52 protein-coding genes (1 of these 52 cut by a window edge) are annotated in these 55,840 nt (G+C 38.2%); 16 read left to right on the forward strand and 36 right to left on the reverse strand.

Features of this window, described 5'->3' with window-relative positions; all coding sequences use genetic code 11:
* The 7 genes from B9T27_RS07455 to B9T27_RS07485 all read right to left on the reverse strand — a co-directional run.
* On the reverse strand, positions 1 to 379 hold the 5' portion of the coding sequence (locus B9T27_RS07455; protein ID WP_086206264.1) for a CvpA family protein. It extends 206 nt beyond the left edge of the window; the window shows 379 of its 585 coding nt (coding positions 1–379); the start codon lies at positions 377 to 379; its stop codon lies beyond the left edge, outside the window.
* Between the two features lie 2 nt (positions 380 to 381).
* Positions 382 to 1,386 (reverse strand): quinone-dependent dihydroorotate dehydrogenase, encoded by a 1,005-nt coding sequence (locus B9T27_RS07460; protein ID WP_086206207.1) that lies wholly within the window; start codon positions 1,384 to 1,386, stop codon positions 382 to 384.
* A 90-nt stretch (positions 1,387 to 1,476) separates the two neighbouring features.
* A complete protein-coding gene (gene gspM, locus B9T27_RS07465; RefSeq protein ID WP_171263354.1) occupies positions 1,477 to 1,956 on the reverse strand; it encodes a type II secretion system protein GspM in 480 nt (159 codons plus the stop codon).
* Positions 1,956 to 3,098: a type II secretion system protein GspL gene (gene gspL, locus B9T27_RS07470; protein WP_086206209.1), complete on the reverse strand. Its 1,143-nt coding sequence runs from the start codon at positions 3,096 to 3,098 to the stop codon at positions 1,956 to 1,958. Before gspL ends, gspM begins: the two co-directional genes overlap by 1 nt.
* 39 nt (positions 3,099 to 3,137) lie before the next feature.
* Complete coding sequence (locus B9T27_RS07475; RefSeq protein ID WP_086206210.1) at positions 3,138 to 3,593, reverse strand: SixA phosphatase family protein; 456 nt, start codon at positions 3,591 to 3,593, stop codon at positions 3,138 to 3,140.
* A 133-nt stretch (positions 3,594 to 3,726) separates the two neighbouring features.
* Positions 3,727 to 4,800, reverse strand: a complete 1,074-nt coding sequence (locus B9T27_RS07480; protein WP_086206211.1) for an NAD(P)H-dependent glycerol-3-phosphate dehydrogenase — start codon at positions 4,798 to 4,800, stop codon at positions 3,727 to 3,729.
* 47 nt (positions 4,801 to 4,847) lie between these two features.
* On the reverse strand, positions 4,848 to 5,432 hold the full coding sequence (locus B9T27_RS07485; protein WP_086206212.1) for a nitroreductase family protein: 585 nt from the start codon (positions 5,430 to 5,432) through the stop codon (positions 4,848 to 4,850).
* A gap of 210 nt (positions 5,433 to 5,642) precedes the next feature.
* On the opposite strand from B9T27_RS07485, the gene B9T27_RS07490 reads away from it, so the two are divergent.
* Positions 5,643 to 6,026, forward strand: a complete 384-nt coding sequence (locus tag B9T27_RS07490) for a hypothetical protein (RefSeq protein ID WP_086206213.1) — start codon at positions 5,643 to 5,645, stop codon at positions 6,024 to 6,026.
* A gap of 73 nt (positions 6,027 to 6,099) precedes the next feature.
* Here B9T27_RS07490 and rhlB read toward each other — a convergent pair whose 3' ends face one another.
* Both rhlB and B9T27_RS07500 read right to left on the reverse strand, forming a co-directional pair.
* Positions 6,100 to 7,251: an ATP-dependent RNA helicase RhlB gene (rhlB, locus tag B9T27_RS07495; protein ID WP_086206214.1), complete on the reverse strand. Its 1,152-nt coding sequence runs from the start codon at positions 7,249 to 7,251 to the stop codon at positions 6,100 to 6,102.
* Positions 7,252 to 7,354: 103 nt separating this feature from the next.
* Positions 7,355 to 7,567 carry a cold-shock protein gene (locus tag B9T27_RS07500; RefSeq protein WP_086203340.1) on the reverse strand — a complete coding sequence of 71 codons (213 nt, stop codon included), beginning with the start codon at positions 7,565 to 7,567 and terminating at the stop codon, positions 7,355 to 7,357.
* A 391-nt stretch (positions 7,568 to 7,958) separates the two neighbouring features.
* Between B9T27_RS07500 and B9T27_RS07505 the strand changes: the two genes are divergently transcribed.
* The 5 genes from B9T27_RS07505 (at position 7,959) to B9T27_RS07525 (ending at position 10,773) form a co-directional block, all read left to right on the forward strand.
* A complete protein-coding gene (locus B9T27_RS07505; protein WP_086206215.1) occupies positions 7,959 to 8,183 on the forward strand; it encodes a sulfurtransferase TusA family protein in 225 nt (74 codons plus the stop codon).
* A 137-nt stretch (positions 8,184 to 8,320) separates the two neighbouring features.
* Positions 8,321 to 9,190, forward strand: coding sequence for an RNA polymerase sigma factor RpoH (rpoH, locus tag B9T27_RS07510; protein ID WP_086206216.1), 870 nt, complete (start codon positions 8,321 to 8,323; stop codon positions 9,188 to 9,190).
* A 198-nt stretch (positions 9,191 to 9,388) separates the two neighbouring features.
* Positions 9,389 to 9,754 carry a DUF423 domain-containing protein gene (locus B9T27_RS07515; protein ID WP_086206217.1) on the forward strand — a complete coding sequence of 122 codons (366 nt, stop codon included), beginning with the start codon at positions 9,389 to 9,391 and terminating at the stop codon, positions 9,752 to 9,754.
* A 21-nt stretch (positions 9,755 to 9,775) separates the two neighbouring features.
* A complete protein-coding gene (gene thiS / locus B9T27_RS07520) occupies positions 9,776 to 9,973 on the forward strand; it encodes a sulfur carrier protein ThiS (protein WP_086206218.1) in 198 nt (65 codons plus the stop codon).
* 14 nt (positions 9,974 to 9,987) lie between these two features.
* Entirely contained in the window at positions 9,988 to 10,773 is a 786-nt protein-coding gene (locus B9T27_RS07525) for a thiazole synthase (protein WP_086206219.1), read from the forward strand.
* A 99-nt stretch (positions 10,774 to 10,872) separates the two neighbouring features.
* Here B9T27_RS07525 and B9T27_RS07530 read toward each other — a convergent pair whose 3' ends face one another.
* The 3 genes from B9T27_RS07530 to B9T27_RS07540 all read right to left on the reverse strand — a co-directional run bounded on the left by B9T27_RS07530 (position 10,873) and on the right by B9T27_RS07540 (position 12,584).
* Positions 10,873 to 11,190, reverse strand: a complete 318-nt coding sequence (locus tag B9T27_RS07530) for a putative quinol monooxygenase (protein ID WP_086206220.1) — start codon at positions 11,188 to 11,190, stop codon at positions 10,873 to 10,875.
* Positions 11,191 to 11,192: 2 nt separating this feature from the next.
* Positions 11,193 to 11,786 (reverse strand): NAD(P)H-dependent oxidoreductase, encoded by a 594-nt coding sequence (locus B9T27_RS07535; protein ID WP_086206221.1) that lies wholly within the window; start codon positions 11,784 to 11,786, stop codon positions 11,193 to 11,195.
* A gap of 186 nt (positions 11,787 to 11,972) precedes the next feature.
* Positions 11,973 to 12,584, reverse strand: coding sequence for a glutathione S-transferase family protein (locus B9T27_RS07540; protein WP_086206222.1), 612 nt, complete (start codon positions 12,582 to 12,584; stop codon positions 11,973 to 11,975).
* A 469-nt stretch (positions 12,585 to 13,053) separates the two neighbouring features.
* Between B9T27_RS07540 and B9T27_RS07545 the strand changes: the two genes are divergently transcribed.
* Both B9T27_RS07545 and trmB read left to right on the forward strand, forming a co-directional pair.
* Positions 13,054 to 13,758: a response regulator gene (locus tag B9T27_RS07545; RefSeq protein WP_086206223.1), complete on the forward strand. Its 705-nt coding sequence runs from the start codon at positions 13,054 to 13,056 to the stop codon at positions 13,756 to 13,758.
* Between the two features lie 204 nt (positions 13,759 to 13,962).
* Positions 13,963 to 14,679 carry a tRNA (guanosine(46)-N7)-methyltransferase TrmB gene (gene trmB / locus B9T27_RS07550; RefSeq protein ID WP_086206224.1) on the forward strand — a complete coding sequence of 239 codons (717 nt, stop codon included), beginning with the start codon at positions 13,963 to 13,965 and terminating at the stop codon, positions 14,677 to 14,679.
* A 66-nt stretch (positions 14,680 to 14,745) separates the two neighbouring features.
* Here the strand turns inward: trmB and B9T27_RS15125 are convergent, their stop codons facing one another.
* The 8 genes from B9T27_RS15125 to B9T27_RS07585 form a co-directional block, all read right to left on the reverse strand.
* The gene (locus tag B9T27_RS15125) at positions 14,746 to 14,877 is read right to left on the reverse strand and encodes a fatty acid desaturase (RefSeq protein ID WP_265733416.1); all 132 of its coding nucleotides are present in this window, start codon (positions 14,875 to 14,877) and stop codon (positions 14,746 to 14,748) included.
* Positions 14,874 to 15,533, reverse strand: a complete 660-nt coding sequence (locus tag B9T27_RS07555; protein WP_265733417.1) for a fatty acid desaturase — start codon at positions 15,531 to 15,533, stop codon at positions 14,874 to 14,876. Before B9T27_RS07555 ends, B9T27_RS15125 begins: the two co-directional genes overlap by 4 nt.
* 200 nt (positions 15,534 to 15,733) lie before the next feature.
* Positions 15,734 to 16,513, reverse strand: coding sequence for a Rossmann-like and DUF2520 domain-containing protein (locus B9T27_RS07560; protein ID WP_086206225.1), 780 nt, complete (start codon positions 16,511 to 16,513; stop codon positions 15,734 to 15,736).
* Between the two features lie 85 nt (positions 16,514 to 16,598).
* Positions 16,599 to 17,627 carry a hypothetical protein gene (locus B9T27_RS07565; RefSeq protein ID WP_086206226.1) on the reverse strand — a complete coding sequence of 343 codons (1,029 nt, stop codon included), beginning with the start codon at positions 17,625 to 17,627 and terminating at the stop codon, positions 16,599 to 16,601.
* Positions 17,628 to 17,770: 143 nt separating this feature from the next.
* On the reverse strand, positions 17,771 to 19,204 hold the full coding sequence (locus tag B9T27_RS07570) for an OmpA family protein (RefSeq protein WP_086206227.1): 1,434 nt from the start codon (positions 19,202 to 19,204) through the stop codon (positions 17,771 to 17,773).
* Positions 19,205 to 19,367: 163 nt separating this feature from the next.
* The gene (locus tag B9T27_RS07575; RefSeq protein ID WP_086206228.1) at positions 19,368 to 20,603 is read right to left on the reverse strand and encodes a dihydroorotase; all 1,236 of its coding nucleotides are present in this window, start codon (positions 20,601 to 20,603) and stop codon (positions 19,368 to 19,370) included.
* A gap of 11 nt (positions 20,604 to 20,614) precedes the next feature.
* Positions 20,615 to 21,631, reverse strand: coding sequence for an aspartate carbamoyltransferase catalytic subunit (locus B9T27_RS07580; RefSeq protein WP_086206229.1), 1,017 nt, complete (start codon positions 21,629 to 21,631; stop codon positions 20,615 to 20,617).
* Between the two features lie 237 nt (positions 21,632 to 21,868).
* Positions 21,869 to 22,231, reverse strand: a complete 363-nt coding sequence (locus B9T27_RS07585; RefSeq protein ID WP_086206230.1) for a hypothetical protein — start codon at positions 22,229 to 22,231, stop codon at positions 21,869 to 21,871.
* 412 nt (positions 22,232 to 22,643) lie between these two features.
* Between B9T27_RS07585 and rlmKL the strand changes: the two genes are divergently transcribed.
* Positions 22,644 to 24,848 carry a bifunctional 23S rRNA (guanine(2069)-N(7))-methyltransferase RlmK/23S rRNA (guanine(2445)-N(2))-methyltransferase RlmL gene (gene rlmKL, locus B9T27_RS07590; RefSeq protein WP_086206231.1) on the forward strand — a complete coding sequence of 735 codons (2,205 nt, stop codon included), beginning with the start codon at positions 22,644 to 22,646 and terminating at the stop codon, positions 24,846 to 24,848.
* A gap of 10 nt (positions 24,849 to 24,858) precedes the next feature.
* Here rlmKL and B9T27_RS07595 read toward each other — a convergent pair whose 3' ends face one another.
* Entirely contained in the window at positions 24,859 to 25,311 is a 453-nt protein-coding gene (locus B9T27_RS07595; protein ID WP_143222568.1) for a hypothetical protein, read from the reverse strand.
* 430 nt (positions 25,312 to 25,741) lie between these two features.
* Positions 25,742 to 28,321, reverse strand: a complete 2,580-nt coding sequence (gene clpB / locus B9T27_RS07600; RefSeq protein ID WP_086206233.1) for an ATP-dependent chaperone ClpB — start codon at positions 28,319 to 28,321, stop codon at positions 25,742 to 25,744.
* Positions 28,322 to 28,683: 362 nt separating this feature from the next.
* Between clpB and B9T27_RS07605 the strand changes: the two genes are divergently transcribed.
* Positions 28,684 to 29,484 carry a M23 family metallopeptidase gene (locus B9T27_RS07605; protein ID WP_086206265.1) on the forward strand — a complete coding sequence of 267 codons (801 nt, stop codon included), beginning with the start codon at positions 28,684 to 28,686 and terminating at the stop codon, positions 29,482 to 29,484.
* Positions 29,485 to 29,679: 195 nt separating this feature from the next.
* Here the strand turns inward: B9T27_RS07605 and B9T27_RS07610 are convergent, their stop codons facing one another.
* Positions 29,680 to 30,102 carry an OsmC family protein gene (locus tag B9T27_RS07610; protein WP_086206234.1) on the reverse strand — a complete coding sequence of 141 codons (423 nt, stop codon included), beginning with the start codon at positions 30,100 to 30,102 and terminating at the stop codon, positions 29,680 to 29,682.
* Positions 30,103 to 30,253: 151 nt separating this feature from the next.
* Between B9T27_RS07610 and crp the strand changes: the two genes are divergently transcribed.
* Both crp and B9T27_RS07620 read left to right on the forward strand, forming a co-directional pair.
* Positions 30,254 to 30,967 carry a cAMP-activated global transcriptional regulator CRP gene (crp, locus tag B9T27_RS07615; RefSeq protein WP_086206235.1) on the forward strand — a complete coding sequence of 238 codons (714 nt, stop codon included), beginning with the start codon at positions 30,254 to 30,256 and terminating at the stop codon, positions 30,965 to 30,967.
* Positions 30,968 to 31,131: 164 nt separating this feature from the next.
* Positions 31,132 to 32,181 (forward strand): NADP(H)-dependent aldo-keto reductase, encoded by a 1,050-nt coding sequence (locus B9T27_RS07620; RefSeq protein WP_086206236.1) that lies wholly within the window; start codon positions 31,132 to 31,134, stop codon positions 32,179 to 32,181.
* Positions 32,182 to 32,297: 116 nt separating this feature from the next.
* Here B9T27_RS07620 and B9T27_RS07625 read toward each other — a convergent pair whose 3' ends face one another.
* From B9T27_RS07625 to B9T27_RS07650, 6 genes are all read right to left on the reverse strand, one after another.
* Positions 32,298 to 33,077, reverse strand: a complete 780-nt coding sequence (locus B9T27_RS07625; RefSeq protein ID WP_086206237.1) for a M48 family metallopeptidase — start codon at positions 33,075 to 33,077, stop codon at positions 32,298 to 32,300.
* A 115-nt stretch (positions 33,078 to 33,192) separates the two neighbouring features.
* Entirely contained in the window at positions 33,193 to 33,498 is a 306-nt protein-coding gene (locus B9T27_RS07630; RefSeq protein ID WP_086206238.1) for a hypothetical protein, read from the reverse strand.
* 271 nt (positions 33,499 to 33,769) lie between these two features.
* Entirely contained in the window at positions 33,770 to 35,089 is a 1,320-nt protein-coding gene (locus B9T27_RS07635; RefSeq protein WP_086206239.1) for an adenylosuccinate synthase, read from the reverse strand.
* A gap of 64 nt (positions 35,090 to 35,153) precedes the next feature.
* Positions 35,154 to 36,317 (reverse strand): ATP phosphoribosyltransferase regulatory subunit, encoded by a 1,164-nt coding sequence (locus tag B9T27_RS07640; protein ID WP_086206240.1) that lies wholly within the window; start codon positions 36,315 to 36,317, stop codon positions 35,154 to 35,156.
* 268 nt (positions 36,318 to 36,585) lie between these two features.
* Positions 36,586 to 36,888, reverse strand: coding sequence for a hypothetical protein (locus tag B9T27_RS07645; RefSeq protein WP_086206241.1), 303 nt, complete (start codon positions 36,886 to 36,888; stop codon positions 36,586 to 36,588).
* A 65-nt stretch (positions 36,889 to 36,953) separates the two neighbouring features.
* Complete coding sequence (locus B9T27_RS07650; RefSeq protein WP_086206242.1) at positions 36,954 to 37,979, reverse strand: type I glyceraldehyde-3-phosphate dehydrogenase; 1,026 nt, start codon at positions 37,977 to 37,979, stop codon at positions 36,954 to 36,956.
* Positions 37,980 to 38,611: 632 nt separating this feature from the next.
* Here B9T27_RS07650 and alaS point away from each other — a divergent pair.
* From alaS to csrA, 3 genes are all read left to right on the forward strand, one after another.
* Complete coding sequence (gene alaS / locus B9T27_RS07655; RefSeq protein WP_171263355.1) at positions 38,612 to 41,305, forward strand: alanine--tRNA ligase; 2,694 nt, start codon at positions 38,612 to 38,614, stop codon at positions 41,303 to 41,305.
* 64 nt (positions 41,306 to 41,369) lie between these two features.
* Positions 41,370 to 42,650, forward strand: coding sequence for an aspartate kinase (locus tag B9T27_RS07660; protein WP_086206266.1), 1,281 nt, complete (start codon positions 41,370 to 41,372; stop codon positions 42,648 to 42,650).
* Between the two features lie 248 nt (positions 42,651 to 42,898).
* On the forward strand, positions 42,899 to 43,153 hold the full coding sequence (csrA, locus tag B9T27_RS07665) for a carbon storage regulator CsrA (RefSeq protein WP_086206244.1): 255 nt from the start codon (positions 42,899 to 42,901) through the stop codon (positions 43,151 to 43,153).
* A gap of 73 nt (positions 43,154 to 43,226) precedes the next feature.
* On the opposite strand, the gene rnhB is transcribed toward csrA, so the two are convergent.
* On the reverse strand, positions 43,227 to 43,796 hold the full coding sequence (gene rnhB / locus B9T27_RS07670) for a ribonuclease HII (protein ID WP_086206245.1): 570 nt from the start codon (positions 43,794 to 43,796) through the stop codon (positions 43,227 to 43,229).
* A gap of 62 nt (positions 43,797 to 43,858) precedes the next feature.
* Positions 43,859 to 44,239, reverse strand: coding sequence for a hypothetical protein (locus B9T27_RS07675; RefSeq protein WP_086206267.1), 381 nt, complete (start codon positions 44,237 to 44,239; stop codon positions 43,859 to 43,861).
* Positions 44,240 to 44,470: 231 nt separating this feature from the next.
* Here B9T27_RS07675 and B9T27_RS07680 point away from each other — a divergent pair, with 231 nt between their 5' ends.
* The gene (locus tag B9T27_RS07680; RefSeq protein WP_086206246.1) at positions 44,471 to 45,025 is read left to right on the forward strand and encodes a cytochrome b; all 555 of its coding nucleotides are present in this window, start codon (positions 44,471 to 44,473) and stop codon (positions 45,023 to 45,025) included.
* Between the two features lie 63 nt (positions 45,026 to 45,088).
* Here B9T27_RS07680 and B9T27_RS07685 read toward each other — a convergent pair whose 3' ends face one another.
* The 5 genes from B9T27_RS07685 to B9T27_RS07705 all read right to left on the reverse strand — a co-directional run.
* Positions 45,089 to 45,451, reverse strand: a complete 363-nt coding sequence (locus B9T27_RS07685; RefSeq protein WP_086206247.1) for a hypothetical protein — start codon at positions 45,449 to 45,451, stop codon at positions 45,089 to 45,091.
* 89 nt (positions 45,452 to 45,540) lie between these two features.
* Positions 45,541 to 46,542 (reverse strand): adenosine deaminase, encoded by a 1,002-nt coding sequence (locus B9T27_RS07690; RefSeq protein ID WP_086206248.1) that lies wholly within the window; start codon positions 46,540 to 46,542, stop codon positions 45,541 to 45,543.
* An 85-nt stretch (positions 46,543 to 46,627) separates the two neighbouring features.
* Positions 46,628 to 47,947 (reverse strand): NCS2 family permease, encoded by a 1,320-nt coding sequence (locus B9T27_RS07695; RefSeq protein WP_086206249.1) that lies wholly within the window; start codon positions 47,945 to 47,947, stop codon positions 46,628 to 46,630.
* Positions 47,948 to 48,556: 609 nt separating this feature from the next.
* A complete protein-coding gene (locus B9T27_RS07700; protein WP_213033011.1) occupies positions 48,557 to 52,270 on the reverse strand; it encodes a hypothetical protein in 3,714 nt (1,237 codons plus the stop codon).
* A 12-nt stretch (positions 52,271 to 52,282) separates the two neighbouring features.
* A partial coding sequence (locus tag B9T27_RS07705) for an OmpA family protein (protein ID WP_143222569.1) occupies positions 52,283 to 55,840 on the reverse strand: 3,558 nt, incomplete at its 5' end.

Below are 55,840 nucleotides of genomic sequence, written 5' to 3' on the forward strand. Positions count from 1 at the left end.
TTCCCACCCAAGGACTTAACCCTTGCATAGTAATCAGCACGATCATTAGACCTTTCAGGCTTCCGAATGCGCCACCCGCTAAACGATTTAAAGGGCCTAATTTTAGCGTCTTTAAAATGCTATTTAAAAATGCTGTAACAATCCAAGTTAAAACAATAATAATTAGGACAATAAATGCAAAAGCAGCAATTTTTTGCACCACAGGATCATGACTGAGTGATGACATCGAGGGTGCAACAATATTGGCATATTTTGCACCAACAATCAGTGCAAAAATCCAGCCTACAAAGTTCGCAAAGGCCTTAACGAATCCTTGTCGCAAACCGTTCAGCCCTCCGATAAGCAATATAATCAGTAAGATGATATCAATGGTATTCATCATTAAGTCATAGCATGCACACAATCTTTAATCAGGCTTGGGCCTGTATAAATCATGCCGCTATAAATTTGCACTAAACTTGCACCTGCTTGCTGTTTAGCAGCAGCTTGCTCGCCAGTTAAAACCCCACCAACACCGACTAAAGGAACTTGATCTTTAAGTAATTGAGCAAATGCAGCCAAACATGCTGTACTTTTTTCAAATACTGGCGCACCAGACAAACCACCAGCTTCATCGCAAAAGGGGAATCCTTCAACCCCTTCACGAGACAAAGTTGTATTGGTTACAATCAAACCATCAATTTTAAATTCAAGTAATTGAGATGCAATAAATTCAATATCTAGTTGCGTTAAATCTGGCGCAACTTTAAGTACCAAAGGCACATAATGCTGATGTTCTTCAGCCAATTCTAATTGACGTTTTTTCAATGTTGCTAGCAATTCTGTTAATGCATCACCACTTTGTAAACTGCGTAAATTTTTAGTGTTTGGAGATGAGATGTTAACCGTAATATACGATGCGTAATTATAAACTTTTTCAAGGCAAATTAAATAATCAGCCACTGCATCTTCAACTGCAGTATCTGCATTTTTACCAATATTAATCCCTAAAATACCTTTGAACTTCGCAGCTTTTACATTTTCAATCAGCTGATCCACGCCATCATTATTAAAACCCATACGATTAATAATCGCTTTGGCTTGAGGAATACGGAATAAACGCGGTTTAGGATTCCCAGCTTGAGGACGAGGTGTAATTGTACCAATTTCAATAAAGCCAAAACCTAAACTAGCTAAAGCATCGATATAAGCACCATTTTTATCCAATCCCGCAGCTAAACCCACAGGATTTGGAAATTCAATGCCCATACACGTGACAGGCTTCGCTTCCACAACTTGACGCATTACACCCAGCTTATGGGAAGATTTAAGTAATGATAATGTCAATTCATGTGCACGCTCTGGTGCCAAAGAAAACAACAAAGGGCGAGCAAGTGCATACAACATATCTATAAAAGTCTACAGCTTTTTAAGTTGCCTTATTATAGGCACAGCCCCATTAAAACACCATGCCTGACCGATGTTTATTTTCATCAACTACTGTACTGTCGCTGTTAATTTAATCTGACTATCTACTTTGATCAGCTCTAATTTTTCAACACTCATGCCCATTTGTGCCAATTGCGTTAAAAAGTTCGCCAGAATAGCGTAGTTTTCATGCTGCGCTACAATCTGCATTTGCTCACCCACTTGCTGTGATGCAACCGACAAACCTTGTTGCTGGGCAACACGCTGAATTTTTTCCGGCATTGTTAGCGCTAAATTATCAACTGGTTTCATCGTAACAACATTACTCTGCATCCAGACCACAAGGTCTTTAAGCTCATTGACTCGTTGTTGCTGTTTTTCTGCTGCTGCATGCATATACCACAACGCTGAACCCAACAAAGCAACCACAACAAATACGCACGTAAAAATTACCAAAATACGCTCACGTACTGACATTTTTTCTAAATTTTCAAAAATACGCTCTGACCAGAGATCAAGACTATTCCGCATCGTTGCTATTGTTTTCATTATTGTATTTTCACCAAACCTACTACAGATGCACCTTGCGTTTGTACACTCCCCAATTCAGCTTTAAACCCTTGCTGATTCAGTTGTTGCACCAAGGTATTTAGACCTTCCGTCGAATTTGCGACCAAATCCATATTTAAAATAGCCGTATCATAATTAATCCGGTTCGCAACAATTTGATGTTGCATTAAAATTGGCCCAACTCGGCTCAAGAGCTGCAAGGCTTGTGTATTGCCATTTTGACTCGCTCTTAAATTACCTTCAAAAGAATTTCGAAGATTTTGCTCTGTCACACGCCCAGCATTGCCAAACCATGCTTTATATTGATCAATTGCAATCATCGCAGTTTGATCTGCCAACTTCTTAAGTTTCACCCAACGCAAAGCATCATAACTAAACTGCGCAACCAATAATGCCAACACTAAAACAGCACACGCCTTCCAATAACCAGAGATGGCAGACTGTTCCTGCTTAGCTTTAGGCAACACATTATAAGGATGATTTTTAGGCTTAGAAATCCCAACAAACTCATAGTTAAAACCTTCACGAGCATCTGATGTACTTACTGCAAATAAACTTTCTACTTGCTCATCACTTAAATTACTATACTTATAATATGTACCTTTTTGAGCAAACTCTAAATACAAAGCCAAATCATCAATAGAGTTACCTAAGAATTCATTCTTCCGTACCAACAGACGTCCATTCACATTTGCTAATATGATTTCATTTTCCGCAGGCACTGGTAAAATTACAAAATCAGGCAACAAAGCAATTACTTTAACGGGAATCAATGCCAGAGAATGCTGTAATGTCAACACGGTATTCTGTGCAACGCCTAAAATCGAAACCCGATCTGGTTGCTGGAAATGTGAAAAAACTTTCATATGATCAATAGGCTGAATCACATACTCTTCAAGTAAATATTTGACTCCATCCACACCCAATTGCTTATATTGTGCTTTACTCAAGTGTTGCTGAATAATTTGCACATCACGGCTAGGGAAAAAAACAACAGCTTCTTCACTTTTTTCTAATCTAATCTCTTGTATCAACTGCTCCAGACTCTGCGTCTGATTCCAGTTTTCCCCACGAGACCATTGCCAAACCCCATTGGCTTCAGGCATCCATAAGTACAACATTTATCGTTTTCTGCCGTTTAATTAATTTTATATAAAGCGTTATGCGATTGGAATAAAGGCTTTACGTTGTGTTGACAAACCATTAGCAATGACTGTTTGCTCATATATTCGAGCTTCAGCCAAAGCAAAAGGATTGAAATGATCGTGCGTCAATTGCTCTGCAATATGTGCAACCACATTCATATGACATACCACTGTAATTTTTTCAAATGGAAGCTGTGACAACCACTCTATCGCAGTCTTTGCATCATCATCTGGCTTGATATTATCACAAATTAAAACAGGCACATCATTAAAATAGATTTGAAGATGTGCCAAAGTTTCCTGCGCGCGTAACAATGTGCTCACCACAAAAATATCGGGTGTACCTTGATCTTTTAAAAATGTTGCTGTTTGTGCTGCCTGTAAATGACCTCGTTGCGTTAAAGGTCTTTTATCATCATTTCCATTCACTGGCAGAGCTGCCTCCCCGTGCCGTACCAAAGTCAGTTGCATTGACAATCCTTATTCTGCTTTAAACCTAGTATACCCAAACTTTATGACATTTCAGTCAAATCATCTTTACTACTACAGTATGATAATGGATATACCTTCCTTAGTTAACTTCATACTACATTTATGACCATCATCAAACTTGATGGTGTGGAAGTACAAATTCTACATCACTACGGTGCCCACTTTTCATCAGAGATACCGCAATATTTAATGGCGGTGCGCCTTCAAAAATGACTTCATATAATGCTGTGGTAATTGGCATATAAACATCCAACTCTTTCGCACGCGCATTGACCTGTACAATGGTATTAATCCCTTCGGCAGTCTGCCCTAATTCTTTGGTCGCTTGTTCTAAAGTTTTCCCAGAGCCTAAAGCAAAACCTACTTGGTAATTTCGACTGAGCGGACTATTACAGGTGGCAAATAAATCCCCCACCCCAGACAAACCTAAAAACGTGAGCGGATTAGCCCCCAACTTCACCGCAAAACGGCTCATTTCTGCCAAAGCACGGGTTAAAATCATGCTTTTAGTATTTTCACCAACTTTATAAGCAGCTGCCATTCCCATTGCTACAGCATAAATATTCTTGAGCGCACCACCCAACTCCACACCATGCACATCATCACTTCCAAACACACGAAATAATGCACTATGTAAGGCTTGTTGTACTGCATAGCGAACCAATTCTGAATTACTCGCAATTACAGTACCCGCGGGCATTCCCGCCATAATTTCTTTCGCAAGGTTCGGCCCAGAAAGCACACCGTAAGGGACCTCAGGCAACTCTTCACGAATAATATCACTCATAAAACTAAAGGTTTGTGCTTCAACCCCTTTAGTCAGTGAAACAATGGCTTGAGCACTAATAAATGGCTTAATCTGGCGTAATACATCTCGGAATGAATGGCTTGGAATCGCCACAAGAATAATATCCCGATTACATACTGCTGTTTCTAAATTTGATTCTGCACGTAATGAAGCCTCTAGTGTATAGTCCGGCAAATAACGCCGATTGATATGCGTCGCATTCATTTCTCTGGCAATCGCTTCATCACGAATCCAAATGATCGTATCACAACCATTTCGGGCAGCTATATTCGCCATAGCAGTTCCAAAACTCCCCCCACCCAATATGGTCACACGCAAAGCTTTTTTCTGATCAATAACTACAGGTTTTATTAGATCTGAAAATTTTAATTCCGACATTATTTTTATCCTAAATCACTCAATATACTTTTCAATTCAACACAATTCTACAATGAGTCACCTTGCCAAATACTGACATACGCTTGACTATCTATTGCAGAACGTGGCGCAATCGCTTTAACCGCTGTCCCCACATAGATAATAGCTGAAATTAAATCATGTTCATTTATACCTAAAGCTCTTTTTAAAAGCCCAGACTCCACCACAGCACCACTGCGCCACATTGTGGAAAAACCCTGCGCCTGCATCGACAATAAAAAGTTTTGAATTGCAGCCCCCGAACTTAAGGTTTGTTCGAAATACGGAACTTTCGGATGATCTTGAAATTGAGTAAGCGCTAAAACCAACAAAGGTGCACGGAACGGATGCTGTCTAACTCGATCAATTTGCACAATATCCATTTCACCCAAATCAGCGACAGCTTGTGCCAATAAGTCACCAAATACCGCTCTCTCCTTACCTGCAATCACAATAAAACGCGTGGGTTTTAAACGATGATGATCAGGTGCAGTCAAAGCTGCTTGAAAAGCTAACTCTAACTGTTCTGCAGTTGGTGCAGGCTCAACTAAATGTCCAATCGATTGACGATGATGAATATTGTCATGAACTACTTGCAGTGTTGAATCTATCATTGACGTTTAATCTATTAAAAACCCGATATCAAGCAAGCTTAGCATAATCTAAAAAAAATACGTCATATCGACTTAGTTTTACATCGATGAAATACTTAAAATCACAGCAATAGCGAGGATTGCTTCAATTTCTATACAACACTCCCTTAGTTTTTACGTAAAGCTATGCTCCAATGGTATGAATTATTTTATTTATTTCGGGGATAAACCATGAAAAATGGCTTAGCAATTAGCCTGACGGTGATCACAGCATTCACCCTAACCGCTTGCGCCACAACACCTACACGAAGTTTAGCTATTCAAAAAGACAATAATCAATACGAGGTTACAGGACTAGGGAAGAGCCAGATTATTGCTAAAAACAATGCCATTGCAGCAGCAAATAGTGCCTGTGGAAAAAAAGCAGCCCCTATTCTTATTAATGAAAAAACTGAATATCAGGGTGCTTTAAAAGGTGTTGTCGATGAGCAAACAGGACAATTGATTACCGCCGCAGCAGGGATTTTGGGTTCCGTACTAGGCAAAAATACAGCCATTGAAAAAGACACTGACTATCAGACCACCTTAACTTTCAGCTGTAAGACTGCTAGCTAAACAGATATAAAGTTAATAAAGTTAATAAAAAAACTCCCTCTTAAAAGAGGGAGTTTTTTTATTAACTAAAGAATTAACAATAGCCTTCTAAACGCGTCAATGGTAATTTCTGTCCAATTGCTTTTTCGATTTCAGGCAGATAAAACGCATCATCTTCAGATAAGAAACTAATACTCACCCCTTGCGAACCCGCACGACCAGTACGACCAATACGGTGAACATAATCATCAGACTGTTCAGGCAAGGTAAAGTTAATTACATGTGAAACACCATCCACATGAATACCACGACCCGCAACATCTGTTGCAATCATAATATTATGCTGACCATTCTTAAATTGATCTAGCATTTTCAAACGTTTATCTTGTGCAATTTCACCGGATAACATCACCACCTTATAACCATCTCTTTTCAAATGATCATAAAGCTTACGAACTTGATCACGACGATTAGCAAAGATCATGACTTTTTCGATTGGCTCATCACGCAAAATCTCTTGTAAAAGTTTATATTTATCTTGCTTCGCGACCATGTAAACCCGCTGTTCAACATCAGCATTGGTTTTCTTTTCTGGTTCAATCTCAACCGTTACTGGCTCACATAACCATTGCTGTGCTAAATTCAGCACATCATAACTAAATGTTGCAGAGAACATCAGCGTTTGACGCTGTTCTTTACGTGGTGAATAACGCACAATACGTTTTACTGACGGAATAAAGCCCATATCTAATAAGCGGTCAGCTTCATCAATCACTAAAAATTCGATTTGATCCAACCAAACTTCTTTTTGCTCTGTAAAATCAATTAGACGCCCTGGTGTAGCCACCAAGATATCCACAAAACCTTTATCGAGTTGTTTTCTCTGCTTATCGAAATCAACCCCACCAACCAAAGTCATCACATTAAGATTGGAGAATTTGGTTAAATCTTTTGCATCATTTTCAATCTGGATCGCAAGTTCACGTGTAGGTGCCAAAATAAGTGCACGAGGCTCACCACGGAATCGCTGCCCTTCAATTGGATTTTTGAGTAAATCATTAATAATACTAATTAAAAATGCAGCCGTCTTACCTGTACCTGTTTGCGCACGACCAATTGCATCATGACCAGCCAAAGTATATTTCAAAACTTTCTGCTGAATTGGGGTCATCTCTGTGAACCCTAAAGCATCAATCGCTTGACTTAATTGCGGATGTAAATTCAAGCTTTGGAAACCAGATGCCATAAATGCGTGCTCTAACTTAATAATATAAAAACAGGTCCATTATAAACAAAAACGCCCCAATAAGATATTAGGGCGTTTCTTTATTCAGTTCGAAAACCAAATATTAGTCTAAAGGCTGAACTTCTTCAGCTTGAAAACCTTTTTGACCTTGAACAACACTGAATTCAACGCGTTGGCCGTCACGAAGTGAACGGTGACCATCACCTTGAATAGCGCGGAAATGAACGAATACGTCATCGCCACCGCTACGTTGAATAAAGCCAAAACCTTTAGTATCGTTGAACCATTTAACAACGCCTTGTTCGCGAGCTGTCATAAGTTAATCCTCAGTATGATGAAAAAAGGACCACCCGGTGTTGCAAACAGCAGAGCAAACAAAGTTTAAAATATTTTTGTATTTCAAAGTTTGTAATCATTCTATAAAACTATTAACAAAATCCCGGTTACATCCATTAATAATCAGGGCCCTAAACTAAAAAATATTTAGTTATGAACTCTAATTACGCAAAGAGCTTAACATGGGTTTGTGACAATTAATAGAGTTTTTTTAGATAATTAGCGATAAAATTATGAATATAAATTATACAGTTCTAGTGTTATAAAACTTTAACCACTTTTGACTTAATTATTTTATAAAATCTTTTTGGAACAATGAGCTGAGTTTGATAAGATACGCGTTCTCAATTATCCTAAACCATAAGTAGGAAATGACTAAACCAATTTATATTGATGTGATGGGCAAACCATGCCCCATGCCGTTGTTAATGTTAAAACGTGAATTAAAAAAAGCGCAACCTCAGCAGGTATTTATCTTAAAATCATCTGATCCGCATAGTGAAACCGACTTACTGCGATACTGTCAAATACATCACATCAAGTGTCAATTCATTAAAGTATCTGAGTCTGAGTTTCATTACATAATTGAATCTTAATTATTTTAATTGATTTTTTGGGTTACAAGCGTGTATAAAAATTTACATTTCTATACCCAATTTTCCTTACTTATGGATGTTATTCGAATTAAGATGAATACATTGCTCATACAACGAAATTCCGATGAGGAGAACTCATGAGTGACAGCAGCAAGCAATTGATGCCCCTGTCCTTATCTGCGCCAGGCGTAAATCTTGGGGCGTATATTAGCACCGTAAATCAGATACCTATTTTGACAGCTGAACAAGAAAAAGAGTTGGCTGATCGTTATTATTATGATCAAGATTTAGATGCTGCAAAAATGTTAGTGATGTCTCATTTACGTTTTGTAGTCCATATTGCGCGTAGTTATGCAGGTTATGGTCTACCGCAAGGTGACCTTATTCAGGAAGGCAACCTCGGCTTAATGAAAGCGGTGAAGCGATTTGATCCAAACATGGGGGTCAGATTAGTATCTTTCGCTGTGCACTGGATTAAAGCTGAAATTCATGAATACGTAATCCGTAACTGGCGTATTGTGAAAATCGCGACCACCAAAGCACAACGTAAACTGTTTTTTAATTTACGTAGTTTAAAAAAATCAAGTAAAAAACTCACACTTGCAGAAGCACAATCAATTGCCAATGACTTGAATGTAACTGCAGAGCAAGTTTTAGAAATGGAAGGTCGTTTAACGGCTTATGATGCCGCTTTCGAAGCTCAAGGTGATGATGACGATGAAGGCTCAACCCATGTTGCTCCTGCACTTTATCTAGAAGATAATCGTTATGACCCAGCTCGACTAGCTGAAGAAGACGATTACGAACAACAAAGCACTTCTGCACTTCACGATGCAATGGGTCAGTTAGATGATCGCTCTCGTAATATTTTGCAACGTCGTTGGTTAGATGATGATAAATCTACCCTACATGAATTAGCTGCTGAATATAATGTTTCTGCTGAGCGTATTCGTCAGTTAGAAAAAAATGCCATGGAAAAAATTAAAGTTGCCATGTCATCTAATTAATTCATAACTTCAACTCACCCTATAAGAATGCTGTCTGATTGAGCAATCAATAAGGCAGCGATTTTTTGTATTATTCATTCACTTCTTTTTTGCATTTTACACTTAGCTTTTCCATCAACAACAGATCATTTTTGCCTTTTTTCAAGCCTCAAAACTATGTTAAGGTTATGCCCATATTTATTCAGGCGTATCTTGCTTATGTGGATTGCAATCGCTGCACTCAATTTAGCATTGGCTGTCATTTTAGGCGCTTTTGGCGCACATGGTTTAAAAAATCGTGCCAGTATTGAGCAACTCACTTGGTGGCATACTGCAACTGAATATTTCTTCTACCATGCGATTGGACTACTCGCATTAGGTATTATCACCAAAGTCATTCCTCAGCTTCCGATTAAAATAAGTTTTAGCTTATTCCAACTTGGAATTATTATATTCTGTGGTTCTTTGTATTTGATGAGTCTAGGTGCTCCTCGAGTTTTTGGTGCAATTACACCTATCGGCGGAACCCTAATGATTCTTGGCTGGTTAGTTCTCGCTTGGAATGCTTTTAAATACGCAAAATAATTTGTTATACACGGAATTTACATGCAGATTTATCTAAATGGTCAACCACAAGAAACCTCTTGCCAAAATCTAATGCAATTGATTCAACAACTTTCCCTAGAAGGGAAACGTTATGCTGTAGAAATGAACGAAATGATCATTGCCAAAAGTAAACTTGAAAATACCCCAATTTCTGAAAAAGATCGTATTGAAATTATTCACGCTGTCGGTGGCGGCTAATCTGGAGTTTCCGCATGGAAGACACCCCTCTTATTATTGGTTCTCGATCATTTAAATCACGTTTACTGGTTGGAACAGGCAAATATAAAGACCTTAATGAAACGGATGCAGCAATTCAAGCCAGTGGCGCTGAAATTGTGACAGTGGCTATTCGTCGTGTAAATATTGGGCAACATCCTGATCAACCGAATCTACTCTCCGTAATTCCCCCTGAAAAATATACGATACTACCCAATACAGCAGGCTGCTTTGATGCCAATAGTGCTGTACGCACTTGTATGCTTGCTCGCGAACTTTTAGATGGTCACAACTTGGTCAAACTTGAAGTGCTCGGCGATGAAAAAACACTTTATCCTAATGTTATTGATACACTCAAAGCTGCTCGTACACTGATTGATGATGGTTTTGAAGTGATGGTTTACACTTCAGATGATCCAATTATCGCTCAAGAGCTAGAAAGTATGGGGTGTGTAGCAATTATGCCATTGGGCAGCTTAATTGGCTCGGGTCTTGGAATTTTAAATCCACACACTCTTTCTATTATAAAAGAGAATGCCAAAGTACCAATATTGGTTGATGCAGGTGTTGGTACAGCAAGTGATGCAGCGATTGCCATGGAATTAGGTTGTGATGGTGTACTCATGAACACCGCAATTGCTGCTGCTCAGTACCCAGTTTTAATGGCATCTGCCATGAAAAAAGCAGTTGAAGCAGGCCGTGAAGCGTATTTAGCCGGTCGTATGCCACGTAAACGTATGGCCAATGCAAGCTCACCTGAAACAGGTTATTTCTTTACATAACCCTTTAAATTTAAAGTATTTTTAAGATTATTAATCTTAAAAAAAATAAAGCCAGCCATAATGCTGGCTTTATTTTACTCTTGTAATAGAGAACTTTAATCAGTTTCTAATGCCCTGCTCTAAAATTCGAATTTTGACATTCGAGACCTTATCTTTAACTGCTTTTTGATGAGCACACATATGTATCGTTTGCATGTGTGCTTCTAGATGCTGAATTGTTTCCCATTTTTCATACATCACAATAGAATAAGGTACTTTAGTTTGCATGCTAGACTCGATCTGACTGTCTACATACAGCTCATAACCACAACACCCCGATTCCTGTAAAACAATCGGAATCAGTTGCTCAAAAGACTGTAAAACTATTTGAAAGTCTTGTTCTGAATTCATCAAAATTTCGGCAATAATGGTAAGCATTATTATGATCCTTGTTCAGCAAAAATGCTGAGTAAGTGCTCACGATATTCAGCTCTATACAGCACAACATCAGGGGCTTTGATGACATCATTCACAATAAATGTCTCTAAGCTTTGCATGCCTAAAAATTGATTGGCTTTATGAAAAGGTAAATACACACCATCTACACCAACGCCATTAAAAAATTGATCCTTATCCGTAAACGCATCCATAGGTGCATTCCAAGTCAGCGATAACATGTATGTTTTATCGTGAATTAAACCACCTGTACCATATTTTTTTGTCGCATCTGTACGTGATCGCCCATCACTCGCATACAGTGTCCCATGCCCTTCTGTAAAAATATCATCAATATATTTTTTAACAGTCCAAGGCGCACCCATCCACCAGCCTGGCATTTGGTAGATTACAGTATCCGCCCATACATATTTTTGTATTTCTTCATGAATATCATAATCACTATCCGCACGGCTGATTTTGACCTCATGTCCAAGCTCTTGCAATACATCACTGGCCAGTTCGGTCAAACTGTCATTTAACACACCTTTTGAGTGTGCAAATTGTTTAGCACCATTGATAATAAGAATGTTACTCATGATTTGACCTCGAATTATTGAACCTGAAGCAATATAATGAGAATTACTCTTGAGAAAAAGTCAAAAAAATGCAAAACATTATTGCTAAATAATCAATAATAATTATCAATGACATCAAATCCTAACTATTTGCTGCAATAAAAATAGCTTCTCGAAAGAAGCTATTTTTATTGCAGCAAATAAGATTTAAGGAATTAAACCTTCATCGCGCATCGCAATTTGTACAGACTGACGACCTGCTACTTTATTCCGTAATGCAATAACATTTGTAAAAGGTGTTAAATCATGATGAATTCCATTAGACCAATTGGTCAGGACAAATAAATATGCATCAGCAGGACCAAAGTGATCATTTACCAAATAGTCATAGTCTGACTCCTGTAAATAATCATCCGTATATTTTAAAATTTTATTAATTGTTGTGTAACCACGTTCTTTTTCTTCTGTAGACAAAGCTGGCCCAAAAAAGACAGCATAGGCATCATGTAATTCTGAATTCAAATATCCCAACCATTCCAATACTTTGGCACGGCCTAAGCCTGAGGGTGGAATTAAATCTTGCTTAGGATCATGCTGCGCAAGAAATGGTAGAATGGCCACATTTTCGGTCAACATTAAACCCGGATTAATTTCCAAAGCAGGTACATAACCTTTCGGATTAATTGTGTAGTAGTCTGTACCTTTTTCTGTTTTATGTGTTTTTAAATCAACGCGTTCCAAGTCAAAATCGACATTAATTTCATTTAAAATAATATGTGCGGCAAGTGAACATGCACCTGGAGAATAATATAATTTCATAATTGATCCTTGTTATTTAACTCTTAATGTTTTAGAACGCTTCTGGGAATCTTGCAAGGGTTGAACCGATTAAATTGCAAGAAAGCGTAAAAATTTAACACTTCAAATATTCAGGAAAAGCTTCTCTTTTTCAAGTTAAATTCGTTTCTATCTAAATAATAAAAACAATTGGATTTTACTATTGCTACAATTCTAAATAACTGCATAAATACCCGCAGTATTTTTACAAAAGGATGTCATAAGACAAACATTATGAATTTAAAAAAACGGATATATGCTCAGTAAACTCTACAACCCTATGACCGTGGGCTTTATATCAAACAAATCAAAATTTTGTGACTAAATTTTAATAAAGTAAGCGAGTAGAACATCATATTTTCTATTTTATAGAATTATAAATGTCTAACATGTATCCAAAATTAGATTAATATGGCAAATTATAAATCACCTAAATATCAATAACATTTATATGATACATAACGAATTAAAATTACCAATCCCTGTCATTATTGTAGAAGATGAACCTCTTATTCAAATCAGACTTAAACAAATTTTATTTGATATTGGTTATAAACCTGAGCACTTATACTTTGCACAAACCAAAGCATTAGCAAACAAATTACTCTCCGAACATTCGGTATCTTTTGCATTAGTCGACTTAGGACTACCTGATGGAAATGGTATAGAAGTGATAGAGACTTTAAAACGCCATGACCCAACGATCGCTATATTAGTAATTTCTGCATGGAGCACTGAAGATTCTATTTTAAATGCATTGGCCGCAGGTGCGACAGGTTACATTTTAAAAGAACGAGATGATATTGAAGTGGCATTATCCATCCGCAGTGTTTTACGTGGTGGAATACCGATTGACCCATTTATTGCACAAAAAATTCTAAAACAATTCCAATTTAATGAAAATACCCCTTCCATACCAAATAAAAATGAAATCAAACTACAACATGAAAATGACTTACTCTCCGGAAGAGAACATGAAGTTTTAACTTTAGTTGCACAAGGATTAAGTAACAAAGAGATCGCACTACATATCAATCTTTCTCGCTATACAGTTGAATCACATATTAAAAATATTTATCGAAAACTTGCTGTATGTACCCGAACCAAGGCAATAGATACTGCAAGAAACTTAGGTTTTCTAGATAACAATGTTTAATTTTACTCGATAAATTTTCTTATTCTTTCAGAATCAAGACAGATCCTTCATTCATAAAATAAGCTTCAAAAATTTGAATTCTGCGAATAATCCTAAACCTTGTGTCTCAGTTGAATACATTCATTCTTAAACAGATAAAAAAGTTTGACTTGGATAGCTCAGGTCTTACAATACCACTTTTGAATTTTTACATTTGCCAAGGTTATGTCAAACGATCAATTAGATTCGCAAGTTGTAGAACTGGACAATTTGCAAGAGCACCGTGAAATTGTGACTTTTATGCGCCGTTCTTCTCCGCTAAACACGTCACAACGTACTGCGCTTGAACAACATCGTGATTTAATTTTGGAATATCCTGTCGGTGACTTACGCCAGCACTTTGAACATCCTGAGCGCCCACTGACCGTTGAAATCGGGTTTGGAATGGGCCGTTCACTGGTACTGATGGCAAAAGCTAATCCTGAGCGCAACTATGTCGGTATCGAAGTTCATGTTCCCGGTATTGCACAATGTGTCTATGAAGCTGGCATGGCTGGCGTAAAAAACTTACGTCTTTTAGATGCGGACGCAATTCAAGTACTTCGCGAAATGCCTGATAACAGTATTAATGCCATTCAATTATATTTTCCAGATCCTTGGCAAAAGAAACGTCATTTCAAGCGTCGTTTTGTCTCACATGACCGTATGCCATTGGTTGAACAAAAACTGGAAATGAGTGGTACATTTCACTCAGCAACAGATTGGGAACCCTATGCAGAATGGATGTTGGATATTTTAGATAATCGTCCAAATCTTGAGAATATGGCAGGAAAAGGCAATAGTTATCCTCGTCCAGACTGGCGTCCACAGACTAAATTCGAACGCCGCGGTTTAGAAGAAGGGCATAAAATTAATGACTTCTTGTTTAAAAAAATTAACTAGTTTTAATTTTTTTAAATCAAAAAACAGGGCTAATCACCCTGTTTTTTGATTTTCTAATTATAGCTTTTAAAATACGGCTCGAATTTCAACGCTTGGATCATACTCATCTAAACGCTTTGCCAAAACATGTAAATTACACGTCGGCACGGCAGGAAAAAGATGATGTTCAACGTGATAAAACATATTATACGTAATCACTCGCTTGAACTCATTACTACTGTTCGTGCCATATAAATATGATCCTCAGTATCATGATGTACCGTCCAAACTGCAAAAAATGCTGTCATACACTGACCAATGAGCATGGTAAATACATAATATTTCAGTAAGGTTACATCCAATATAGTAAATACGATGATAAGAACAATAATATTCGCCAACAACTCAGCACTCATCCATTTTTTCTGAATCACCGTCCCGACTTCAAAGGCTTTTTTATGCAACATCAATGGAAAAAATGGTCCAAATAAAAAAGCTTTCCACCATTCCATTTTGGCACTTTTCGCTTCAATATCTTCATCTTGCATGCAATGTTGATGATGCCTCAAATGGTTGATTTGTACGGCGTGCATCGAACCGAGCATCAATATACTAAGGATAAACATCACCCAATGTGTTTGCTGACGACCTATGCCTAAAGCGAAATGGAATGCATTATGAACCTGTCTTAACCCTGTCAAAAAGAACATAAATGAACAGAAAAGTGCAACGATATACCACTCATGGAAAGCACAAAAAAGTGAAACAATAAGCCAAGGTATAGAAAGTAATAATTCATTGATTACATCAGAGCGGTTTAGCTTAACTAAGTCTTTCCACTGAACCTCTTGCAATAAGTGTTTATGCTGATTCATTTTATTGATTATTCTTTTATTAACTTGAATCAAAATATAAGTTTTAGAATCCAGAGTTGCAAGTCTATTTTTTACGCATTACAACTCTTGGTATAGCTATATAATGTAATAAATCCCCACTTAAGTTCATAAATTACGTAAAACTTAAAATTCGGGGCATTTTGTAATTCAACACTCTATTTTTAATAACATATTCATACTTACTCAGATATATGTCTTTGTATAATCCCCTGACTCAATAGCTCATAGACCTGTTTTAAATCATCTCGCCCTGAACCTGACAACATTCGCTGATGCATATTTAAAATATTTACATCTTTTCTGACTGCTGGACCTGTCTGCATCAGGCTTGGATCACTTTGAGTGGCTTTAGTTGCTGTTTCGATGATGAGTGGATAAAGTAGGCTGAAATCCACCTTTTTAGCATCTACGATCTGTTTTGCCATGTCATAACAATAATTACTAAAGTTACATGCAAATACTGCAGCTAAATGTAAACTGAGACGTTGTTCAGATGAATATTGATATACCCGACTGCTTAGGCTATTTGCAAGTTCAGTTAAAATGGTTAAATCATCAGCTCCTGCTGCTTCTATAAATAAGGGCGTATTCGTCCAATTAATTTCTCGCTTCAAACTAAAGGTTTGCAAAGGATAAAATACACCTGATTTCTGATGATACTGCATTAATACATCTAAATTGGTACTACCAGATGTATGTACAATCAAGGTATTTTTTAAATAGGCTGATAGCTGTTCAATCACCACTGCAATCGCTTGATCACTTACAGCAATAATCATTAAATCAATCTGTTGATCAATCTGTTGATATTGATCAATTGCCTGAGCCTGTACTTTCTTAGCTAATAATTTTGCATGGACTAATTGTTGACTATAGATCTGTACTATTTCATGTTGAGCCAATAAAACAGTGGCTAAATGTGTTGCAACCCGCCCTGATCCAATAAAACTTATACGCATTTCGATAAACTAAATAAAATAATCTGCTACAGCATGCCAATAAAAAAAGGACGAAGCAATTCGTCCTTTGGTTTTACGATTAAAATTAATTAAATACGTTATTCAAATACACAATACGTTCTGCCGTCTTTTGATTAAAGCACTTGGTATATTGCATTTCATTATTTTGTTCATGCATTGCATCATCCCAATAACTATATTGTTTTTGATAGGTTTCCATTTCACTATCAGACATTCGTCCAACTTGTTTTTGTGAGATAACCTTACAATCAACATCACGCTTTTCAAACCATTCTGATTGATCTTGTTGCAATTGAGCTTTTTGCTCATCACTAAAACGATCCCAAGTCTGGTTTAAGCGCTCTACTTGTTTGGATTTTTCTGCATCAAGTTCTTTTTTACGAATATCCATTGCTTTTTGCGCAAGTTCAGTTTGTGCAGAATTTTCTTGTTGAGATTGTTGTTGTAGATCATTTGATCTTTTATTTTCTTTAACATAAGCTTCATATTGCACAGCTTTTACAACCACATAAACCACACCATCAATCACATCATTTTTTTGTTGCGCATTCAGGGTATAACCTTCTTTATCAGTCTTAATAACATCATATTTAAAACTTCCTTTTAACTGATCATTATCTAAAGTCAGCGTCATTTCACGACTATCTAAGTAGTCTTTTAGAGTAGAATGGCCTTGGTCTTCACCATCACAATATTCACAATCAGGGCCATATTCTACATACGCATTTTCTGCACGTTTCTGTAACCCTTTTGGAAATTGAACCACCAATTGGCTTTCGCATTCTAATTGTGTAGCTTGTTTTTGATCAGCCGTTACAGTCCGAACATTTTTGATTTCAAACTTTAAACCATCATTAATGGTCTTTAATAAAGCTTGGTCGGCATTATAGCTAGTCGACCTTAATTTTTTATCCACTTGTTTTAAATATTCATCTTTCAAATATTGTTGTAGCTTTTTCAAGTTATCCTGATTTGTACAACTCCATTCAGAAACTTCTGTTGGTTTGACATCTTCTTTTTTATGTTTAAAAAAATCACAACCTGACATCATTAATGTACTTGATAGTGCTGTAATCAATACTAACTTCTTCATTCTATAAAACCTTATTGTCTTTATATTATATATATTTAAAAAAATTACTTTTACAGCGCGATAGCATGCATAAAAAAACCTCGAAAATCGAGGTTTTTTTTAAGTTTCATTTAGTTTTTTTGTTGAATAGTCGGCTCTATAACTTAATTTGTTGTACTGGTTTCAGTATTGATCAATTCAAACTCAATACGGCGATTTTTAAATTGTCCTTCTTTGGTTGAGTTATCTGCAATAGGATTTTCTTGCCCTAATCCGATGACGGTAAGCTGCTCTGCACTAACGCCTTGCTGAGTTAAATAATTCGCTACAGACTGTGCACGTTTTTGCGACAATGCTTTATTTGCGTCAGGTTTTCCAACATTATCAGTAAATCCTTTCACAACGACTTTGGCTTGAGGAAGTTGTTTCAGTAAGCTGGCTGCTTTATCTAAAATAACTTTATTTTCAGCCGGAATTTCAGATGACCCTGTAGCGAAATTAATGGCTTGAAGATTCAATGCTGTAACGACATCATTCGCATTTGCTTGATCTGGATTGATACTAGCCAAAGCCTGACCTGCTTGAGCATTACTCTTCGATACAGCGTTAGGAGCATCTGCAGACTGACTTGCAACAACCTGCATATTCGGTACTAATCCTTTTAATTCATCTGCCAGTTTTTGTGCTTGAGCAACATCAGGTGCTTGAATCGTTAACTGATTACCCACCCAAACCAAAGAAATATTTGGAAGACCTTTAATTTTAGCAAAAACCTTTGCCATCGCATTTTGATCAGTTAGCTCTCCTGCAAATTGTTGATCAGCACTGGCATGACAAATATCTGCTTGACCAAATATGGAAGAAAGCTGTGATTTAATTTGATCAAGCATTGCTTGATTCCCAACTAAAGCTTGGCAGTTTGCCACTTTACCATCTGCTCCAGTTGCAATATGCAATTCAGCTGGTTGTAAGGCCATTGTAGCTGAAGATGAAGTACTTTCAGTCACAGTGCCTACTGTAGAAACAGCAGGTTTATGACTGCATTGTTTAAAAAGGAAGACGGCTATAGCCGCCAATATTAATAACGCAATAATTGGTAATAAAAAGCCAGACTTCTTATGAGGGGTAACTGATGTTGCTTGCTGGATCTGTGAAGTTGCTGTACCTACAGATGACAAACCTACAGTCCCAACAATTGATTTCGCCCAAGGCGGCAGTAGGCCTGTAAATGAATCTGCATTCTGTTCCAACAAATGTAGAATATCTTGTTTCTTATCGCTGCCAGCTAAATCTTGCAATACCCCGAGTGTAGGAGCAATGGATTGATTTAAGGTTGTTTCCAACTCATGTTGTGGTAAACCTAAATTAATCGCCTGTAATAAATGATCTTTAGCAGCAAAATTACTATGAAAAATATCAACTAAACGCGGATTCAGACTGTTTTGTAAAGTTGAGATTAAATCTGGTCGAGCTTTAAGCAGTGATAGAATAAATGGATAAAATGTAGCTAACACATTGCCTTTTTCAGTAAGATGAGTTGTGGCGTCCTTTAAAACAACCGGAGTGACTCTTTCTTTTAAAATATTAATTAAATCCATAAAATGCTCCATTTTTTTAAATTGATTTTTACATTTCACTTCATCATTCTAAAGACTTCTTCAATTTACAAATATTGTATTTATGTTTAATTTTTAATCAAAAAATTTAGTATTTACATAAAAAAAGCCAGACGAAGCTGACTTTAAAACAACAAACACCCGTTTAAGCTAAAAAGGTTTTGACCACTTTACCTTTCACTTTTTGATCAATTAACGGCGTATTTTTACCCTGAGAAATAATACTTTCTTTCGATACAGTCCATTCAAATTCAGGGTCAAGTAGAACCCAACCAGCTTCTTGCTCCCAACGCTGAGCCATATTTGCAACTTGAGCTGGAGCAAGGGTTACTTTTTCAACCCACTGCAAAGGCTCAAATAAACCTTCATTAATCAATTGAATACCAAATGATACATAGGTATCAAAAGCTGTGATACCCGATTGAGTTTCAGCAAAAGGTGCCAATTTAGCGGAACTACTCAAGGGTTCATGATGGGTACAAATGGCATCAATCACCCCCTCTTTCAAACCTTGACGCAATAATGCTTTATCTTGCTCTGAACGTAACGGCGGACGCACGTGTGCTAAGGAGTTAAAACCATCAATTAAACTGTCGGTTAAATGCAATTGATGCATTGCAACATCAGCCGTCACAGGTAGACCTTTGGCTTTAGCAACTTTGATCAACTCTACAGATGCACCACAGGACAACAATCCAAAATGTGCACGTACACCCGTGACTTCAATCATGAGCAGATATTTTGCAATAGCAATGGTTTCTGCTAAAACTGGAATCATGGGTAAACCTTGGCGTGATGCAATAAAGCCTTCATGCACACAACCGTCTTTCGCAATCTGATGTTCTTCTGCATAGAACACCACGGTCATATTTAAACCAGCTGCATATTCTAGAGTACGAATGACCACATCATCATTTTCAAAAGGTGCATTAGCATTGGTTACTGCTGTACAGCCCCCTTTCTTGAGACCCGCCATATTGGCTGGTTGTTTGCCATTTAGACCTTGAGTTTGTGCTCCAATCACCTGTAAATGGATACCACCATCCAACATGGCCTTTTCAACTAAACCATGAATCAAAGCACCATTGTCTTGTACAATAGGCTGTGAATCTGGTGGCGTAAAGACATGAAAAATACCATTTTCACGAGCAGCTTTTCCTTCAGACTTAAGCGTCCCATGCTGCTGCTGCCCTGGCTCACGTAAGCGCGCACATAGGTCCACCATAGTTGGCATCAACCATTTACCTTGTCCATCAATTGTTTCTACAGCTAAATCAGTTGCTGCAACAAACTTGCCTTTTTCAATATAAACCGTTTGTACGTGATCAAGCTTTTTAATAGGGTCTAAGACACGTACATTTTCAATTTTAACAATACTCATGCCACTATCCCTTATCCTGCAATCACGTCTAACAAACCTTTTTCTTGTAATTGACCTTGCATTGCAAGCGCCAAGACCGCCATACGCACAGCAATACCATTGGTCACTTGTTGCAAAATAACCGCCTGTGGGCCATCTGCAATACTAGAATCAATTTCCACACCACGATTCATAGGCCCCGGATGCATCACGATACAATCTGGTTTTGCCAAAGCTAAACGCTCTTTATTTAAACCATACATTTTGTAGAATTCGGCTTGAGAAGCCAGTGCAGGAGAATCAATACGTTCATTCTGAATACGCAAGGTCATAATGACATCGCAATCTTGAATCCCTGCATCCATTTTATTAAAGAGACGAACGCCTTCGCCATATTCATCAAAACCATAGGGTAATAAGGTATTCGGTGCAATGACACGAATATCTTTGCAGCCCAAAGTTTGTAACGCTGCAATATCTGAGCGTGCCACACGAGAATGTTTAATATCCCCGATAATAGCCACACTCATATCTTCAAATTTCTTATGTGTTTCACGTCGGATAGTCAACATGTCCAACATCGCTTGAGTTGGATGTGCATGCCGTCCATCGCCCGCATTAATAATGGCAATATTGGGACAGACAGTCTCTGCAATAAAGTGTGCTGCACCTGAAGATGAATGGCGCACTACAAAAATATCCGCCGCCATGGCTTCAAGATTCCACAGCGTATCACGTAGTGTTTCACCTTTTGAGGTACTAGAACGTGCAATATCAATATTCAGAACATTCGCCGACAGTCGTTTTGCTGCTGCTTCAAAAGTCGTGCGCGTCCGTGTTGAATTTTCAAAAAAAAGATTCATCACTGTACGACCTTCAAGAAGTGGGGTCGTAATCAGCTGGTTTTGATCATTAAAAAAGGAATTGGCTGTATCTAGAATTTTTGTCAGGGTTGCTTTGGAAAGACCTTCGATGGTGAGGAAATGTTTTAAATGACCATCTTGATTAAGTTGAATCTGACTCGGAGTATGCAATGCCGCCAAGTGCATGAGAGATTCCTGAGAGGTTAAGTTGACATATTATACAGACATTTAAGTGACTTTAGCAGTTGAAGTTTTACTCAACTAAAAGAATATTTAACTACACCAACCATAAAATCTATACATATTTTTATATTTTCAAATAGTTAGCTTTACCACTAACTCATCAGTTGAATCTATATACCATAACAACCAACTAATATCTAACTCAAGCTCCAAATAAAACTTCTATTTAGAGCCTGTATATTATCGTAATGCACCAATATAGTGATGTGAAATCTGGGCTTGATAAACCTCATCCGTTATTTCGGTCTGCTCTATTATAGGTTCTATACTAGTATCTTGCTGTACTAAAGCATCAGATGTTTTAGATTGAGGTTCAACTTCTGGTTCTATTAAAGCCTGCATTCTAAATGCTAACCGCTTCAACTCATCATCTTCTGTCGCGATAGCAAAAGCAATTACATAGCATGCGTAATCCTTATCTTGCACTACATACATTACATCAATGATTCGACCAAACATACGTCGAAGTCGTGCATACATTAAGGTTGCAATTGAAAAGGCTTCACCTTGCGCTTCAAAATTTTGGTTAATTTTAGTCTGCATGTCTATCCCCTTATGTAACTCAGTTAAAATTCGATCAATCTAAAATTAATCGACTGTTTTTAATTATTTTATTTAGCAAAATTCATACCACCTTCAATTTACCTCCCTCTATTCAGATTAAACTTAATTAGCCCCTAACATTCAATAATCTTGCCCTAAGCTAAATACAAGTCTCGGTTTAAAAATGGCATGGTTCATATTATCCATCCAAATTGTTATATAAACTGAAGTCAATCAAATCAAGAGCGGTAATAAATAAAATATGGTCTGAATTTTCAAGGTAATAAAAGAAGGTTAAACTGAATTCATAAATAGAAAAGCGAAAAAATACATTGATGTCTTTTAATCGATGAGTTTTCGTCAACAAAATACGTTAAAATAGCCGATTGCTTTATTGTCTTTGGAAATGTTCATGAATTCGAAACCACGTCTTTCTACATATTGGGTCACCTGTGCGGATGGACTAGAAACCTTACTTCAAGAAGAAATTGAAGGTTTAGGGGTTCAAAACATTGAACGTTTTCCAGGACGATTAATTTTTAAAGGCCCACTGGAACAGGCTTACCGCGTGTGTATGTGGTCACGTCTTGCTTCGCGTGTACTAACGCCTATTCACACCCATGAATTAGAATTCACTCATGATGCACGCGATGTTGCGGAAGAGCTGTATGAAGGTGCCAATAGTTTCGACTGGTCACTTATTTTTGCACCACAAAGCACCTTTGCCGTACGCTTACATATTGAACGCGAAATTAAGGTAAATAGCCAATTCGCCACTTTACGCGTTAAAGATGGTGTGGTTGATGCATTTATGGAAGCTGCGGGCAAACGTCCAAGTATTGATATTAAGCAACCTGAAATTACTCTGTATGTACTTGCAGGTAAAACAGAACATACCTATTGCTTAGATTTGTCTGGTGATTCTTTACATAAACGTGGCTATCGTCATTATATGACCGATGCCCCTATTAAAGAAAACCTTGCAGCGGCGATTCTATATAAAGCTAAACTCAAAGAACGTAATCCTGATATTATTTTAGATCCAATGTGTGGTTCTGGAACATTTATCATCGAAGCGTTAATGATGTTAACTGACCGTGCACCTGGTTTAGTCCGTCGTTTCGGTTTTAATGGTTGGAATGGTCATGACCATGAATTATGGATGTCAATTAAAGCTGAAGCAGCTGAACGCCATCAAAAAGCCCTAGCTGGTGACTTACCGCAATTTTATGCCTATGATGCAGATTGGGAAGCGGTTAAAGCGACTAAACACAACATTATTGCTGCTGGTTTTGAAGACCAGTTGGATTCGATTCGGATTGAAGAACGAACTTTAGCAGATTGGCCTGATTTCCAAACTGAAGGTAAAACTTCTTTCATCGTGACCAACCCGCCTTATGGTGAACGTCTAGGTGAGAAAGCATCAAATCGTTCTTTATATTTAGGCTTATCTGGTCTATTACAAAAACATTTCCCAAATCAATATGCAGCGGTAATTGCTGCAGCTGTTGAACAAGCTGATGTTTTAGCATTTAACAATCCACAACTATTACGTTTAATGAATGGTAAATTACCGATTTATATCCGTTTTGGTGACATTAAACCTGCAACTGTAGTACGTCCTTTCCTGGAAACTTGGCAGCCTCAGCAATTTGAACCGATTGAAGGTGCAGAAGACTTTACCAATCGTTTGCAAAAAAATATGCAAGCCTTGAAAAAATGGGCAGTCAAAGAAGGGATTTATTGTTTACGTTTATATGACGCAGATTTACCAGACTTTAATGTGGCAGTGGATTTATACGGTGATCGCTTACACGTCCAAGAATATGCTCCACCAAAAATCATTGATCCTGAAAAAGCCAAGAAACGCTTTAACTTAGCACTTGCTTCAATTCGTGCAGTGACAGGTTTAGGGCGTGATGCTATCTTTATCAAAACTCGCGCACGCCAAGAAGGTAAGACTCAATATACCAAACAAAGCACTGCTTCTAAGCGTTTTATAGTGCAAGAAGGCAAAGCAAAATTTTTAGTCAATTTAACGGACTATTTAGATACTGGCCTATTCCTTGACCACCGTCAAATGCGTTTACGTATTGCCGCTGAAGCTAAAGGTAAGCATTTCTTAAACCTCTATAGTTATACATCTACTGCAAGTGTACATGCTGCTTTAGGTGGCGCTGCGAGTACGACTAGTGTCGATCTTTCAAATACCTATTTAAATTGGTCTAAAGAAAACTTTGTACTCAATGGTTTAACAGTCGACCATCCAGATCAACAGCACCAATTCTTTGCAGGTGATTGTTTTGAATGGCTAAAAGAAGGTCATGAACAATATGATCTTATCTTCATCGATCCACCTACCTTCTCCAACTCAAAAAAATTCCACGGAACCTTTGACATACAACGTGACCATAATTCACTGTTGAAACGTGCGATGAATCGTTTGACAACGGCAGGAACCTTGTATTTTTCAAATAACTATCGTGGCTTTGAAATGGATGAAGAAGTTCAAGCTATGTTTAATGTTGAAGAAATCACCAGCGAAACTATTGGTCCAGACTTCAAACGTAATACCAAAATCCATAAAGCATGGAAAATTACCCATCATCCAGTGTAATTTTTAATATTTAGGGAGAGTCACGGCTAACATAGATTGTAATTTTATCTTCAGTCGTGACTCTCACTGTATTATCCTTTGCACTCACACCATATCCAATGAATCGATATTTTGTCGGAATAGCGACTTGTTTCTCATCCAACCCTGCAAGATTCTCTTCCTTCTTTTGTAACTGATAATCTGTCAATACACTATTCACCATCATATTTTTTTGTTGATCACCTATACGCTGTTGTACAATTTTGTCATAAATTATTTTTTGATTTTCAGCAGATAATTCTACATTTTCTTTTAGAGCACTAATCACCATCGGCGTTAATACCTCTAAATGGATACTTTCCTGAGCAAGTGATGCATCATCCAAATAAATTGCTGCAAAACTTGGTGAAACTCCCCAAACACATCCTAATAGCATTAAAGCAGTATAAACAACGTACTTACATTCCTTGTTTCTAATTCTCATAACCTTTGATCCCTTTTTATTATTCCTATTCAACGCTAACAATTTTCACCGCTGGCTGCAATGTCGAGAACAATCTTCCCGATAATAGGTAAGTTATTTAAATCTGTATATTTTTTTATTATCTATAAGCAAATCTAATTAAAATTAAGCTTCATCAGCCACACCATTTAAAGTTGTTACTTTATCTAGACCTAAAACTAAGTAAATGGCCTTAAAAAATAGATTAATCATTTTTATATTCAACGGTTAATCCAAGGTTATCAACACCCCAGCAAACTTAACTATTCTGGGAGGATGAATTTAGTATTTGTTCGAACTCTTGATTGAATAATGTATAAAAAAACTTTATTCAGATAAATACCAGACTATATGCATAAAATAGATATAAAAAACCCAGCCTAAGCTGGGTTTTTTATTGAATTACATGAAATTAACTAAGTTTCAATTTATCAAAACGAAGATGTCCATTTTCAGCACTAATAAGAATCGTATCACCAAGAATAAAATCACCTGCTAAAATTTTCTGAGCAAGCGGATTCTCAACTTGTTGCTGAATAGCACGTTTTAATGGACGCGCACCATACAGCGGGTCAAAGCCAGCTTCAATCAACAAATCAAAAGCAGCATCATCCACTTTCAAGCCAATGTCGCGGTCATTCAAGCGAGAACGTAATCGATCTAATTGAATATCCGCAATGCCACGAATTTGTGATTTCTTCAATGAATGGAAAACCACCAGCTCATCAATACGATTAATAAATTCCGGACGGAAATGCTGTGAAACCGCATTCATAACCACCGTACGGACTTCATCATCACTTGCACCATCACCAAGCTCACGAACATCTTGTGAACCAAGGTTCGATGTCATAACGATTACCGTATTTTTAAAGTCAATCACGCGACCTTGCGAATCCGTCAAACGACCATCGTCTAGCACTTGAAGTAAGATGTTAAATACATCTGGATGCGCCTTCTCGACTTCATCAAATAACACCACACTATAAGGTTTACGACGTACAGCTTCCGTCAGTACACCACCTTCTTCATAACCAACATAACCTGGAGGTGCTCCCACTAAACGACTGACAGAGTGCTTCTCCATGAACTCGCTCATATCAATACGAATCATGGCATCATCACTGTCAAACAAGAAGCTTGCCAATGCTTTAGTCAACTCTGTTTTACCGACACCTGTTGGTCCAAGGAATAAGAATGAACCACTTGGACGGTTTGGATCAGACAAGCCTGCACGTGAACGGCGTACTGCATTAGATACTGCTACGACCGCTTCATCCTGCCCAACCACACGGTTATGTAAGAAGCTTTCCATATTTAAAAGCTTTTCACGTTCACCTTGAAGCATTTTCGATACAGGAATCCCAGTTGCTGCACTGACCACTTCCGCAATTTCATTTTCAGTCACTTTAGTTCGAATTAGTTTCGGTTCTTCATTAACCTCCGCAACCTCTTCTTCAGCCAAACGTTTTTGCAATTCTGGAATAACACCATATTGCAAACGACTCGCTTCTGCTAAGTCACCTTCACGTTGTGCTTTTTCAAAAGCTGTACGTGCTTTATCTAACTCAACTTGCGCTTGATTCGTACCCTCAACCAAGGTTTTTTCAGCACGCCATACTTCTTCTAAATTATTATATTCTCGTTGAACTTCTTCGATTTGTTTTTCCAAGCTTTCAACTTCAACTTTACTGACTGAATCAGCATCCTTCTTCACAGCTTCCAATTGCATTTTCAACTGAATTAAGCGTCGATCTAAACGGTCTAATGGCTCTGGTTTAGAGTCAATTTCCATTTTAATTCGTGAAGCAGCCTCATCAATCAAATCAATCGCTTTATCTGGCAATTGACGATCTGTAATATAACGATGCGACATTTTAGCTGCTGCAATAATCGCTGAATCAAGAATTTGCACGCCATGATGGGTTGCATATTTTTCTTTCAGACCACGTAAAATTGCAATCGTATCTTCTACACTTGGTTCATCTACTAAAACTTTTTGGAACCGACGCTCTAAAGCCGCATCTTTTTCAATATATTGACGATATTCATCTAAAGTAGTTGCACCTACACAGCGCAACTCGCCACGCGCTAGCGCAGGCTTTAACATATTACCCGCATCCATTGCACCATCGCCTTTACCTGCACCAACAAGCGTATGTAATTCGTCGATGAACAGAATAATTTCGCCATCATATTTTGCAAGGTCTTTTAGTAGTGCTTTTAAACGCTCTTCAAATTCACCACGATATTTTGCACCCGCAAGCAATGAACCTAAATCTAAAGATAAAACACGCTTACCTTTAAGACTTTCAGGTACTTCACCATTAATAATACGCTGTGCTAAGCCTTCTACAATTGCAGTCTTACCGACACCTGGCTCCCCAATAAGCACAGGATTATTTTTAGTACGACGTGACAATACTTGTATCGTACGACGAATTTCCTCATCACGGCCAATCACTGGGTCTAACTTGCCAGACATAGCGCGTTCAGTTAAATCAACTGTGTATTTATTTAGAGAGTCCCGTTGGTCTTCATGGTTATTTGCCATAACTTTGTCGCCACCTCGAATATGTTCAATTGCTTTGCGTAGTTTGTCCGTTGTCACACCCACGCTTGTAAGTAATGTTTTTGTTGTACCTGTTTCTGCTAAAGCTAAAATCACCCAATCTGTAGATAAAAACTCATCCCCAGCCTTTTGAGCATAACTATCTGCTAAATTCAACGCACGTACAGCTTCAGGATTTAAATTAATATCTCCAGTTGGATGCGCAATAGTTGCAGCATCATTTAACGCTTGTTGCAACTTGGTCTGAAGGTCACGTAAGTTTGCACCTGCCTGTTGTAACAGGCTGATATTAGATGACTCCTCCAACAGTGCAGAAAGAATATGAATACCTTCAATGGAGGTATTGTCTTTACCCATTGCTAAAGATTGGGCATCTGATAACGCTTGCTGTAAGCGATTTGTAAATTTTTCAAAACGCATTCTTATTTTTCCTCACAACAAATTTTCTAGTTAATGGATATATGGGAATGGTTTCATTTTTTTCAACATAAAAAACTAAAAATATTTTATTTATCAATCACTAAGAAATAACCATATACGCTTAAACAACAATTATAATATGCGTGCATATTCTGTTTTTTTCAAGTTACTTTTTATATCTGCAATAGGATCTTTTTATTAAAATCGCTGTTTTTTTAATCAAAATGGATCATTAAATTATAAAATGAGCTATTTAAAGGAATTTTTTGAAATAGAAATAATTGATGAATCAAGCCCAGCTTGCTCAAGCTTTTTTAAATCAGCATACTTTAATTGAATATTTTAGTTCACAGCGATCAACCATGAATTTCTCAAAATCCGTATTGATATTATTATCACTCTCTACAACAACACCCTACGCACAGCTTCCCCAAGATTCGCGTCGAGCTGGCGGAATTGCGGTCATTCCTTTAAATCCAAATATTACTCAGATAACTTTTGAAACAAACCCCGTTTTAGTGACACAAGAAGCTGACACAAAATACGCAATATTTGGAATCCCTCTTTCGACGCTAATCGGTCATCTACAACTACATACCAATGCCGAAGCCATTCCAATTGAAATTAAAGCTTATCCATATGCTGAGCAACACTTAACTGTCAAAAATAATGACTATGTTAATCCGAAGAAAGATCAATTAGATCGCTATACCAAAGAAGCAAAAGAACAAAATGAGATTTATTCATCTTTTAGTCAAAGTACTTGGCAAAGATTCCCCACTTTTATTCGCCCAACAGCTGGAAAAATGAGTAATTCATTTGGTCGTAAACGCTTCTTTAATGGTGAGGAACGTGCACCACATTCAGGTTTAGACATTTCAGCACCTGTCGGACAAAAAGTCATTGCTCCTGCTGATGGTATAGTCGTTGCTACTGAGCATTATTTTTTTAATGGAAATACTGTACTCATTGATCACGGTCAGGGCTTAATCAGTATGTTCTGTCATTTAAGCCGAATTAATGTCCAAAAAGGCCAAACAATCCAACAAGGCGAACTATTGGGATTAGTCGGTCAAACAGGTCGAGTGACTGGTCCACATTTACACTGGGGAATGAGTTTAAATAATACTCGAGTCGACCCTCAATTATTTTTATCTCGATAATAAAGTCGCTCTACATTCATAATTCGGCGTGGTGTACTAACTAAATATTAAATGCCAAGTATGAATTTGATAAATTCACACATTTTGTAATAAAATTTTGTGACTAAATAATGTCTATCCAGTCATTTCTTATTTTTAGAAAAAAGCATCAAAAAAGCCAATTATTACAATTGGCTTTTGAATTGAAATTCTCAGCTATTCTGCTTGTTTAATTTCAAAATCATGGCTAATTTCAACACCACCGTCAGTCAGCATCTTACTGGCTGAACAATACTTTTCCGCAGAGAGTTCAACAGCTTTAGCCACTTGCTTCTCTTTGATGTCATTTCCAGTCACAACAAAATGCAAATGAATTTTCGTAAAAACGGCTGGAATAGTTTCCGCACGCTCTGCTTTTAACTCGCATACAACACCCGTCACATCTTGACGAGATTTCTTCAATATCGTCACAATATCAAACGAAGCACAACCACCAAGTCCCATTAAAATCAACTCCATAGGACGTGGACCACGGTTTTCACCACCATACGCTGATGAGCCATCCATCACGATTTGATGTCCACTTTCTGATTTTGCTTCAAAAGCAACATTCTCTAACCAATGAACGCTAGTTTGCATTGCAACTACCTTAAAAAAACTATAGATTTACAGGGTACCTGTACACTAGCATAAAATGAGTTGATAAGGAATTTCAACTCTACTGCTTCTACGTGACGCGTTCAATTTAGATCAGCAGATCTAGTTACTATCCAATTCGGAATTTTTTAGCATGTCTTCTAATTTTGCACAACAACTTAGTACAGATGCTTTGTCTCCAGGCCAGCTACCTGAATCAGTCAAAGCTTTACTCAAAAGAGCCCACATCAATCGATTCCCGAAGCGTACAGCAATCATCGATGCAGGTTCTGAGTCAAAGTCTCTGTACCTTATTTTAAAAGGTTCAGTTTCAATTATTTTACGTGAAGATGATGACCGTGAAATAGTTGTTGCATATTTGAATCCTGGGGATTTTTTTGGGGAAATGGGGTTATTTGAGTCAAATCCACAACGTACTGCGGAAGTTAGAACTCGTGATGTTTGCGAAATTGCTGAAATAACTTATGACAATTTCCATGAAATCAGCAAGCAGTATCCTGACTTAAGTTATGCAGTATTTGCTCAATTGGTTCGTCGTTTAAAGAACACAACACGTAAAGTTACAGACCTTGCATTTATTGATGTTTCTGGTCGTATTGCACGTTGTCTGATTGATTTATCTGGACAACCAGAAGCCATGATTTTACCAAATGGCCGTCAAATTCGTATTACTCGCCAAGAAATTGGTCGAATTGTCGGTTGTTCACGTGAAATGGTGGGCCGTGTTCTTAAAACTCTTGAAGAGCAAGGCATGATCGAAACTGATGGTAAAGCAATTTTAATCTTCGATGTTTCACTAGACGAATCTGCTTGCCCTGAAGATGAATTAAACACTGCTGATGAATAATTCCTCAGCTAAATAATAATTAAAAGCAAATCTCAGGATTTGCTTTTTTTATGCCATTTAAGTGAGCTTAATTTAACATAGCTAATTTTAATCATTAATTTTTAAAAATTTTATTGATCAAAGCTCAAAACAATCAAATTGTTGCTATATAAGGATATCTTTAAATGAAGTTAAAAGCACTTGGCCAATCCGGATTATTGGTTCCTGAAATTTGCTTAGGAACCATGACTTTTGGTGAACAAAATAGTCAATCTGAAGCTTTTGAACAGCTCAGTTATGCTTTAGATCAGGGTTTATATTTTTGGGATACTGCTGAAATGTATCCGGTTCCACCTAAACCAGAAACCCAAGGTTTGACTGAGACCATGATTGGCAATTGGATTGCAAAAAATGGACAACGTAATCAACTGTTTATTGCATCTAAAATAGCAGGGCCACAACAAGGTGGCAGCCAAATTCGGGATGGCCATACCAAGTTTATTGCAAGTGAAATCTCGTCGGCCATTGATCATTCATTACAGCGCTTACAAACAGACTATATTGATTTATATCAATTACATTGGCCACAGCGCGCGACTAATTTTTTTGGTGTATTAGGCTACAATAATCTGCAAGCTCAACAAAGCTTAGAAATTACGCCTTTAGAAGACACGTTAATGGCACTGTCGCAAGAAGTCAAAAATGGGCGAATCCGCCATATTGGGCTATCCAATGAAACCCCTTGGGGAACCATGAAATTCCTACAGTTGGCGGAAAATTTGGGACTTGAAAAAATAGTCAGCGTACAAAATCCTTACAACTTATTAAACCGAACTTATGAAATTGGGATGTCGGAAATCGCACAGCATGAAGGCATTGGACTCTTAGCCTACTCCCCACTTGCTTTTGGTTATTTAACCGGTAAATATCGCCATGGTGCACACCCGACTAATGGACGGATCACCCTATTTTCGCGTTTCTCACGCTATAGTAATCCTGAAAGTATTTGGGCAACTGAACAATATGCATTGTTGGCAGAAAAACATGGTCTAAGCTTAACTCAACTTGCTTTAGCATTTATTAAACAACAGTTTTTTGTCACTAGCACCATTATTGGTGCAACCTCTATGCAACAACTCCAAGAGAACATTGCAGCGTTTGACACTGATTTATCTGAAGAAATATTACAAGGTATTGAAGATATTCATCGTCAGCAACCCAATCCTGCACCCTAGATATTTATCCTCGAACCATTCAGCCAAAGCGCTGACAAATTATTTAGCATTTTAGAATCAAAACTCGTCATAAAAAAGGATGCAGCAGCATCCTTTTTTATGACATGACATAACGCTTAACGTCGCTGATTATAGATCGCTTGAGCTGCTGGTAAATTTTTCCGCATCGCCTCAATACGCTGGCTATTAGATGGGTGTGTCGATAAGAAAGATGAACCGCTCGCACCATCCAGCCTATTCATTTTCTCCCACAGCGTTATAGCCGCTTGTGGGTTATAACCAGCACGAGCCATCAACATTAAGCCTCCTTGATCCGCACGGCTTTCTAAGCTACGTGAATAAGGTAAACCCACCCCAATCTGACTCCCTAATTGTGCAGCTGCGGTTCCAAGCTGCCCAACATTACTTCCGGCATAACCTAAACCGACGTTTAAAGCCAAATCTGTAAGTGCTTGGGCTCCAATTTTATTCTTTGAATGCTCTTCTAAAGCATGAATCATTTCATGCCCCATCACTGCTGCAATTTCAGCATCAGTCAGATTCAGCTTATTCACAATGCCAGTATAGAACACAACCTTACCACCTGGTGCAACATAAGCGTTGACTTGATCCGATTTAAGCACGGCCAGTTGCCAATTAAATTTTTGACCAGTTTGATTCACTTGATCTGCATAAGGTTTTAAACGATTAAATACAGCGTTAATTCGCTGATAAGTCGATGAGCTGGTATCTAAAGTCTTATTACTCTGCGCTTCTTGCACTGTTTTATTAAAACCTTGTGTTGCTGCAACATTCAGTGTGGCTGAATCAGCGCCTGCCATATCTGCAATTGTGGTACAACCCGACATTGAAACTGCGGTAACAGCACACATACTGAATAATAAATTTTTATTCATTATTTATATCTTCCAAACATACGCAACTATAATTAATATAATTATATCCAATTGATTTCTACCCATAAATTAGTTATTGCTTCATATTCATAGCAATTATGTAATCATTTCACAATTAAAAGAACTGAATATATAACCAATAAACAAGACACAGTACATTTAATCCCAAATAAATCTGACATAAAGGTTTGATATTTTCTTCTAGCTGCGTACTTTTTCTTTTATAAAACAAAAAAGCATTTTGGATTAAAATCACAGGAACCAAAATACAAGCAATGATCACACTCAGACCAAGGAGCGCAGTGTTTATCACATGAGGATCGCTGGTTTGTGCTGTTATAATCAGCATGGCAATAGTTGGTGCTCCACCTATTGCAAAAAGTAAGGAATAAAACATTGTTCCTGAGATATTCTTATGCATTTACTTTACTCATATCCTTATTTTCTCTTTATATTTTAACAAGCAAGAGTTTGCTGCAAAGCAATTCAACATGCAACTTTAGTCTTGAACGATATTACTCATCTAAAAAATATTTCACATATCAAAAATTATTTTAAATAAATTTAATGACTTAAAATAAAAACACCACCCCAATAGAGCTTTTAATACTAATTAAGCCCAACCTCAAAGTATGATTATTTTTAATTGAGCATAAAAAAGCTCCCGAAGGAGCTCTTTTAAATATTAACTATTAAGCATCAAATGGATGACGCAATACAATGGTTTCTTCACGGTCAGGACCGGTTGAAACGATATCAATTGGACATCCAATCAAATGCTCAATACGTTTTACATAAGCAACTGCATTTGCTGGCAATTGCTCCATGCTTTTCGCACCAAATGTAGACTCAGACCAACCAGGCATTGTTTCGTAAATTGGTTTTAATGCTCCAAATGCAAGCGCATCAGAAGAACCAACACAACCAGTATCAACAGCTTCGTAACCAACACAGATTTTCACTTCTTCCAAACCATCTAAAACATCTAGTTTAGTTAAGCAAATGCCAGATAGTGAGTTTACATCCACTGAGCGACGTAGAATTTCCGCATCGAACCAACCACAACGGCGTTGACGACCTGTAGATGCACCAAACTCAGAACCTTTAGTACCGAGGTGTTTACCAATAGCATCACCAACATCGTTTGCAGCATCATAAACCAACTCTGTTGGGAAAGGACCTGCACCTACACGAGTTGTATATGCTTTGGTAATACCTAACACGTAATCAAGATGTAATGGGCCAAGGCCAGAACCTGAACTTACGCCACCCGCAGTCGTATTTGAAGATGTAACATACGGATAAGTGCCATGATCAACATCAAGAAGTGAGCCTTGAGCTCCTTCAAACATAATGTTTTCACCACTTTTACGGTAATTATGCAATTCAGTGGTCACATCTATTACTAATGGTGCAACAACTTCACGCCATTGGTCACATAGTGCTAACACATCTTCCAATTTAATAGCTTCAACACCGTAGTATTGTGTCAATTGGAAGTTATGGTAATCCAACAACTCAACCAACTGTGCCGTTAATGCTTCACCACCACGAACTAAATCAGCAACGCGGATTGCACGGCGTGCAACTTTATCTTCATATGCAGGACCGATACCACGACCCGTCGTACCAATTTTCGCATTACCACGTTTTTTCTCACGTGCTTGGTCAAGCGCAATGTGGTTTGGAAGAATTAAAGGACAGTTTGGAGAAATACGTAAACGTTCTTTAACTGGCACACCTTCTTTTTCAAGAATGTCCATCTCTTCGATTAATGCTGCTGGTGAAAGCACAACACCATTACCAATTAAGCACAGTACGTTTTCACGTAAAATACCAGATGGAATGAGGTGTAATACAGTCTTCTTACCACCAACTACGAGAGTATGGCCTGCGTTATGACCGCCTTGATAGCGAACTACCGCAGCCGCTTGATCTGTGAGCAGGTCGACGATTTTACCTTTACCTTCGTCGCCCCATTGGGTACCAAGTACCACAACACTTTTGCCCATAATAGCCTCATTGCATCATGCTGTTAAAATTGAGAATTTAAAATCAGATTTTGATTTTAAACGATTAAATATTTTTGACTTGCCACTCACCCGCAATATACACCAATTGATGTGTAGCATTAGGCACTGAGTTAAAATCATCTTGCCCAAGCAATTGAATGACACTTAAACCTTGTTTACGTATATCCGCAATCGCTTGAAGTAAATTCGAATCTGTTCCTTTGGGTGCAACTACAACGCTAACCGTTTTAAACTGACCTGCGCTCAACGCATATAAGTCACAACTAAAACCCGTTGCAGGACGTGCACGACCAAAATGCTCACCAATACCATCATAACGACCACCTTGAGCCAATGGCGCAGCACGATTTGCATATACAGCGTACATTAAGCCAGTATGATAATGATATGAACGTAGTTCTACCACATCAATACCAATGTGTAGATTTGGCCAACGTGCTTGAATTTCAGTTTGAGTGGTTTTTAAAGCATCAAATGCTAGTTTAAATGCTTCATCCGCTAAAATTTCAGCACTTAAATGTGTTTGTAATGCATTAAGGTCGCTTGAATAACGCCCCAATACATAAAAATCTGAGCCAAATTTCAAAGTTTGAGTAAATTCAGCAAGTTCTGGCAACGCTTTACGTTGGTAGATGTCTGACAAGTGTTTTTCAACAGCTCGGCTTAGGCCTGCATGTTTTACTAAACTACGGAATAAACCAACATGTCCTAAATCAAGATGAATACCATCAACCAAACCGACTGTTTTGATGAGATTCAGCATGAGATCGACCATTTCGACATCGGCATCAATACTGTCTGAACCAAATAGCTCTGCACCCAATTGTAATGGCGCACGTGTGGTATTAAACCCTTGAGGCTTCGTATGTAGAACCGTTCCTGCATAGCAGTAACGTGCTACGCCTTGTACGGGATGTACATGTGCATCAATACGAGCCACTTGTGGTGTCATATCGGCACGCACACCAAGTAAACGACCTGAAAGTTGATCGATGACTTTAAAAGTGGCTAAGTCTAAATCTTGATTCGATTCTGAGAGAGAAGATAGAGATTCAATGTATTCGATAAATGGCGTGTACACCAATTGATAACCTCGAGATGCGAGGAAATCTAGCGCGTCACGACGCAAAGTTTCAATCACTTGCGCCTGTTCTGGCAATACATCAGCTACACCATCAGGTAATAACCACGTCTCTGAAATGGGCATGTTGTAAACCTAAATTCTTGTCAGCGCGGAAGTAATCCGCATAAAAAAATCGGGAGCACACCCGATTTCTCTTATTTTAGCACGATAGTTAGCACTGTGCATTAGACTTTTTAAGAAAAATAGAAATCTTTAATCTCCATTCAAATCGTCATATCCACCGTAAATTTATTATTAAAAACACTTTTTTATGAAGTTTTTCCTTATCTAGCCAACCTCAAAATAATACCTAAAAGCATAAAAACTCTAAATCTACTTTAAAGTCAGTTCCTTATCTTAGATTTGAAGATTTATTTTGTAATATTTGAATCAATTCTACATTCTGTAACTCTATCTGCCCCAATTTTGCTGTGGTTCGATCTAAAACCTCTTGTTGCATATGCATTTTTTTTGCCAAATCTTGCATAATTTCCAAGGTTCTTTTCAGATGTTCTTCTTGCGCAATAATACGTGAGTCTTGCTCATTCATTACTTGCACAGATGCTTTATAATCTTTACTCAACAAGCCTAACTGCCACACTAAAAAAATAACCGCAATGTAAAGTAAGATTATACCCAATATTACAGACGTCATATTCGTCTCCTCTAGGTTACAATGCCCTAGCTTGTTAGATTATTTTAAAATAATAAGCTAATCAATCAAAAATAAAAAGATTCAGATAAATCCAGTAATCGGTTTGCATAACCCCATTCATTGTCATACCAAGCAAATACCTTGGCTTGCTGCCCCACCACCATGGTCTGAGTTAAATCAACAATTAAAGAATAAGGTGAATGATTAAAATCACTCGACACCAACGGTTCTTCTGTGACTGACATAATTTCAGCATAATCTGCATTTGCAGCTTTAATTAATTTTTCATTAATCAGATGTACCGTGATCGGTGACTGAGAAATAAAAGTTAAATCAATAGCAGCCACATTAATGGTTGGCACACGGATTGAATAACCATCGATACGATCTGCCATTTTAGGCATCACTTGCTTTAAAGCACCCAAGGCGGAAGATGTCGTTGGAATAATATTGTGTCCCGATGCTCGGGCACGACGTAAATCACGATGTGCATGATCTAATACCGATTGATCAGCCGTAACTGCATGAATTTCAGTCATTAACGCGGTATCTATTCCAAAAGCATCATCAATGATTTTCACCAATGGAACTAAGGCTTGAGTAGTACATGAAACACCTGAAATAATTTGATCACTAGCTTTAACCTCATGGTGATTAACACCATACACAATTGCAGCATCGACGGTATCAAATGGTGCAGCACCAATAATCACGCGTTTTGCCCCTGCTGTAATATGTTTTGTTGCAGCGGCTCTAGAGCGGAATAGACCAGTACACTCCAAAACTAGATCAATATCCAATGTCTGCCATGGTAACTGTTCTGGGTCTTCAACTTGCAGAATTTGTACTTTTAATTTGGCTAGCCCTGCTTCTATTTGCATATAAATGTGTTCATGCTCTTGAATCACATTGACCGTGCCATTAAATCTGCCATGCGTGGAATCATATTTAAATAAATGCACTAAGGTTTCAACATCAGCAATATCGTTAATCGCAACGATTTCAAAATGGAAGCTCTTTGGATTTTCAAACCAAGCTCGCAACACGTTCCGCCCAATTCTTCCGAATCCATTTATCGCCACTTGTTGCATTATTTATCCTTTATGTTGAAACCATTATTCGTAACAGCAGTTATATGTTATCGGATTTCTGTTTATGATCGCTATAATTTGCTGAATCAGAATGTAAATATCGTGTGTTTATTACTAAACTGATCAAACTTTGACTCAGTATTAAAAGTTCACACGAAAATGATGAGTAATTTATGCTTGCTAGAATATTTCTATACCAAACTCCTTATTTAAATTGATCTAAAGCTTACATTAAACAACTTATATCTCTCTTAAAGTTCACCTAACCCTCTCCAAGAGACAATATAAACGGTGATCAGTATTAAAATTGGATGAAAAATAATATAAATTCCAACCTAACAATTGACAAAATTTAGATACTCTTGAGTCCATCAATGTATTGCCTGAATTCATTCATACAATATAAAACAGCCATTAAGATGTTATTTTTTATGCTTAAATTTAAAATTAAGCACCAAATTAAAATTATTAGAATTGTACTTAATTCGCCTTAAAATCATTGGTGGATCAAGCTTTTTCCGTTATAATTTGGCGTTTTTAAAATTTTAAGCCGCGCATACTAAGCGAGCAAACATGATTAGACTCAGTTAGTATGCTTTTAGCCAATACGAAAATTAAGGAGTGACTTGGTTGTGAGTACTCGTTTTATGACAACTGCTGAAATACGTGAAGCTTTTTTGCGTTACTTTGAATCGCAAGGGCATACACGTGTCGCGTCGAGTTCACTAGTACCTGCCAACGACCCTACTTTGCTGTTTACCAATGCAGGGATGAACCAGTTTAAAGACTGCTTCCTCGGTTTAGAAAAGCGTGATTATGTACGTGCAACCTCATCACAAAAATGTGTGCGTGCAGGTGGTAAACATAACGATTTAGATAACGTCGGTTATACAGCGCGTCATCATACTTTCTTTGAAATGCTGGGTAACTTCTCTTTCGGTGATTATTTCAAACAAGATGCGATTCGCTTTGCTTGGGATTTTTTAACTGGCGAAGAATGGCTTGCGCTCCCTAAAGATAAGCTTTATGCCACTATTTATCATACAGATGATGAAGCATTTGATATTTGGAATAAAGACATTGGTTTAGCTGCTGATCGTATTATTCGTATTGGTGACAACAAAGGCGAAAAATACGCTTCTGATAACTTCTGGGCAATGGGTGACACGGGTCCTTGTGGTCCTTGTTCTGAAATTTTCTTTGACCATGGTGACCATATCTGGGGTGGCTTACCAGGCACGCCTGAAGAAGATGGCGACCGTTTCATTGAAATCTGGAACAACGTATTCATGCAGTTTAACCGTACTGCTGATGGCGTATTGCATAACCTTCCTGCACCATCTGTAGATACAGGGATGGGACTTGAACGTATTTCTGCTGTTCTACAGCATGTAAACTCAAACTATGAAATTGACCTTTTCCAAAACTTATTAAAGTCTGCTGCTGAAATCATTGGTGTTGATACATCTGAAGCAGTTGCAACAGCACAAGAAAACAATACACCAATTGAATACCCTGCCTCACTTAAAGTCGTTGCTGACCATGCGCGTTCATGTTGCTTCCTAATTGCAGATGGTGTAAATCCTTCAAATGAAGGCCGTGGTTATGTACTTCGTCGTATTATCCGTCGCGCAGTACGTCACGGCAACAAACTCGGTGCAACAGGTTCATTTTTCTACAAAATGTTACAACCTTTGATTGATGTCATGGGTGTAGCTTATCCAGAGCTTGCTACAAACCAAACACGTATCGAAGCCTTGTTATTAAAAGAAGAAGAGTTGTTTGCTAAGACACTTGAACAAGGTTTGAAATTGCTTGAAGGTGAGTTGGTTAACTTAAAAGGTAAAACAATTCCGGGTGCAACAGTATTCAAACTCTATGATACCTATGGTTTCCCAGCTGATTTAACAGCTGACATCGCACGCGAACGTGACTTAGAAATTGATGAAGCTGGTTTTGAAGTTGAAATGGCCGCGCAACGTCAACGTGCCCGCGATGCGGGTAAGTTTGCAGTTGACTATAACAGCATTGTTAAAGTTGAAGGTGAAACCCAATTTGATGGCTATACGGCAACTCAAGGCCAAGGTCAAATCATTGCAATCTATAAAGATGGCGAACAAGTTGAGCAAGTTACTGAAGGCGACGAAGCCCTAATTGTACTCAACCAGACGCCTTTCTATGCAGAAAGTGGTGGTCAAATTGGCGACACGGGTATTTTCAAAAATGAAACGGGTATTTTTGAAGTTCAAGATACCAAAAAATCTGGTGGCGCATTTGTCCATCAAGGTATCGTGACCATGGGTAGCTTAAAAGCTACTCAAAATGTAGAAGCGATTGTAAAAGCAGATATCCGTGAAGCCACTGCGCGTAATCACTCTGCAACACATTTATTACATGCAGCACTACGTCAAGTTTTAGGTTCACATGTGCAACAAAAAGGTTCGCTGGTTGCATCTGATATTTTACGTTTTGACTTTGCTAATGACCAACCCGTAACTTTCGAACAATTACAAGAAGTGGAACGTATTGTAAATCGTGAAGTTATTGCAAACACCGCAGTTTCGACTGAACTCTTAAACATTGATGCAGCCAAAGAAAAAGGCGCAATGATGTTGTTCGATGAAAAGTATGGCGACGAAGTCCGTGTACTGTCTATGGGTTCAATTATTGAAGATAAAAACTTCTCGATCGAACTATGTGGTGGTATCCACGTCAAACGTACTGGTGATATTGGTTTATTCAAAATCACATCTGAAGGTGGTGTAGCAGCTGGTGTACGTCGTATTGAGGCCGTTACAGGAACTCAAGCTTTAGACGTTGTACAAAAAACTGATGCAGATATCCAACAGATTAATGCATTATTGAAAGCACAAAAAAATCAAACCGTTGAAAAAGTTGAAGCGACTCTTGAAACAGCACATCAACTTCAAAAACAGATTGAACAACTCAATCAAAAGTTAGCGAATTTTCAATCAGCAGAACTTTTAAGCCAAGTTCAAACGATTGCAGCTCGCCCAACGCTGATTACGACTGTGCAAGGTCAAGATGCAAAATCACTGCGCAATTTACATGACAGTGTAAAATCTAAATTAGAACATGCGGTCATTGTACTTGCAGGTGTCGATGGCGACAAAGTTAGTCTAATTGCATCTGTAGCCAAAGACTTCACGAACAACATTAAGGCAGGTGAAATTATCAAACACTTAGCTACCGAACTTGGTGGTAAAGGTGGTGGTAAACCTGATTTAGCACAAGGTGGCGCGCCACTTAACGAGAAGTTTGATCAAGTAATGGCAGGTTTAACTGCTTGGCTTGAGCAAAAATAACTTCACTTTTTGTGTAATGGATCCTGAAAAGGTACTTCAGGATCATGGCTTTTATGGAACAACTATGGCATTAATCGTTCAAAAATATGGTGGCACCTCTATGGGTACTCCCGAGCGCATTCTAAATGTTGCTCGTCGTATAAAGCGCTGGCACGACCATGGCCACAAAGTGGTTGTGGTGGTCTCTGCAATGAGTGGCGAAACCAATCGTCTACTTGCTTTAGCGAAAGCCATTACCGAAACCCCTGACCCACGTGAACTTGATCAAATGGTGTCTACAGGGGAACAGGTCACGATTTCAATGTTAGCTATGGCACTTAATTCAATTGGTGTCGCAGCTAAGTCTTTAACTGGTCGCCAAGTCGGAATTAAAACTGATAGCGTATTTACCAAAGCACGTATTGAATCGATTGATACTGATGTCATGACCAGCCACTTAGATGCGGGACGTGTCATTGTTGTTGCAGGTTTCCAAGGTTCTGATAGTCATGGTAACACCACAACTTTAGGGCGTGGTGGTTCAGATACTTCTGGTGTTGCATTGGCAGCTGCTTTAAAAGCAGATGAATGCCAAATTTATACTGACGTAGATGGTGTTTATACCACTGACCCACGTGTTGCACCAAAAGCCAAAAAAATTGATCGTATTTCATTTGAAGAAATGCTTGAAATGGCATCTCTTGGTTCTAAGGTTTTGCAAATTCGTTCGGTTGAATTTGCGGGTAAATACCAAGTACCTTTACGCGTATTATCGAGTTTTGATAATGACGATGATGGTGCATTTGATGAAGATTTCAAAAAAAATGTCGGGACACTAATCACTACTGAAACGGAAGACAACATGGAAAATCCTATTATCTCAGGTATTGCGTTCAATCGTGACGAAGCTAAATTAACTATTTTAGGTGTGCCTGATGAACCGGGTATCGCTGCGAAAATTTTATGTCCGATTGGTGATGCAAACATTGAAGTGGATATGATTATCCAGAATGTTGAAGAAGATGGTACAACTGATTTCACCTTCACTGTTAACCGTAGTGAGTTGAAAAAAGCTACAGCAATTCTTGAAGACACCGCACAAAAAATTGGTGCACGTGAAGTTGCTACTCGTGATGATATTGTTAAAGTATCGATCGTTGGTGTAGGCATGCGCTCACACGCAGGTGTCGCAAGCAAAATGTTTACTGCTTTAGCCAGTGAAGGTATCAATATCTTGATGATTTCAACGTCTGAAATCAAAATTTCGGTCATTATTGAAGAAAACTATTTAGAACTTGCGGTACGTACCCTTCATACTGCTTTTGGTTTAGATCGTGAACACGGTGAATCAAGCGTGCGTGCTTAATTATTAAGCTTTTATGCAATGATTTATTAGTTTATATCAAGTAATAAAAAAATTAGAGCCACTATAGTTTTTCTTATAGTGGCTCTGTTATATTAAACCCACAGGTTTTTTTGGAAAAAATCAGCAGAACTGTTAGAATTGCATAATTCATCACAATTTTCTGTTAAGATTCCATCTGATACCGAGGTTGTTGCTTTCACTTTTTGAAAAAACTATCGCAGGTTTAGCGTTTAAGCAAGGAGATAAACATGCTGATTCTGACTCGTCGTGTCGGAGAAACATTAATGATTGGGGATCAAGTCAGTGTTACTGTACTTGGCGTAAAAGGCAATCAAGTTCGTATTGGTGTGAATGCGCCTAAAGAAGTTTCTGTCCATCGTGAAGAAATTTACCAACGCATTCAACATGAACGTGCCATGCACGAACATCTTCAACATATCGACCAAGATTATCAGCCTTCTTTTGAAGATGATAATGCGGCGCAAAACAACTATAATCGATGAGATTATTAAGTTTTGAAAAATAAAGCGGCTCAAAGGGCCGCTTTAAATTTATCACTAGGTTGAATTTCAATACTCAATCAAGACCTAATGCTTTTTTGACTGGCGCATAGCTACGACGATGCTGGTCAATTACACCATGGATTGCAATCGCTTCAAAATGTGCTTTAGTCGGATACCCTTTGTGTTTAGCAAAACCATATTGCGGATATAACTTATCTAATTCTACCATGTCATGATCACGCGTCACTTTTGCTAAAATACTTGCAGCACTAATCTCTGCATGAATCGCATCACCACCCACCACAGCATCACAGCTCACCACCAATCCCTGCGGCACTTTATTACCATCGACCAAAACATGCTCTGCAGGTATTTTTAATGCTTCAACTGCACGGCGCATAGCCAAAAGCGATGCCTGCAAAATATTAATTTCATCAATTTCAATATGAGATGCTTCTGCAATGGCCCAAGCCAGAGCCTTTTCTTGTATTTCTTTAAATAATTTTTCACGTTTTTTTTCAGTGAGTTTTTTAGAATCATTTAATCCTTCAATTGGATTATTTGGATCTAAAATTACCGCAGCAGCGACCACAGAACCTACCAACGGCCCGCGCCCTGCCTCATCTACACCCGCAATTAACATGTATTTACCTATCTATATCAAAAGAGGCTAAACCCGTCAGCCTCTTGAATTTTAACACGGGATCAGCGAACGACCTCAGCCACACATGCATTAATTGTTTTAGTGACTGCATGCTTAACAATAGTTGCACGTGCATTTGGATCGAGTGCAGCAGTTGCTAAATCGACAGCCGTCACACTTTGTGGTGCTTTATCGCTGACACAACCACAAATTTCACTTTGAATATTCGTTTTTTGATCAGTACTCATCAATTTGGTTGCTGTTTTCCAAGCGGGAAGATTATTAAGTTCAGTTGTACATTTTGCATTAATTGCAATCTTTAAAGCCACTGTACCCAATTGTTGAGTGGTTGTACCAGCAGCCGACATACCTGTTGAATCGGTTGTTGCACAAGCTGTTAAAACAAGGGCAAATGGTGCAAGCGTAGCAACTAATTTTTTCACAGTTGTTCCTTTTGTCATGAAAATAAGTGCGCGTATTGTGCCTAATCTCATGCAGAGATCATACTTAAAATACTCAGCATTCAAACAATCCCCTCTTAGTCGCTTAGATTCTCGACACATTGCGGAACAACGTTGCAATTTTAAAACAATCCGTTGAGTTTTTAACACTGATTTTTTCTTTAAAAATAAATATGATAATAGCTAAATTGAATGCTTATCTCAGAGAGCAACATGCAAAAAAAACCACAGTACTATACAAGAACAGCGCAATACTTGCATTGGATTATGGCTATTATCTTTATTAGTGCATGGCTCATCGGCTTCTATAGTGCTAATTTCCTCAGCTATGACATGGATGGTACCTTTAAAGGCACAGTGATTACTCTGCATAAAAATATTGCCACAGTTATTATTTTTTTAGTCATCATTCGGATTTTTTGGCGTTACACCCACCCCGCTCCACAATTACCCGATAGCATGTCACCGATGATGAAAAACATGGCACATTTAGGCCATTTGGTTCTATATCTGCTATTGTTAGCTTTGCCTATCACTGGTTGCTTATTTAGTTGGAGTGCTGGACATCCTGCACCGGTGCTGTATTTATTTGAAATCCCACGCTTAGTCCAAGACAATCCTGATTTACTTGATATTGTAAAACCCATTCATATTTACCTTTCATGGTTTGCAGGTTTAGTGGTATTGGGTCACATTCTTATAGCACTCAAACATCATTTTATTGATAAAGACAATGTCCTCCGCGGCATGACTAGTCAGGGAAAATAATTTCCTCAGCATGCCTCCCTCCCTTTATTGCGCCGATATATACACTTTTAATTTCTATATCGGCTATTTAAAGGCATCCTGTGCACAGCCTTTTAAACTATTCATTACAACACGCGTCATTAATTCATTCTTAACTGACTCATTTACAGTGGCTACTAAAATATCTTTGGTAGATATATCATGCATCGCATTTTCACTTACACATCCGCAGACTTTGCTTTGAGTACGACTTTGTTGAGCAACTGATAAAAACAATGCAGATGCCTGCCAAACTTTTGAAGCCTTTAATTCAGATGCACATTGTTGTTCAATCAGTGGTTTTAACATTTTCTGAGTTAAAGACTGCTCTTTAACTGCTGTTGCAGCATGGATCATTGCGCTACTCAAAAAAATAACAACAAGCAGCAACTTTAATAAATTTTTCATACCATATCCTTCAAAGATAAAGCAGTATCTTTAGATACTGCTTTATCTCAACTAACCAGCGATTTTATGGGCAAAAAAGAACATCAAAATTATGCTAAAGCATCAATCTGTTGAATCCACTTTTGCTTTTCTGTATCAGGAATAAATGAAGCTTCAAATGAGTTTTTTGCCAACTTCTTAAGTTCATCATTAGACAAATCTAAAGATTCAGCAATTGCGATAAAATTATCATTCATATACCCACCAAAATAAGATGGATCATCTGAATTTACCGTAACATGTACTCCTTGTTTTAAGAGTCGATGAATATTATGTTCAGCCATATCATCCACTACACAGAGTTTTAAATTACTTAATGGACACACGGTCAACGGCATTTTTTCGGCAATTAGACGCTCAAGTAATTTTGGATCTTCTTCTGAACGCACACCATGATCAATCCGGTTTACTTTTAGTAAGTCTAAAGCTTCCCAAACATATTCAGCAGGACCCTCTTCACCTGCATGTGCAACGATCAGGAAACCTTCTTCACGTGCTTGTGCAAATACTCGCTCAAATTTTGCAGGTGGATGGCCTAATTCACTTGAATCCAAACCTACAGCAATGATTTGATCTTTATAGGGCAAAGCCTGTGCTAAAGTTTCAAAAGCAGCCTCTTCACTTAAATGACGTAAGAAGCACATAATCAATTGAGCACTAATCCCCAGTTTAATCTGGGCATCTGTACATGCACGCTTTAAACCATTCAGCACTGTTGTAAATGCAACACCACGATCTGTATGTGTTTGCGGATCGAAGAATATTTCAGTATGGACTACTTTATCTTCAGCACATTTTTCAAAATAAGCCCAAGCTAAATCATAGAAATCTTGCTCATGAACTAAAACATTTGCACCAGCATAATAGATATCTAAAAAGGATTGTAAATTATGGAAGTTATACGCCAGCTTCAGCTCTTCAACTGATTTATAAGGAATCTCAATTTGATTACGTTGCGCAATGGAAAACATCAGTTCAGGCTCAAACGTGCCTTCGATATGTACATGCAATTCAGCTTTGGGTAAAGCACGAATGAGTTCGATTCTATTCATGAAATATCCTCAATATAAAACGTCTAAATAACTAAAATAAAAAAGGGCGCAAACCAAGTTTACACCCTCAATCTAAATGAATGAATCAGCCACCAAATGCAGCAAATTTAATCACCCAAAGCACAGCAATAATCCAGACCATATAAGGTACAGTTGCAGCTTTACCCGTAAACAATTTGATTAATGCATAGCTGATAAAGCCCATGGCAATACCATCTGCAATTGAATAGGTAAACGGCATAAATACGATAGTTAAGAAGGCAGGAACAGCTTCAGTAATGTCATCCCATTCAATATTCACAATGCCTTGAATCATCAAAACACCGATAAACAATAATGCCGGTGCCGTAGCAAAACTAGGTACAGATTGAGCCAATGGTGCAAGGAATAAACATGCGATAAAGAGCAAACCGACAACAACAGCAGTCAAACCTGTACGACCACCTGCGGCTACACCAGCAGATGATTCAATATAAGGTGTTGTTGATGATGTCCCTAAAGCAGCCCCTGCAACAATTGCTGTTGAATCGGCAAATAATGCTTTTTTCAAACGTGGCAATTTACCATCTTTGAGTAAGCCAGCACGATGTGATACACCCACTAAGGTTCCAGTTGAGTCGAACAAGTCTACAAGGAAAAAGACAAAAATAACACCGACTAAACTTGCAGTGAATAGACCTTTGAAATCCATTTGTAAGAATGTTGGTGCAATAGACGGAATCGCTCCTACAACACCTTTAAACTCATTTAAACCTAGCGCTGTTGCTAGGACAGTAATCACTAGAATACTAATGATAATTGCACCACGAACTTTAAAGTGATGCATTATCACTACAAGGAAAAAGCCGAACAATGACAACAATACTGTTGGTTGTTTAATATCACCCAAACCAACTAAAGTTGCTTGATTATCAACAATAATCCCTGAGTTCTTTAAAGCAACTAACGCAAGAAATAACCCTATCCCCCCCCCAATAGCAAACTTCAAAGACATTGGAATTGCATTAACGATCGCTTCACGAATTTTAAACATACTGATGATGATAAAAATCAGACCTGACATAAACACAGCTGCAAGTGCAGTTTGCCAAGGCACCCCCATTCCGATACAAACTGAATAGGTGAAATAAGCATTTAAGCCCATCCCAGGAGCAAGTGCGATTGGATAATTCGCCACAATCCCCATCACCAAGCAACCAATTGCAGCTGCCAAACAGGTGGCAACGAATACTGCACCATGATCCATTCCCGTTTCCGAAAGAATCAAGGGATTGACAATAATGATGTAACACATGGTTAAAAATGTGGTTACACCCGCAAGGACTTCAGTTCTAAATGTCGTCTTATTCTCGCTAAGTTTAAATAAACGTTCAAGCAAACCCGCTGAAGGATTTGAAGTGGTCATTGTTGAGCCCCTGTTAAGTTTGAGCTAGGCGTTAAGTGAGTTTTGAGCATTCATTAAATGAACATTGGCAAATGAGGCTCGAATGAAACATTCAATAAACATACCAAAATGACTTTTCCGATAAAGTAATTTACTGAACTAAAAAAGCTGCCTGTAAGCAGCTTTTAAATCAAGTTAAAATAGTGGACTAGACTATTTTTCTTTATCGTATGATATTTTACAAATTATAGCATATTGTTTAAATATTTTTATGAATACTGATGATCAACCATTACCAAGCAGTCAACACATACAATCCTTCTATAATACTCCTGTAGTTTAATATTCAATTTAGCTAAAAACCAACCAATTGATAATTAAATATTTAACTTAAATAAAAATAATCAATTCAAGCTGAACTAAAATTTATTGATAAAAACTGATTAATACGACAATCTTAAAATATATAAATTAGCGGTATCTGCACAAATTTTGAAAAGTAAAATCATCTTAAAAATTCGAGTACGCAGTGAGTTACAATCCAAACAAAAAAAGCTAAGGAAATGAATTAAATATCAAAACCTTAGCTCTTTCATTTGTTTAATACTCTACAATATTAATTAAATGTTATTAATAATAGCCTACAAAGTTCAGGAACCATCCTTTATTACGATAGTTATCTACGCGAGTTAAATCACCATTGAACTCTGTAAAATTATAGCCAATACCGACACGGAAATTTTGATTAATATCCTTATCAATACCCAAGAGCACCCCTTGCTTATCCCCACCGTCCTGAACATTCAACCAACGGTATTCTGCAAGCGCATGCCAATTATTTAGTACTTCATAACGACCTTGCACTGCTGTAAACATCGTATCGGAATCAAACCACTGCCCCTGATCACGCCCTAAGCGTACTTTGCCGACGCGATCTGCTAACTTCAAAGCAGTTTCAAAACGATGTGTCCAACGGTACACACCTTCAAGTGAAACTACTTGTGCTTGCTGATCATAATAGGCTGCCGAGATTGCACTATCATCCCAACCACTGACCTGACCAAGAGATGATAAATCATAAACATAGGTATAGCGCCCGAAAACGCCCCATCGAGAGTCATTCCATGGTCGATAAGCAAATCCTAAGCTACTTTCAGCAAATTTTGCACCTGCTTCGGCATTAATATGATCACGAGTTTCAGAATAATTGGCCTTTGCTGCCAAGGTTAAACTGTCATTAATTTTATGTCGTAATGTATTCGTAGTCACCCACTGTGTTCTATCTTCAGCATCTGAATCATCACGCCATTCCACTTTACTTTGCCAGTTCGTGTTTGGAGTAGTACGTCCACCATAAACACTCACAGCTTTACGCTTTACATTTCCACTGCTTGCATCAAGATTACCATGCTGTAAGGAATAACCCAGATTCCAATTTTCTGCAGGGTAAAAATCCATACCAAAGGTATGCACTAATGCATTGCCGTTACGCTGATCTTTCAAATACTGACTTTCATTATAAACATTTGTTCGCTGAGTTAGACGCCAACGCTGACCGAGCGTCCAACCTGCCTGATTATCATGATTAAATAAACTATCATACTGAGTCGTATCCGCTGCTACTGTATATGCACCATACAAGCTATGTTCTGGAGTAAGTTGGTACTCCCCCGAAACTGTTGCCGAATCTCCTCGGCTACCATGGGTTGCTGCAGCATTTACAGAAGATTGATTTCCAAATAAATAGCGTCCACCTAAAGTCACAGCATCATTATTATCATACTGCCCCGAACTATTGACAGTCGCTTGGCCCACGCCATACATCTCCAATGAAGGTGTAAGTCTTTGACTATACTTTAGTGCTGCAAGTGTTCCAGCCGCATCACCTGCAAAGCGCTCTTCATCTACATGTCTTAATTCTGCAGTCAGTGTTTGCTCATCATTCAAACGCCATTCTGTTGTAACCTGACTTTGGCTTAGACTTTCTTGACCACGCTCAGCTCGACTATGCTTAGTGTATAAACTCATATTAGGTTTAAGTTCCCCTAATACTTCAGCGCCATACTCCGTCACATCCTGTCCTATAAAATCAGTCCGAGCCGAAGAGTATCCTGCATCGATGTTTCTCCACCACGCACCAGCACTCCAATCACGAGCCGTCAAGCCTTGCTCTTTTAAGTTAACTCTTGCTTCCACCGAAGTTGCCTTACCATTTCTAGGTACATTAGCGGTCAACTGAGTAAAACTTAAACCACCATTATCTGAAAAAAAGACGGGAACACTGGTCGACTCACTTTGTCCATGTTCGACTTTTAAGTACGTGCCTCTTCCTGCTTTTAATGTAATATCTGCCGCTTTAAGCTCGTAATCATCACCAGATTTTTGTTCATCAATATAGGTTGCTCCTACACCAATGTTATCATTTAACCAATGTTTAGCACGAATACCTGCGGTTAATTGGCCATCCAAACCTTTCGGTGCATATTCATAATCGACTATTAGACGTTGTTCATAACCATCTAATGGCGTATCAATAGTAATACTATTGCGATCTTCACTCGCAATTTGGGCTAATGGTCTACGCGTAATGATACGTCCTTGATAAGCATCAAATTCATAATCTGCACCACTAATCAATTGCTTGGTCGAAATCACTCGACCCGTCGTTTTATCACGAACTTCCAAGCTCACAATATCTGAACCTGGAACAATATCCGTATGGCGTAAATAATATAAACTTCCGCCTGTACCTAGTAGCTCTGTCTGGCCATGTGCTGTATTGGCATCTGATCCAAATAAGCGAATTTTTGTTTTTTCATCACCATATTTGGTTGATAAATTACTTCTCCAATCCAATGCACCACCATAAAGTGAGCGCTGGTATTGAGCCAGTTCAGTGCCTGTAAATCCTGTAGCATAGTTACCCCATAACGCTTGGTTTTTATCCCAATCTACACGAAGGTACATTCGCCCTTGAGTATCAACATCTCGTGTTGTCGTAGAGTCATCACCATAGGTTGGATAATACTGTTCAGGATCTAATCGTCTAAAAACATCTTCAGCGTAAGAATCTGTAAATCCAGTAAATAATTTTCTAATTTCCCTTTCAGTTGTATCCGCCTGAGCAGTAATTAAGTATTTAGCCTTGAGTTTAGATTTAACATAAAATGCAAGTCTTGCATCTGTAAGTAAATCATCATCTCTGCCAGCATTGGCAGCAATTTCATGCGAACCACTAATTTTCTGTTGTTGCACAGTCACATCTGCAATGGCAGTACCAAAAAAGTATTTACCCGTTACATTTACAGGCAATATTTTTTCTATTGCAGTCTCACCATTACCCACACGAATATTAAACTGGTGTTCTCCCACAGGCATGAGATATTCTGCAACAAACTTGCCTTCTTGATCGACTGGATAAGTTTGGTCATTAATGGATAACTGACTATTCGAAGGAATATTTCTTCCTTGTACTCGAATTCGCGAACCATGCAGTAAAATATTCTGTTGTCTTAAACCATTCCCAGCAAAAACATTGTTAATTAAACTTTGTTTAAGTGCATCCTGAGTCGTCAATGCAGTATTCATACTTTTTTCAAGCGTGTTTCTTAATAAAGTATTATTGCGTTGTTCATCTTGTGGACTCACCAACTGGAATTGACCCGGATAGGTTTCATCAAACTGTCCATTTTTGCCATAAGCACGGACAATATAAATTAATTGATCACCCTCACGATATTGATATGAAGATGACAATTGACCTTGCCATTCTGTATCTGTAACAGCGCCAACAGTTAAAGGTATTGTTGCTAAAGGTGTGACATAATCTGTATCACTGCTCCGAAAAACCAAAAGCTCCATTCTGTCAATAAATGCAGAATAGTTGCTTCGAGTAAAAAAGTTCACTGGTTTTATAATCTTACCATTTGCAAAAGCAACCACCGAAGGTGCTGATACTGTCAGTTCAGCACGTCCTGGAGTAGGATCTTCCGTCGCCCAGACCACTCCACCATGTGGTAATTCAGCATAAAAACTACCTTTTACTTTCGCAACCCCAGGTGTCGCTGCAGAAGCGACACTCAGAGTAACTCGCCGGTCAGGAGCAAGCTCATCAGATGATGACTTTTTAGATGTTCCCTGAGTGATCTGCTCATCATAACTTTGTGAGCCTACACGGAATAACAATTGCCCATCATCAGAACATTCATTGTTCTGACAATTTACTGCATTTTCATTACTCTTTTTAGATGATTTCTGCGTTTCTAAATAACTGTCTGCCCACACATATGGCGTCATTCCAGTCATTAATGAGGCAATCATATAATTCAATAATTTAATTTTCATGGTAGCCCCTTCTTAATGACTGATGTTTTGCTGAGTAGACGAATCACTCAGCTGACTGGTTTTCAGGGTACGAGATTCTTCATCATTCAAAAGGGTAACCTGTAACTTCTGCTTTACCTCATCTGATAAATATGGCAGCAATGCCTGATAAACAGCCTTCGCTCGTTTTAATCCAAGTTTCATGTTATATGCATGATTTGCTCGAACATCTGTATGCCCAACAATAGAAACAACTTCACCTTTAGATTGATTAATATGTGTTGCTATCTGCTTAAGCAAAGGAATATAACGGGGATGAACATCTGCTTTATCTGTTTTAAATAAGACTGTACCAACAATTACACCTTGCTCATTCAGCCCACTCACCAATTGGTTCTGACCATTAAGCTCAGTCATTACAGAAATTGATGTTTTAGACAAAACTTCTGGCGATAAATTCTGCTTCAAAGCATTCTGCACTGCTTCGGCGCGAGCAAAAGCAAGTGCTTCATATTCTCCATTGGCAGTGATAGTTAAATTACCGCCATGGAATTTATCCACTTTCATCGCAATGGTTTTCAATACTGGTAAATATTTATCACGCACTATTGCTTGATTAGGTTCAAACAAAACCTCGCCAAGTTCCAGTTCTGCTACTTTAGATTCACCTTTCAATAGTTCTGGTTGAGTGTATACACCAAAATCAAAACGTACTGGTAGACCAGGTGTAACTCGACGAAGTAATGGATTATTGGTTGTAAATACAGAACCTTGTGGCAAGGTAGCTGGGTCAACTTTTAAAATAAAGTTACGACCTCTATCCCAATTTCCACCATTCACACCCACCAAATGGTAACGACCAAACTGATCCGTTTCCATTAAAATTCCTTCCACAGAGGCAATGCGCACTCCCGGAATACCTTTTTCATCAATACCTGTACTGCGAATAATATATTCAACAAGATAGCCATCAGATACCTGAGTCACTACACGCTGAACATCGAGCTCAACTGCATTTCTTCCTGCTTTCGCTTCGCCAGTTTTTTCAATACGTACATCACCCGTTTTTGTCATATGGACGATGACACCTTGGTCATTGTTCAAGACAAAATCATCTGTAAATGCCAGCGTTTTGAGTTTTTGACGAATCATGATTTGATGATTTTGAATTGGGTCAGCTTCAGACTGACGCGCCTGAATATTCCCCAATTTAATCCCATGTAATAATGGAGCACTTGCATCAGCTTCTGGCTGATAACCAGAACCTTTATTCACTTCAGTAGAATTTGGAATATAGGCTTCAGGTACAAATCCACCTTGAGCGACCATACCACTCACTGCTGCACTGTCTTGCCATCCATCACGATCACGATCATTAAATACCGTACCAAAAATTAGCGATTCATCTAGTAATGGATCATTATCTGACTGAACAGAAGCAGTAGATTTATTAGAGATATCATCTCCGTCACTATTTTTAGTAATTGCAGTGTTGGTATGAGTACCTTGCTGAATACCAGCACCAACCTTCGTTAAGTAACTAATTGAACCAGTCTTTCCAACAGCCAAACTAATGCCATTAAAGACCACTGGACGTGTACCAGTTGCGGCAATGTTATTACCTAAACTTGAACTTGTTACAGAACCAGCAACATAAGTAAATCCTGCTGCTGGCGTATCAATTAATTGAGCATTTTCTACAGCTACTTGACCAATATTAGTTACTTGAATGGTGTAACGAACAAGATCACCAACTTTGACTTTCTTCACTGCTGCTGATTTCACAATCCTTAATAGAGATTCATCTGCAATAACACCAACTTTGATATACGCTGTAGAACAACTCGACAACTCAAAATTATCACAAATTTGATAATGAATTGTGTAGTCACCTACGGGGGTTCCAGCCGGAACTGTTACCGCTCCAGTTATCAAATCGAGTAAAGGCACCAACGGATTACCATTCACTGGTACTGCAGGTTCTAATATTTTTCCTGTAATTTCAGAAGGATTAAAGGCAAAATTATTTAAGGTATCATTTTCTGAATAAGCATTACCTACAGTTTTGGTCTGATTACTACCTCGATGAACACCATAGTTATCATCTACAGCCTTAATCTCTCTTTTTACTGGAGTCGTTGTACTACAAGTTGTACAGCTTGGTTGATCTCCACCTGAAGCAATCACCGTATTGACAACAGTATTTATTGCATCTTTACCAACCACTACTTGATAACTAATCGGATAGGTATTTGGAATCTGACCTTTTGGTGCACTAATACTAATGTTTTTACCCGTACCTGTGATTGTCCAACCTGTCGGGGCAGTACCACTCACAAAGCTTAGGCCTTGACCTAATGTATCTGTCAACGTTAAGACATCAGTCGTTTGGGAATTCGCAACTGTCACATTAACCGTATAGTTAATTGTGTCACCTACTTTTGCTGTAGTTGCAGTCGTAGTTTTTACAATATCAATACTTGGTTTAGTCACTGGAGTAGTGGTGGTACATGTGGTACAGCTTGGTTGATCGCCACCTGATGCAATAACTGTATTGACAACATTATTTACTGCATCTGCATTGACCAGTACTTTATAAGTGATGGTATAGGTATTTGGAATCTGACCTTTTGGTGCATTGATACTGATGTTTTTGCCCGTACCTGTGATTGTCCAACCTGTCGGGGCAGTACCACTCACAAAGCTTAAGCCTTGACCCAAAGTATCATTCAGCGTTAATGCATCTGTAGTTTGAGAGTTCGCAACCGTCACGTTAACCATATAGTCAATCGTGTCACCTACTTTAGCTGCAGTTGCTGTGGTCGTTTTGATCACATCAACACTTGGTTTCGTCACCGGTGTAGTAGTAGTACATATAGTACAGTTTGGATTATCTCTTCCTATTGCTGTAACTGTATTTAGTACATTATCTACTGCATCCGCACCCACTAAAACCTTATACGTTAGATTATAGACTCCTGGCATTTGACCTTTCGGGGCAAGAATATTGATCTCCTTTCCGATGCCAATTAACGCCCACCCTGTTGGTGGAGTTCCACTCACAAAGCTTAAGCCTTCACCAAGAATATCTTTCAAAGCCAAAGCATCTATTGTTTGTGAATTTAGTACCGCTATCTTCACAGTATAATCAATTGTATCACCCACTTTAACAGTAGTTGCTGTCGTTGATTTTTCAAGGTTAATGACCGATACAGCTACTGGGGTAGTCGTAGTACAAGTGGTACAGCTTGGATTATCTCCTCCCGATGCAATAACGTTATTCACCACCTCATTAAAAGCATCTTCACCCACCAACGCTTTATACGTCACTGGATATGTACCCGGCACTTGACCTTTTGGCGCACTGATACTGATGTTTTTGCCCGTACCAGTGATCGTCCAACCTGTTGGGGCAGTACCACTCACAAAGCTCAGACCTTGACCTAATGTATCTGTCAAGGTTAATACGTCTGTAGTTTGGGAATTGGTTACCGTCACTCGAACTGTAAAGTCGAGGTTATCACCAACTTTGGCTGTCGTTGCTGTTGTGGTCTTTTTAACATCAACTCCAGGTTTAGTTACAGGTGTCGT

The sequence above is a fragment of the Acinetobacter sp. ANC 4648 genome, from assembly GCF_002135345.1.
GTDB lineage: Bacteria > Pseudomonadota > Gammaproteobacteria > Pseudomonadales > Moraxellaceae > Acinetobacter.

Excerpts from the sequence above, each read along its gene's own strand:
- B9T27_RS07460 (WP_086206207.1), bottom strand. The coding sequence starts at position 1,386 with ATGTTGTATGCACTTGCTCGCCCTTTGTTGTTTTCTTTGGCACCAGAG.
- gspM (WP_171263354.1), bottom strand. The coding sequence starts at position 1,956 with ATGAAAACAATAGCAACGATGCGGAATAGTCTTGATCTCTGGTCAGAG.
- gspL (WP_086206209.1), bottom strand. The coding sequence starts at position 3,098 with ATGTTGTACTTATGGATGCCTGAAGCCAATGGGGTTTGGCAATGGTCT.
- B9T27_RS07475 (WP_086206210.1), bottom strand. The coding sequence starts at position 3,593 with ATGCAACTGACTTTGGTACGGCACGGGGAGGCAGCTCTGCCAGTGAAT.
- B9T27_RS07480 (WP_086206211.1), bottom strand. The coding sequence starts at position 4,800 with ATGTCGGAATTAAAATTTTCAGATCTAATAAAACCTGTAGTTATTGAT.
- B9T27_RS07485 (WP_086206212.1), bottom strand. The coding sequence starts at position 5,432 with ATGATAGATTCAACACTGCAAGTAGTTCATGACAATATTCATCATCGT.
- B9T27_RS07490 (WP_086206213.1), top strand. The coding sequence starts at position 5,643 with ATGAAAAATGGCTTAGCAATTAGCCTGACGGTGATCACAGCATTCACC.
- rhlB (WP_086206214.1), bottom strand. The coding sequence starts at position 7,251 with ATGGCATCTGGTTTCCAAAGCTTGAATTTACATCCGCAATTAAGTCAA.
- B9T27_RS07500 (WP_086203340.1), bottom strand. The coding sequence starts at position 7,567 with ATGACAGCTCGCGAACAAGGCGTTGTTAAATGGTTCAACGATACTAAA.
- B9T27_RS07505 (WP_086206215.1), top strand. The coding sequence starts at position 7,959 with ATGACTAAACCAATTTATATTGATGTGATGGGCAAACCATGCCCCATG.
- rpoH (WP_086206216.1), top strand. The coding sequence starts at position 8,321 with ATGAGTGACAGCAGCAAGCAATTGATGCCCCTGTCCTTATCTGCGCCA.
- B9T27_RS07515 (WP_086206217.1), top strand. The coding sequence starts at position 9,389 with ATGTGGATTGCAATCGCTGCACTCAATTTAGCATTGGCTGTCATTTTA.
- thiS (WP_086206218.1), top strand. The coding sequence starts at position 9,776 with ATGCAGATTTATCTAAATGGTCAACCACAAGAAACCTCTTGCCAAAAT.
- B9T27_RS07525 (WP_086206219.1), top strand. The coding sequence starts at position 9,988 with ATGGAAGACACCCCTCTTATTATTGGTTCTCGATCATTTAAATCACGT.
- B9T27_RS07530 (WP_086206220.1), bottom strand. The coding sequence starts at position 11,190 with ATGCTTACCATTATTGCCGAAATTTTGATGAATTCAGAACAAGACTTT.
- B9T27_RS07535 (WP_086206221.1), bottom strand. The coding sequence starts at position 11,786 with ATGAGTAACATTCTTATTATCAATGGTGCTAAACAATTTGCACACTCA.
- B9T27_RS07540 (WP_086206222.1), bottom strand. The coding sequence starts at position 12,584 with ATGAAATTATATTATTCTCCAGGTGCATGTTCACTTGCCGCACATATT.
- B9T27_RS07545 (WP_086206223.1), top strand. The coding sequence starts at position 13,054 with ATGATACATAACGAATTAAAATTACCAATCCCTGTCATTATTGTAGAA.
- trmB (WP_086206224.1), top strand. The coding sequence starts at position 13,963 with ATGTCAAACGATCAATTAGATTCGCAAGTTGTAGAACTGGACAATTTG.
- B9T27_RS07555 (WP_265733417.1), bottom strand. The coding sequence starts at position 15,533 with ATGAATCAGCATAAACACTTATTGCAAGAGGTTCAGTGGAAAGACTTA.
- B9T27_RS07560 (WP_086206225.1), bottom strand. The coding sequence starts at position 16,513 with ATGCGTATAAGTTTTATTGGATCAGGGCGGGTTGCAACACATTTAGCC.
- B9T27_RS07565 (WP_086206226.1), bottom strand. The coding sequence starts at position 17,627 with ATGAAGAAGTTAGTATTGATTACAGCACTATCAAGTACATTAATGATG.
- B9T27_RS07570 (WP_086206227.1), bottom strand. The coding sequence starts at position 19,204 with ATGGATTTAATTAATATTTTAAAAGAAAGAGTCACTCCGGTTGTTTTA.
- B9T27_RS07575 (WP_086206228.1), bottom strand. The coding sequence starts at position 20,603 with ATGAGTATTGTTAAAATTGAAAATGTACGTGTCTTAGACCCTATTAAA.
- B9T27_RS07580 (WP_086206229.1), bottom strand. The coding sequence starts at position 21,631 with ATGCACTTGGCGGCATTGCATACTCCGAGTCAGATTCAACTTAATCAA.
- B9T27_RS07585 (WP_086206230.1), bottom strand. The coding sequence starts at position 22,231 with ATGCAGACTAAAATTAACCAAAATTTTGAAGCGCAAGGTGAAGCCTTT.
- rlmKL (WP_086206231.1), top strand. The coding sequence starts at position 22,644 with ATGAATTCGAAACCACGTCTTTCTACATATTGGGTCACCTGTGCGGAT.
- B9T27_RS07595 (WP_143222568.1), bottom strand. The coding sequence starts at position 25,311 with ATGAGAATTAGAAACAAGGAATGTAAGTACGTTGTTTATACTGCTTTA.
- clpB (WP_086206233.1), bottom strand. The coding sequence starts at position 28,321 with ATGCGTTTTGAAAAATTTACAAATCGCTTACAGCAAGCGTTATCAGAT.
- B9T27_RS07605 (WP_086206265.1), top strand. The coding sequence starts at position 28,684 with ATGAATTTCTCAAAATCCGTATTGATATTATTATCACTCTCTACAACA.
- B9T27_RS07610 (WP_086206234.1), bottom strand. The coding sequence starts at position 30,102 with ATGCAAACTAGCGTTCATTGGTTAGAGAATGTTGCTTTTGAAGCAAAA.
- crp (WP_086206235.1), top strand. The coding sequence starts at position 30,254 with ATGTCTTCTAATTTTGCACAACAACTTAGTACAGATGCTTTGTCTCCA.
- B9T27_RS07620 (WP_086206236.1), top strand. The coding sequence starts at position 31,132 with ATGAAGTTAAAAGCACTTGGCCAATCCGGATTATTGGTTCCTGAAATT.
- B9T27_RS07625 (WP_086206237.1), bottom strand. The coding sequence starts at position 33,077 with ATGAATAAAAATTTATTATTCAGTATGTGTGCTGTTACCGCAGTTTCA.
- B9T27_RS07630 (WP_086206238.1), bottom strand. The coding sequence starts at position 33,498 with ATGCATAAGAATATCTCAGGAACAATGTTTTATTCCTTACTTTTTGCA.
- B9T27_RS07635 (WP_086206239.1), bottom strand. The coding sequence starts at position 35,089 with ATGGGCAAAAGTGTTGTGGTACTTGGTACCCAATGGGGCGACGAAGGT.
- B9T27_RS07640 (WP_086206240.1), bottom strand. The coding sequence starts at position 36,317 with ATGCCCATTTCAGAGACGTGGTTATTACCTGATGGTGTAGCTGATGTA.
- B9T27_RS07645 (WP_086206241.1), bottom strand. The coding sequence starts at position 36,888 with ATGACGTCTGTAATATTGGGTATAATCTTACTTTACATTGCGGTTATT.
- B9T27_RS07650 (WP_086206242.1), bottom strand. The coding sequence starts at position 37,979 with ATGCAACAAGTGGCGATAAATGGATTCGGAAGAATTGGGCGGAACGTG.
- B9T27_RS07660 (WP_086206266.1), top strand. The coding sequence starts at position 41,370 with ATGGCATTAATCGTTCAAAAATATGGTGGCACCTCTATGGGTACTCCC.
- csrA (WP_086206244.1), top strand. The coding sequence starts at position 42,899 with ATGCTGATTCTGACTCGTCGTGTCGGAGAAACATTAATGATTGGGGAT.
- rnhB (WP_086206245.1), bottom strand. The coding sequence starts at position 43,796 with ATGTTAATTGCGGGTGTAGATGAGGCAGGGCGCGGGCCGTTGGTAGGT.
- B9T27_RS07680 (WP_086206246.1), top strand. The coding sequence starts at position 44,471 with ATGCAAAAAAAACCACAGTACTATACAAGAACAGCGCAATACTTGCAT.
- B9T27_RS07685 (WP_086206247.1), bottom strand. The coding sequence starts at position 45,451 with ATGAAAAATTTATTAAAGTTGCTGCTTGTTGTTATTTTTTTGAGTAGC.
- B9T27_RS07690 (WP_086206248.1), bottom strand. The coding sequence starts at position 46,542 with ATGAATAGAATCGAACTCATTCGTGCTTTACCCAAAGCTGAATTGCAT.
- B9T27_RS07695 (WP_086206249.1), bottom strand. The coding sequence starts at position 47,947 with ATGACCACTTCAAATCCTTCAGCGGGTTTGCTTGAACGTTTATTTAAA.
- B9T27_RS07700 (WP_213033011.1), bottom strand. The coding sequence starts at position 52,270 with ATGAAAATTAAATTATTGAATTATATGATTGCCTCATTAATGACTGGA.